The sequence below is a fragment of the Mycobacterium sp. P4_H6 genome, from assembly GCF_056400845.1.
The window spans coordinates 1-42525 of the sequence record NZ_JBFUKN010000052.1 but is presented as its reverse complement, the minus strand read 5'-3'; the positions used below and the strand labels follow the sequence as shown (position 1 = coordinate 42525).

Annotated in this window: 43 protein-coding genes; 29 read left to right on the top strand and 14 right to left on the bottom strand. The window is 66.9% G+C overall.

Going from position 1 to position 42525, the window contains the following annotated elements:
* Positions 1-121 precede the first annotated feature (121 nt).
* The 3 genes from AC1DTF_RS20620 (at position 122) to AC1DTF_RS20610 (ending at position 2605) form a co-directional block, all read left to right on the top strand.
* A complete protein-coding gene (locus AC1DTF_RS20620; protein ID WP_477475406.1) occupies positions 122-766 on the top strand; it encodes a sigma-70 family RNA polymerase sigma factor in 645 nt (214 codons plus the stop codon).
* Between the two features lie 108 nt (positions 767-874).
* The gene (locus tag AC1DTF_RS20615) at positions 875-1564 is read left to right on the top strand and encodes a cutinase family protein (protein WP_235571738.1); all 690 of its coding nucleotides are present in this window, start codon (positions 875-877) and stop codon (positions 1562-1564) included.
* Positions 1565-1636: 72 nt separating this feature from the next.
* Positions 1637-2605 (top strand): pirin family protein, encoded by a 969-nt coding sequence (locus AC1DTF_RS20610; RefSeq protein WP_057170908.1) that lies wholly within the window; start codon positions 1637-1639, stop codon positions 2603-2605.
* A gap of 91 nt (positions 2606-2696) precedes the next feature.
* Here AC1DTF_RS20610 and AC1DTF_RS20605 read toward each other — a convergent pair whose 3' ends face one another.
* Positions 2697-3329: an NADPH-dependent F420 reductase gene (locus tag AC1DTF_RS20605; protein WP_477475405.1), complete on the bottom strand. Its 633-nt coding sequence runs from the start codon at positions 3327-3329 to the stop codon at positions 2697-2699.
* Between the two features lie 212 nt (positions 3330-3541).
* On the opposite strand from AC1DTF_RS20605, the gene AC1DTF_RS20600 reads away from it, so the two are divergent.
* The 5 genes from AC1DTF_RS20600 (at position 3542) to AC1DTF_RS20580 (ending at position 7460) form a co-directional block, all read left to right on the top strand.
* Positions 3542-4774, top strand: coding sequence for a histidine phosphatase family protein (locus tag AC1DTF_RS20600; RefSeq protein ID WP_477475404.1), 1233 nt, complete (start codon positions 3542-3544; stop codon positions 4772-4774).
* A gap of 61 nt (positions 4775-4835) precedes the next feature.
* Positions 4836-6167 (top strand): EspA/EspE family type VII secretion system effector, encoded by a 1332-nt coding sequence (locus AC1DTF_RS20595; RefSeq protein WP_477475403.1) that lies wholly within the window; start codon positions 4836-4838, stop codon positions 6165-6167.
* Positions 6164-6682, top strand: a complete 519-nt coding sequence (locus AC1DTF_RS20590; RefSeq protein ID WP_477475402.1) for a hypothetical protein — start codon at positions 6164-6166, stop codon at positions 6680-6682. The genes AC1DTF_RS20595 and AC1DTF_RS20590 overlap by 4 nt, the downstream gene beginning before the upstream one ends.
* On the top strand, positions 6679-6975 hold the full coding sequence (locus AC1DTF_RS20585; RefSeq protein ID WP_477475401.1) for a hypothetical protein: 297 nt from the start codon (positions 6679-6681) through the stop codon (positions 6973-6975). Before AC1DTF_RS20590 ends, AC1DTF_RS20585 begins: the two co-directional genes overlap by 4 nt.
* Positions 6976-7016: 41 nt before the next feature.
* On the top strand, positions 7017-7460 hold the full coding sequence (locus AC1DTF_RS20580) for a nitroreductase family deazaflavin-dependent oxidoreductase (protein ID WP_057170904.1): 444 nt from the start codon (positions 7017-7019) through the stop codon (positions 7458-7460).
* On the opposite strand, the gene AC1DTF_RS20575 is transcribed toward AC1DTF_RS20580, so the two are convergent.
* Both AC1DTF_RS20575 and AC1DTF_RS20570 read right to left on the bottom strand, forming a co-directional pair.
* Positions 7457-8362, bottom strand: coding sequence for an SDR family oxidoreductase (locus AC1DTF_RS20575; RefSeq protein ID WP_057170903.1), 906 nt, complete (start codon positions 8360-8362; stop codon positions 7457-7459). The genes AC1DTF_RS20580 and AC1DTF_RS20575 overlap by 4 nt on opposite strands.
* A 33-nt stretch (positions 8363-8395) precedes the next feature.
* Entirely contained in the window at positions 8396-9169 is a 774-nt protein-coding gene (locus tag AC1DTF_RS20570) for an SDR family oxidoreductase (protein ID WP_057170902.1), read from the bottom strand.
* A 59-nt stretch (positions 9170-9228) separates the two neighbouring features.
* Between AC1DTF_RS20570 and echA20 the strand changes: the two genes are divergently transcribed.
* Genes echA20 through AC1DTF_RS20540 form a run of 6 tightly spaced genes read left to right on the top strand, consistent with a single transcriptional unit; the run spans position 9229 to position 15472 of the window.
* Positions 9229-9984 (top strand): (7aS)-7a-methyl-1,5-dioxo-2,3,5,6,7,7a-hexahydro-1H-indene-carboxyl-CoA hydrolase, encoded by a 756-nt coding sequence (echA20, locus tag AC1DTF_RS20565; RefSeq protein ID WP_477475400.1) that lies wholly within the window; start codon positions 9229-9231, stop codon positions 9982-9984.
* A gap of 40 nt (positions 9985-10024) precedes the next feature.
* A complete protein-coding gene (locus AC1DTF_RS20560; RefSeq protein WP_477475399.1) occupies positions 10025-10903 on the top strand; it encodes a CoA transferase subunit A in 879 nt (292 codons plus the stop codon).
* The gene (gene ipdB, locus AC1DTF_RS20555; RefSeq protein WP_162264297.1) at positions 10903-11649 is read left to right on the top strand and encodes a cholesterol ring-cleaving hydrolase subunit IpdB; all 747 of its coding nucleotides are present in this window, start codon (positions 10903-10905) and stop codon (positions 11647-11649) included. Before AC1DTF_RS20560 ends, ipdB begins: the two co-directional genes overlap by 1 nt.
* A gap of 2 nt (positions 11650-11651) precedes the next feature.
* A complete protein-coding gene (gene ipdC, locus AC1DTF_RS20550) occupies positions 11652-12725 on the top strand; it encodes a (3aS,4S,5R,7aS)-5-hydroxy-7a-methyl-1-oxo-octahydro-1H-indene-4-carboxyl-CoA dehydrogenase (RefSeq protein WP_057170898.1) in 1074 nt (357 codons plus the stop codon).
* A 39-nt stretch (positions 12726-12764) separates the two neighbouring features.
* A complete protein-coding gene (locus tag AC1DTF_RS20545; protein ID WP_477475398.1) occupies positions 12765-14309 on the top strand; it encodes a phospholipase D family protein in 1545 nt (514 codons plus the stop codon).
* Positions 14310-14359: 50 nt separating this feature from the next.
* Entirely contained in the window at positions 14360-15472 is a 1113-nt protein-coding gene (locus tag AC1DTF_RS20540) for an NDMA-dependent alcohol dehydrogenase (protein ID WP_477475397.1), read from the top strand.
* Between the two features lie 5 nt (positions 15473-15477).
* Here AC1DTF_RS20540 and AC1DTF_RS20535 read toward each other — a convergent pair whose 3' ends face one another.
* Positions 15478-15903, bottom strand: coding sequence for a cupin domain-containing protein (locus AC1DTF_RS20535; RefSeq protein WP_477475396.1), 426 nt, complete (start codon positions 15901-15903; stop codon positions 15478-15480).
* Between the two features lie 149 nt (positions 15904-16052).
* Between AC1DTF_RS20535 and AC1DTF_RS20530 the strand changes: the two genes are divergently transcribed.
* Genes AC1DTF_RS20530 through hpxO form a run of 4 tightly spaced genes read left to right on the top strand, consistent with a single transcriptional unit; the run spans position 16053 to position 19952 of the window.
* Positions 16053-17954 (top strand): solute carrier family 23 protein, encoded by a 1902-nt coding sequence (locus AC1DTF_RS20530; RefSeq protein ID WP_477475395.1) that lies wholly within the window; start codon positions 16053-16055, stop codon positions 17952-17954.
* Entirely contained in the window at positions 17951-18457 is a 507-nt protein-coding gene (gene uraD, locus AC1DTF_RS20525; RefSeq protein WP_477475394.1) for a 2-oxo-4-hydroxy-4-carboxy-5-ureidoimidazoline decarboxylase, read from the top strand. The genes AC1DTF_RS20530 and uraD overlap by 4 nt, the downstream gene beginning before the upstream one ends.
* A gap of 8 nt (positions 18458-18465) precedes the next feature.
* Positions 18466-18783, top strand: a complete 318-nt coding sequence (gene uraH / locus AC1DTF_RS20520; protein WP_477475393.1) for a hydroxyisourate hydrolase — start codon at positions 18466-18468, stop codon at positions 18781-18783.
* Between the two features lie 2 nt (positions 18784-18785).
* The gene (hpxO, locus tag AC1DTF_RS20515; protein ID WP_477475392.1) at positions 18786-19952 is read left to right on the top strand and encodes an FAD-dependent urate hydroxylase HpxO; all 1167 of its coding nucleotides are present in this window, start codon (positions 18786-18788) and stop codon (positions 19950-19952) included.
* Here the strand turns inward: hpxO and AC1DTF_RS20510 are convergent.
* The gene (locus AC1DTF_RS20510; protein ID WP_477475391.1) at positions 19936-21279 is read right to left on the bottom strand and encodes a guanine deaminase; all 1344 of its coding nucleotides are present in this window, start codon (positions 21277-21279) and stop codon (positions 19936-19938) included. The genes hpxO and AC1DTF_RS20510 overlap by 17 nt on opposite strands.
* Before the next feature lie 86 nt (positions 21280-21365).
* Here AC1DTF_RS20510 and AC1DTF_RS20505 point away from each other — a divergent pair, with 86 nt between their 5' ends.
* Complete coding sequence (locus tag AC1DTF_RS20505; protein WP_477475390.1) at positions 21366-22181, top strand: FAD binding domain-containing protein; 816 nt, start codon at positions 21366-21368, stop codon at positions 22179-22181.
* A complete protein-coding gene (locus tag AC1DTF_RS20500) occupies positions 22178-24877 on the top strand; it encodes a molybdopterin-dependent oxidoreductase (protein ID WP_477475389.1) in 2700 nt (899 codons plus the stop codon). The genes AC1DTF_RS20505 and AC1DTF_RS20500 overlap by 4 nt, the downstream gene beginning before the upstream one ends.
* Here AC1DTF_RS20500 and fadA6 read toward each other — a convergent pair.
* Positions 24861-26009 (bottom strand): steroid 3-ketoacyl-CoA thiolase FadA6, encoded by a 1149-nt coding sequence (fadA6, locus tag AC1DTF_RS20495; RefSeq protein ID WP_057170889.1) that lies wholly within the window; start codon positions 26007-26009, stop codon positions 24861-24863. The genes AC1DTF_RS20500 and fadA6 overlap by 17 nt on opposite strands.
* Entirely contained in the window at positions 26009-26611 is a 603-nt protein-coding gene (locus AC1DTF_RS20490; RefSeq protein ID WP_057170964.1) for a TetR/AcrR family transcriptional regulator, read from the bottom strand. Before AC1DTF_RS20490 ends, fadA6 begins: the two co-directional genes overlap by 1 nt.
* A gap of 202 nt (positions 26612-26813) precedes the next feature.
* Between AC1DTF_RS20490 and AC1DTF_RS20485 the strand changes: the two genes are divergently transcribed.
* The 4 genes from AC1DTF_RS20485 (at position 26814) to AC1DTF_RS20470 (ending at position 29779) form a co-directional block, all read left to right on the top strand.
* Positions 26814-27260, top strand: coding sequence for a hypothetical protein (locus tag AC1DTF_RS20485; protein WP_477475388.1), 447 nt, complete (start codon positions 26814-26816; stop codon positions 27258-27260).
* A gap of 72 nt (positions 27261-27332) precedes the next feature.
* A complete protein-coding gene (locus AC1DTF_RS20480; protein ID WP_477475387.1) occupies positions 27333-27644 on the top strand; it encodes a DUF2563 family protein in 312 nt (103 codons plus the stop codon).
* Between the two features lie 6 nt (positions 27645-27650).
* The gene (locus AC1DTF_RS20475) at positions 27651-29183 is read left to right on the top strand and encodes a putative alpha/beta hydrolase (protein ID WP_477475386.1); all 1533 of its coding nucleotides are present in this window, start codon (positions 27651-27653) and stop codon (positions 29181-29183) included.
* Positions 29184-29227: 44 nt separating this feature from the next.
* A complete protein-coding gene (locus AC1DTF_RS20470; protein WP_477475385.1) occupies positions 29228-29779 on the top strand; it encodes a hypothetical protein in 552 nt (183 codons plus the stop codon).
* 45 nt (positions 29780-29824) lie between these two features.
* Here AC1DTF_RS20470 and AC1DTF_RS20465 read toward each other — a convergent pair whose 3' ends face one another.
* From AC1DTF_RS20465 to ipdE1, 5 genes are all read right to left on the bottom strand, one after another.
* The gene (locus AC1DTF_RS20465) at positions 29825-31348 is read right to left on the bottom strand and encodes a DUF4153 domain-containing protein (RefSeq protein WP_477475384.1); all 1524 of its coding nucleotides are present in this window, start codon (positions 31346-31348) and stop codon (positions 29825-29827) included.
* Complete coding sequence (locus AC1DTF_RS20460; protein ID WP_477475383.1) at positions 31345-32337, bottom strand: HAMP domain-containing sensor histidine kinase; 993 nt, start codon at positions 32335-32337, stop codon at positions 31345-31347. The genes AC1DTF_RS20465 and AC1DTF_RS20460 overlap by 4 nt, the downstream gene beginning before the upstream one ends.
* On the bottom strand, positions 32334-32999 hold the full coding sequence (locus AC1DTF_RS20455; RefSeq protein ID WP_477475382.1) for a response regulator transcription factor: 666 nt from the start codon (positions 32997-32999) through the stop codon (positions 32334-32336). The genes AC1DTF_RS20460 and AC1DTF_RS20455 overlap by 4 nt, the downstream gene beginning before the upstream one ends.
* Before the next feature lie 65 nt (positions 33000-33064).
* A complete protein-coding gene (gene ipdF, locus AC1DTF_RS20450) occupies positions 33065-33856 on the bottom strand; it encodes a (5R,7aS)-5-hydroxy-7a-methyl-1-oxo-2,3,5,6,7,7a-hexahydro-1H-indene-carboxyl-CoA reductase (RefSeq protein WP_057170885.1) in 792 nt (263 codons plus the stop codon).
* Entirely contained in the window at positions 33853-35001 is a 1149-nt protein-coding gene (gene ipdE1, locus AC1DTF_RS20445) for an acyl-CoA dehydrogenase IpdE1 (protein ID WP_477475381.1), read from the bottom strand. Before ipdE1 ends, ipdF begins: the two co-directional genes overlap by 4 nt.
* A 47-nt stretch (positions 35002-35048) precedes the next feature.
* Between ipdE1 and fadD3 the strand changes: the two genes are divergently transcribed.
* Genes fadD3 through ipdE2 form a run of 4 tightly spaced genes read left to right on the top strand, consistent with a single transcriptional unit; the run spans position 35049 to position 39613 of the window.
* Positions 35049-36578, top strand: a complete 1530-nt coding sequence (fadD3, locus tag AC1DTF_RS20440; RefSeq protein ID WP_477475380.1) for a 3-((3aS,4S,7aS)-7a-methyl-1,5-dioxo-octahydro-1H-inden-4-yl)propanoate--CoA ligase FadD3 — start codon at positions 35049-35051, stop codon at positions 36576-36578.
* 1 nt (position 36579) lies between these two features.
* Complete coding sequence (locus AC1DTF_RS20435) at positions 36580-37725, top strand: acyl-CoA dehydrogenase family protein (protein WP_477475379.1); 1146 nt, start codon at positions 36580-36582, stop codon at positions 37723-37725.
* The gene (locus AC1DTF_RS20430; protein WP_477475378.1) at positions 37722-38675 is read left to right on the top strand and encodes an acyl-CoA dehydrogenase family protein; all 954 of its coding nucleotides are present in this window, start codon (positions 37722-37724) and stop codon (positions 38673-38675) included. The genes AC1DTF_RS20435 and AC1DTF_RS20430 overlap by 4 nt, the downstream gene beginning before the upstream one ends.
* Before the next feature lie 2 nt (positions 38676-38677).
* Positions 38678-39613 (top strand): acyl-CoA dehydrogenase IpdE2, encoded by a 936-nt coding sequence (gene ipdE2, locus AC1DTF_RS20425; RefSeq protein ID WP_057170880.1) that lies wholly within the window; start codon positions 38678-38680, stop codon positions 39611-39613.
* Here ipdE2 and AC1DTF_RS20420 read toward each other — a convergent pair.
* Positions 39610-40161, bottom strand: a complete 552-nt coding sequence (locus tag AC1DTF_RS20420) for an isochorismatase family protein (RefSeq protein WP_477475377.1) — start codon at positions 40159-40161, stop codon at positions 39610-39612. The two genes, ipdE2 and AC1DTF_RS20420, sit on opposite strands and share 4 nt — an antisense overlap.
* Before the next feature lie 26 nt (positions 40162-40187).
* Here AC1DTF_RS20420 and AC1DTF_RS20415 point away from each other — a divergent pair, with 26 nt between their 5' ends.
* A complete protein-coding gene (locus AC1DTF_RS20415) occupies positions 40188-41384 on the top strand; it encodes a pyridoxal phosphate-dependent aminotransferase (RefSeq protein ID WP_477475376.1) in 1197 nt (398 codons plus the stop codon).
* On the opposite strand, the gene AC1DTF_RS20410 is transcribed toward AC1DTF_RS20415, so the two are convergent.
* A complete protein-coding gene (locus AC1DTF_RS20410) occupies positions 41350-42177 on the bottom strand; it encodes an alpha/beta fold hydrolase (protein ID WP_477475375.1) in 828 nt (275 codons plus the stop codon). The genes AC1DTF_RS20415 and AC1DTF_RS20410 overlap by 35 nt on opposite strands.
* Positions 42178-42525: the final 348 nt, after the last annotated feature.

Genomic DNA, 42525 nt, shown 5'->3' with positions numbered 1-42525 from the left:
AGGTCGCCTCGCTGTCAATCCACCTGCGGCCGATGCGAGCCATCGTCGCACTTCACAATCGCCTCGCACCCGCTAGTGGAATGCCGGTGCTCACATTGACCGAGAGCACTATGAGGTTGTCATGACCAACCTGGAAAGCGCTGCACCGCTACAAGTCACGAGCTACCTTGCCCCGATTCCGGCCGAGAGCGACGTCGAACTGGCAGCGCGTTTCGAGCGTGACGTGATCCCGCTTTTGGACACGCTTTTCGGTGGAGCCATGCGGCTGACCCGGCAGCGCGCTGACGCCGAGGATCTGGTGCAGGAGACATTGGTGCGGGCGTACGCGGGTTTCAGGACTTTCCAGCAAGGAACGAATCTCAAGGGCTGGCTCTTTCGCATCCAAGCCAATGCCCACATCAATAATTACCGCAAGCGGATGCGCCGGCCCGCCGAGTTGTCGGTCGACACGACACTCGAGTGGCAGCTCGTTGCCGACGCCGGCCGTTCGCCGAGAGCACTCCGCTCTGCGGAGGTGGAGGTATTGGAGTTGTTACCCGACAACGACATCAGGAACGCACTGGATGCCTTGCCCGCCGATTTTCGGATGGCGGTGTACTACGCCGACGTCGAGGGCCTTGCCATCAAAGAGATCGGCGCGATCATGGGCACGCCACTGGGGACTGTCATGTCACGAATCCACCGCGGCCGCTCTCGCCTGCGCGTGCTGTTGGCCGGCATCGCCGCGGACCGTGGGTACAGGGGCGCTCACAATCACGCGGGGTAGTTCCAACATCGACGGGCAGGGGCCACCGCCACCGAACCAAAGGACACCATCGCCATGATACGGCATTCGCCTTCGAAATTAGTTATCCAACAGGGAGATACAAACGTTTTGCGCCTGCCGCTCTACGCGATGGCCGTCGGCGCGGCAATCGCCGCACTGTTCATCGGCGCCACCCCTGGACAGGCAAACGGGGAGCCCGCAGCGACCTCGATCGCCGACTGCGCCGATGTCGAGGTCGTCTTTGCTCGCGGTACCTTCGAGGACCCGGGCGTGGGCAAGGTCGGTGAGCCATTCATCCAAGCACTGCGCGAACGCCTACCCGACCGCGTCGTCGGCGTCCATGCCGTGAACTATCCGGCATCCTTGCAGTTCGACCGGGCCGTCGAAGGCATCCTGGACGCCGGCAACCGCCTGCTCGATCTCAGTGCCAACTGCCCCTCCACCGAGATCATCGTCGGCGGCTACTCTCAGGGCGCCGCCGTCAGCGGCTACGTCACCAGCGAGACCGTTCCTGCCGGGTACGCGCTGACCGCTCTACCTCCGGACGTCGTCGAGAACATCACCGCGGTCGTCCTGTTCGGTAAACCCTCACCGGAAATCCTGAGGCTGCTGCGGCATGACGCTCCTCCCATCGAGATCGGCCCGGCCTTCGACGACAGGACCATCGACCTCTGCGCCCCAAGGGATCCGGTCTGCGGATCGACCGGCCTCGATCGTGGCGCCCATAGCGCGTACGCCGTCAACGGCATGGCCGCCGAGGCAGCCGAATTCGTCGTCGACCGCCTGCGAAGCCACTGACAGAAAACAGCACGACCACCCCGCCGGGGTCCGGTATCCCAAACCTTTTGCCAACCGACAGGAGACCAAGCCATGCCAGCCATCACTGCGGATACGCTCACTTTGCCCCGGGTCGCCGTCCCCGATCCCGCCACCGGCATGCAACGGCCGGTGCGATCTATCACCACTGCACCGGTCGGGCTCGAGGGAGACGGATTCCCCGTGCGACGGGCATTCGCCGGGGTATCGCTCACCGACCTGGACCCATTCATCCACATGGACCAGATAGGCGAGATCGAATGGGCACCAGGCGAGCCCATGGGAACCCCCTGGCATCCGCACCGAGGCTTCGAGACTGTCACCTACATCATCGACGGCACGTTCGAGCACACCGACTCCCACGGCGGCGGCGGGACGATCACCGATGGTGACACGCAGTGGATGACCGCGGGCAGCGGAATCCTGCACATCGAGAAGCCCCCGGAGCATCTGGTCGTCTCAGGCGGAATGTTCCACGGTGTCCAGATGTGGGTGAACCTGCCGCGCGCCAGCAAGTTCGTCACACCGCGTTACCAGGATATCCGCGCCCGGCAAGCCCGGCTGCTGTCCTCGGCCGACGGTGGCGGACTGCTGCGGGTCATCGCCGGCGGTATCGCCGGTCATACCGGGCCGGGGACGACCCACACACCGATCACGGTCGTGCACGCGACCATAAGCCCGGGCGCGCGTTTGGAAATGCCATGGCGGGCCGACTTCAACGCGCTGGCCTACGTGCTCGCCGGCACCGGCACCGCAGGTACGGCAGCACAGCCGATCCACAAGGGCCAACTCAGCGTGTTCGGCGCCGGGAACGCGCTGACCCTGGCCGCACAGCAGAGCCAACCCGCCGCCGAGCCGAACTTGGAGGTCCTGCTACTCGGTGGCCGGCCGATCCGAGAACCAGTGGTTCAGTCCGGGCCCTTCGTGATGAACACCCGCGAGGAGATCCTTCGAGCCTACGAGGACTACCAGGCCGGCCGATTCGGCGTCATCCCCACCGAACACGTACCCCACACCGGATAATCGCCACGACTGTTCTCCGACATGGGGTTCGATTTATCTGGCGAGTGTTCATATGCATGCAACAAATCCTCCTGGTGCAGGGTGATTCGGATCAGCGCACGACGGTGATACCCAGAGCGAAGTCGATCTGCTCGAGCCCGTGCGTCTTCAGACTGATCTCCAGCAGGCCGGCGTACTCCAGCGCCCGCGCCATTGACAGCGGCCCGGCGTCCAACGGGCGCAGTCCCAGGCTCTCGGCGAACGCCGACACGTCGGCCTTCGCCTGGGCATCGTCGCCGGCGAGAAAGACGTTCAGCGGGCGGTCCTTGTCCGGACGGGTCGCGAGGACCTCGGCGAACAAGGTGTTGAACGCCTTGACGACGCGCGTGCCGGCGTGGGCGGCCTTGGCGATCTCCTGGGCACCGGAACTGCCGTCGGGGGTCACGAGGCCTGTGAGATCGGGAGCGAAGGGGTTCGTGATGTCGATGAGGACCTTGCCCTTCAGCGCATCTCCGAACTCTCCGACCGCCACCGCGGCGCCGGCGTACGGCACGGCGAGCACGACGATGTCTCCCGCCGGGGGCTCTCCGATCGCCCTGACAGTGGCTCCATCCAGCCTGCTCGCCAGTTCCTTCGCCTTGGCCGGGTTGCGGCCGATGAGCTCGACGGTGTTGCCGCCCGCCAGTGCCCGGTCTGCCAGGGCGCCGGCCATGTGGCCCAGACCGATGATGCTGATGTTGCTCATGGATATCTCCTACTGATTTCTCGCCGAAGGCACGTGTGCTGCGGATCGCGTCGGCAGAACCGGCCTTTCCGTGTCAACAGGTTCGCAGCGCGGACGCCACCTTCGCGTCGGTGAAAACTCCTTAAGTGGTGTGTCATCGACGCACCGTTCGTTTCGGCCGCATTTCCCGCCATTTCACGCGGCGATCCGGCCAGGCTCGCTACTGTGATCCGATGGTCCCGGGGTCCCGCAGTCGGTCACTGAAACTCCTGCTCGCGGCGCTGACCGCCGCCGTCCTGTTCGTCATGACGGCCCTGCCCGCGGCCGCCATGACGGTGACCTTCGTGCGGCACGGCGAGTCCGAAGCCAACGCGACGCACACGATCGACAACTCGATTCCCGGTGCCCCTCTGACGCCGCTGGGCCAGACCCAGGCGGCGGCGGTGGCGGCAGCGCTGGCCGCCGGCGGTGTGGACTATGACGCGATCTACACGTCGAACATGGTGCGCACCAACGAAACCGCCGCGCCGTTCGCGGCCGCAACCGGCCTCACCCCCACCGTGCTGCCCGGAATCCGGGAGATCAACGCCGGCTGGTTCGAAGGATCGTCGGATTCCGGGATCGGCGGAATCGGCTACGTGCTCGCCCCCGCCTTGTGGACGCTGGGTGCTCGCTCGGTGCCGGTCCCCGGCGGCGGAGACGGCAACGCCTTCGATGCCCGTATGGATGCCGCGCTTCAGGTCGTCGAGGACTCCGGCGCACAGAACCCCGTCGTGTTCTCCCATGCCGCCACGATCATGTTCTGGACGATGATGAACGTCGACAACCCGGACCTGGGGCTGATGCTGCGCCACCGGTTGGACAACACCGGGATTGTGGTGGTGGAGGGCAGCTCCGAGGAGGGCTGGACGCTGAAAACATGGGCGGGTCTGCCGGTCGGACCGGCCGGCCTAGGCACCAAACTGTTCGTCAACGCGCGCGATCTCGTGGTGGCACCGCAGACCGCGGCCTACAACGTGGTGCGGGCCTTCGGCACCGGCGACATCGGCCAGATCGCCACGGCAATCCGCAACGGTGTCGGCGCCGTCGTGCAGGCCCCCATCAAGTTCGCGGTCGCCGTGGTGCGCGATATCGCCGGTGAAGTCGCCAAGGTGCTCCGGCCGAGCGCGCCGAACACCACGACCACCGACACGCCGGCGGCGGCCGCAGAGAACCGCATCGCGGCGCCCGCCACAGCGCAGGCCGTGGGGCCGGAACCCGAGGTGGCCGCCCCCGTCAAGAAACTACGGACCGCCCGCACGGTGAAGAAGCCAGGCCGTCCCAGCGTTGTAGTGGCCGAAAAGAGCTCCGACACACCCGGTCTCAGCACGGAACGGAAGGTTTCTCCGATCGCCCCAAAGCAGGCCGCGCGCCCGGAGACCAAGACCGCCGACCGCGACTCCGGCACCGAGAAGGATGCCGCCTGACACCGTGTCGGCCTGAAATCGCTGCATCCGGTGGGCACGGCACCGTGAAAGACTGATGGTCATGGGTGTGCTCGACGCGTTCATGTCGACCTGGACGAATGCTCGCGCGACCTTCGGCGCCGGAACGCCCCAGGACGGCGCCGCGTTCGACGGCAGTTCCACCCTGCGCCGGCTCCAGGAACAGGTTGGTGCTGCCGCACCCGGCCGGCAGTGGACCGGGACCGCGGCCGATGCCTACGCCGCGGTCAACACCGAGCACGGCCGCGTGCTGGGTGCCCTTGCCGATCTCGATCGGCGACTGCGCGAGCAGGTCGACCAGTCGGCGCGCCTGGTCAGCACCGGCCGGGAGAGCCTGGACGCCACCCGGCGCTGGGTGACCGATGCGGCCGCGACGGTGCCGCCCACCGCCGCGGGCGAACGCATGCTCGTGCCGATCGTGCAGAAGGGTGTCGCCGAGGTGATCGACACGGTGACCCGGTCCAACAGCGACCTGAATGCGGTCGGCGCCCGCATCGCCGCGCTCGGTGAGGAGTACCGGGCCTTGGGCATCCAGAAATTCGGAGGCGGTGACGGGCCGGGCGACAAACCTGGTGATCAGCAGCCCGAACCGGAGAACAAATACGAGAAGGCACTACGCGAAGCGGGGCTCCTCGACGAGGAGCCCACGGGCTACTACAGGGAGTGGCTGGAAAACGCGGAGCGCCAGGGTGTTCCGCCCGACACGATCGTCGACATCGCGCGCCGTCACGACATCACGCCGGCCAGCTTCGAGGTACTGGGCGGCATGCAACGCGTGAAGGATCCCGACGGGAAATCGTTCTTCCAGCTTCCGAAGGGCACCTCGGCTGAGGATGCCCGCAAGGCTGTGCTGATGACCTATGTCCTCAACGCCGGCACCGATTACGGTGACAACCCGACGACCGACTTCACCCCGGAGCCCTACAACGCCGACGAGGTGCAACGGATCATCGACCGGCAGAACGCGAACTCGTGGACCTACGACGAGGATGTGCCGTTCATCCTCGGCGCCGACGGGGCTTTGATGACGACGCCCAACGGCATGCTGATGGGGATGGGCGGCAACTGGGTGCAGGACCAGTTCAGTTGGAAGGGTGGCACCGCCTGGGGCGACATCTTCATGGAGAACATCGATCACGGCAACAATCCGTCCCAGCAGTTGCGGCAGATCATCGAGTCCGGCACGTCCTGGAACGTGGGGGCCGACGGTGCTCCCCGTGCGGGTTCCCTGGACCTCGACCGGCTGCTGCACCACGAGGAGATGCATTCGCGGCAGTGGGCGGACAAGGGCTACTTCGGCATGTTGTGGGCCGCCGTCACCGATTCGGACGGCATCGAGAAGGAGGCCGGTTTGGGCGACGGGGGTTACACGTGATCAGACATCTGACGGCTGCGCTACTGGTTTTCAGCCTCTCGGGATGTTCACTCATCGGTGATGATCCCGAGGTCGCTTCGCTGCCACCGGTTTTCGGTGCCCGAGTCACCGATGGCCGGCTGGAACTCTCGACCGGCACACCGTGCGGCGAGGTGTCCCGGGTGGTCGTGTTGTTCACCCCGGATGCCGGCCGGCTGACCCTGGCGCCGGTCAGCGGAACCGCCGAGGTCGATCAGTTGACGGTGGGAGGCCCTTACGACGGGCTGCAGGTCACCGAGCCGTTGCCCGACGGATTCGATTGGCGCACAGCCGAAGAGGTGACCCTCATCGTGACCGCACCTGAGGGTTCAGGATCCACGCCGACGCAGATCAGCGAGGTCGTCGACGGGTCGTCCGAGCACCCCGCGGACACGTTCTACTTTCAGGGAATCGGCTGGCTCGATCCGCAGCAGGTTGCCGAGCAGAACCGCCGGTCATTACTGACCATCTGCACCACCGACCCGACCAAGCAGTGACCCCGGCGATCGTGCGGGCCGTCGCCGGGCTGCTCGGCTCGACCGCAGGGTTGCTGTGGCTGCTGTGCATGTATTCGGTCGCCCGATCCGGCTTCTCGGCGGACCCGGCGATCGATCCGCACGGGTACGCGCTGATGTTCGGCACCGTCGCGGGTCTGATCGCCGGACTGCTGTTCGCCGTTGTGCTGCCCGCGGCGTTCCCCGCCGAACGCCGACGGACCGCCCGCCGCGCGTGCACGGCGAGCTTCCTGGTGTCCACGACAATGCTCTACGCCATACTGAATCTGCGGTAGCCGGGCGTTTGCCCCAGCCCGGTTCGGGGCAAAGACGGGGCATGGTCGACGTTCGAAATTCGGGGCTACTCGCCTGGTCCATGAAGTACTTCGCCAAGGCTCACGTCTGGACCTACCAGCACACCGACGGCCGCATCGGCGCGCGCCTGCTGTGGTTGCCGGCGGCGCTGCTCACCACCACCGGTCGCCGCACCGGGCAGCCCCGGGTCACCGCGACGCTCTGCTTGCGCGACGGCGACCGGGTGGTACTGCCCGCCTCGTTCGGCGGCCGTGATCACGATCCGGCCTGGTATCTCAACATCGCATCGGATCCGCGTGTGCAGGTGCAGTACGGCCCGCACAAATGGGACATGACCGCCAGAGACGCCACGGCCGAGGAGCGAAACCGCTACTGGCCGCGTTTGACTCGGATGTACCCGCCCTACCGGGGATACCGGGAGGCCGCCGACCGTGTCATCCCGCTGGTGATCTGCGAACCGGTCTAGGCGCCGAAGACCGGCAGCGGTGTGCGGGACTTCGCCAACAGGTCGGTAACCACCGGGCCGAGCTCGGCCGGATCCCACTTGGCGCCCTTGTCGATTTCGCCGCCGCGTGCCCAGCCCTCGGCCACCCGGATGATGCCGCCCTCGATCTCGAAGATGCGGCCGGTGACGTCGCGGGACTCGACGCTGCCCAGCCAGACGACGAGCGGGGAAATGTTCTCCGGCGCCATCGCATCGAAGTCGGAGTCCTGCGTCGACATCATCTCGGCGAACACCGTCTCGGTCATCCGGGTGCGGGCCGACGGGGCGATGGCGTTCACGGTGACGCCGATGCGGCCCATCTCAGCGGCGGCCACCAGCGTCAGCGCGGCAATGCCGGCCTTGGAGGCGCTGTAGGTTGCCTGGCCGACGCTGCCCTGCAGTCCGGCGCCCGAGCTGGTGTTGATGATGCGGGCGTCGACAGTGTTGCCGGCCTTGGATTGTGCGCGCCAGTAGGCACCGGCGTGCTTCATGGTGGCGAAATGCCCCTTGAGATGCACGGCGGTGACGGCGTCGAATTCGTCTTCGGTGGCGTTGACGAACATCCGGTCCCGGACGATGCCCGCGTTGTTGACCAGAACGTCGAGGCCACCGAAGGAATCGATGGCGGTCTGGATGAGCCCCTCGGCCTGACTCCAGTCCGCGACGTTGGCACCGCTGGTGACGGCTTCCCCACCGGCAGCGACGATCTCGTCGACGACGGTCTGCGCGGCGCTGCCGCCGCCGGCCGGTGAACCGTCCAGTCCGACACCGATGTCGTTGACCACCACGCGTGCGCCCTCAGCGGCGAAGGCGAGCGCATGCTCACGCCCGATACCGCCACCGGCGCCGGTCACGATGACTACCCGGCCGTCGAGCAAACCCATTGCTGATCTCCCTCTAGTTACTGAACGTCGGTGTTATTTGATATCCGCAGTGGTGGTCGACAGATAGTGCGGCGGTTCTCCGCCGCCGTGCACCTGCAGCGACGCACCGCTGATATAGGAAGCCGCTTCGGATGCCAGAAATGCTGTGGCCCAGCCGATATCGGCGGGTTTGGCCAGCCGGCCCAGCGGCACGTTCCTGGAGATGGCCGCGATCGAGTCCGCATCGCCGTAGAACAGCTCGGCCTGTTCGGTCTCGACCATGCCGACGACCACCGAGTTGACCCGGACCTTGGGCGCCCATTCCACGGCCAGCGTCGAGGTGAGGTTGTCGATGCCGGCCTTGGCGGCGCCGTAGGCGGCGGTACCCGGTGTCGGCCGGTGCCCGCTCACGCTGGAGATGTTGACGATGGAGCCGCCGGAGTCCTGGTTCTGCATGACCGCATTGGCGTGCGTCGAGACCGACAGTGCACCGATCAAGTTGAGTTCGATGATCTTGGTGCTGAACTTGGCCGACGCATCCGCGGCCAGCACGTAGGGCGAGCCGCCGGCGTTGTTGACGACCACATCCAGGCGCCCGTGCTGCTCGACGATCGCGCCGATGAGGGCCTGCACCGACGCGTCGTCGCGGATGTCGCAGGAGTGGAATTCGTACGGCGAACCTTCTACCGGGCGGCGCGCACAGGTCACCACGGTGGCGCCCTGAGCAGCGAAGACAGCGCTGATACCGGCTCCGACGCCGCGCACTCCGCCGGTCACCAGGACCACCCGGCCATCCAGTTGCAGATTGATTCCAGCCGCATCGGTCACTGTGCTAGCGTACCAAGCAAGTGCTTGCTTAGGTAGCGACCCCCTCAAGGAAGTGATTCATGACGATCACCACCAGCACAGTCGAACCGGGCATCGTCTCGGTGACCGTGAACTACCCACCCGTGAATGCCATCCCGTCCCGCGGCTGGTTCGAACTCGGCGATGCCATCACCGCCGCGGGCCGCGACCGCAGCACCCACGTGGTGATCCTGCGTGCCGAGGGCCGCGGCTTCAACGCCGGCGTGGACATCAAGGAGATGCAGAACACCGAGGGCTTCACCGCGCTCATCGACGCCAACCGTGGCTGCTACCACGCGTTCAAAGCGGTGTACGAATGCGAGGTTCCCGTGGTCGCGGCCGTGAACGGCTTCTGCGTCGGCGGCGGTATCGGCCTGGTCGGCAACGCCGATGTCATCGTCGCCTCCGATGACGCCACGTTCGGCCTCCCGGAGGTCGAACGCGGCGCCCTGGGCGCGGCCACCCACCTGTCGCGGCTGGTGCCCCAGCATCTGATGCGCCGACTGTTCTTCACCGCCGCCACCGTGGACGCGAACACCCTGCAGCACTTCGGGTCCGTGCACGAGGTGGTGCCGCGCGCCGATCTCGACGAGTCCGCACTGCGGGTGGCCCGTGATATCGCCAGCAAGGACACCCGGGTGATCCGTGCGGCCAAGGAAGCGCTGAACTTCATCGACGTGCAGCCGGTCACCGCGAGATACCGGATGGAGCAAGGGTTTACGTTCGAGCTGAACCTGGCCGGGGTGTCCGACGAGCACCGCGACGCGTTCGCAGGAACCGACAAGGGAACAAAGTAACAATGATTCGGCGGGCACGAGCGAAGCGAGCAGGGAAATAATGCAAGACAAGAGAACAACTCTGGACGAGGCCGTCTCGTCCATCGAGAGCGGCATGACCATCGGCATCGGCGGCTGGGGCTCGCGGCGCAAGCCGATGGCCTTCATCCGCGCGCTGCTGCGCACCGACGTCAAGGACCTGACCGTGGTCACCTACGGCGGTCCCGATCTGGGCCTGCTGTGCTCGGCCGACAAGGTCAAGCGTGTCTATTACGGCTTCGTCTCCCTGGACTCGCCGCCGTTCTACGATCCGTGGTTCGCCAAGGCGCGCACCAGCGGCGCCATCGAGGCCCGCGAGATGGACGAAGGCATGCTGCGCTGCGGGCTGCAGGCCGCCGCGCAACGGCTGCCGTTCCTGCCGATCCGCGCCGGACTGGGCAGCGATGTGCGGACGTTCTGGGGCGATGAGCTCAAGACCGTGAAATCGCCCTATGGGGACGACGAATTGATCGCCATGCCTGCGCTGAACCTGGACGCCGCGTTCGTGCACCTGAACCTCGGCGATGCCCGCGGCAATGCGGCCTACACCGGGATCGACCCGTACTTCGACGACCTGTTCCTGATGTCGGCGCAGCAGCGCTTCCTTTCCGTGGAGAAGGTGGTGTCCACCGAGGAGTTGGTGAGTTCGGTGGTGCCGCAGCAGCTGCTGATCAACCGGATGATGGTCGACACCGTCGTGGAGGCGCCCAACGGTGCGCATTTCACCACCAACGAACCCGACTACAAGCGCGATGAGAAGTTCCAGCGGCACTACGCCGAGGCGGCGGGATCCGATGAGACCTGGGCCGAGTTCGTGAAGACGTATCTGTCCGGCAGCGAGGCCGACTACCAGGCCGCGGTGCGCAAGTTCGCCGAAGCGCAGAAGGAAGGAGCCAAGTGATGTCGGTGACCCGTGCCGAGGTGTGCGCCGTCGCGTGCGCCGAATTGTTCCGTGACGCAGGCGAAATCATGGTCTCCCCGATGACCACCATCGTCCAGATCGGGGCCCGTCTGGCTCGATTGACCTTCTCCCCCGACATCGTGCTGACCGACGGTGAGGCCCGCATCATCGCCGACACCCCGGCCATCGGGGCACCGGCGGCCATCGAGGGCTGGATGCCGTTCAACCGGGTTTTCGAGACCCTGTCCTGGGGAAAGCGTCATGTCGTGATGGGCGCCAACCAGATCGACCGCTTCGGCAACCAGAACCTCTCCGCGTTCGGGCCCATCCAGCACCCCACCCGGCAGATGTTCGGTGTGCGCGGGGCGCCCGGCAACAGCATCAACCACGCCACCAGCTACTTCGTGGGTAACCACTCCAAGCGGGTGTTCACCGACTCCGTCGACATCGTGTCCGGGATCGGCTGGGACAAGGTCGATCCGGACAATCCCGCGTTCCGCTTCGCCAACATCTTCCGAGTGGTGACCAACCTGGGCGTCTTCGATTTCAACGGCCCCGACCACCAGTTCCGCGCCGTCTCGCTGCACCCCGGTGTCGAGGCCGATCAGGTCGCCGAGAACACCTCCTTCGAGGTGCACGGCCTGTCCGAGGCCGCCACCACCCGGGTTCCCACCGGTGAGGAGCAGGAGCTGCTGCGCCAGGTCATCGACCCGAAGTCACTGCGCGACAAGGAAGTCAAGGTCTAACCATGACCACACTCAAGACCCCGCTGACCGAACTGGTCGGCATCGAGCACCCGGTCGTGCAGACCGGTATGGGCTGGGTGGCCGGCGCCCGACTGGTCGCGGCCACCTCCAACGCGGGCGGCCTGGGCATCCTGGCCTCGGCGACGATGACGCTGGAAGAACTCACCACCGCCGTCGCCAAGGTCAAGGCGGCCACCGACAAACCGTTCGGCATCAATATCCGTGCCGACGCCGGCGATGCGAACGACCGCGTCGACCTCCTGATCCGCGAAGGAGTCAAAGTTGCCTCCTTCGCTTTAGCACCCAAGCCCGACCTCATCGCCAGGCTCAAAGAGGCAGGCGTAGTGGTGATTCCGTCGGTCGGTCTGGCCAAGCACGCCAAGAAGGTCGCCGGCTGGGGCGCGGACGCGGTGATCGTGCAGGGCGGTGAGGGCGGCGGCCACACCGGCCCGATCGCCACCACGCTGCTGCTGCCGTCGGTGCTCGACGCTGTCGCCGACACCGGTATGCCGGTCATCGCCGCGGGTGGTTTCTTCGACGGCCGCGGCCTGGCCGCCGCGCTGTCCTACGGGGCGGCCGGGGTCGCGATGGGCACCCGGTTCCTGCTGACCTCGGACTCGACCGTCCCGGACGCCGTCAAGCGGCGCTATCTGGACGCGGCACTGGACGGCACCGTCGTCTCCACCCGCGTCGACGGCATGCCACACCGGGTGCTGCGCACCGGGCTGGTGGAGAAGCTGGAGAGCGGTTCACCGGTACGCGGTTTCGCGGCGGCGATCGGCAATGCCCAGAAGTTCAAGAAGCTGTCCGGGATGACCTGGAAGTCCATGGTCACCGACGGCCTGGCCATGCGGCACGGCAAGGACCTGACCTGGTCGCAGGTCGTGATGGCGGCCAACACCCCGATGCTGCTCAAGGCCGGCCTGGTCGAGGGCAACACCGACGCCGGCGTGCTGGCCTCCGGACAGGTCGCCGGCATCCTGGACGACCTGCCGTCCTGCGCGGAGTTGGTGCCACAGATCGTCGCCGAGGCGATCGAGCAGTTGACCAAGGCATCGGGCTTCATCACCGACTGACATTGTTCGGCAGGCCCGCTTATCGGGTACCCGCCGACAATGCCCGATCTTGCCCGATGGTTCCTCACGGAGCACGAACGCGGCAATCCGCATTCGCAGCTGCCCAACTGGTGCACGGACAACCTGGCCGAACCGCTGATCCACGGGTCCACCTATTTCGACCACCTGGTCAGGGAGGTCGAGGCGCTGCGCGCCGGTGACTACGTGTTCTTCACCGATTGGCGCGGTGACCCCGACCAGTTGCTGCGCGACGAGGGCCCGACGGTCGGCGAGCTGTTCTGCCGCGCCGCCGAGCGCGGCGTGGTGGTCAAGGGACTCATGTGGCGGTCGCACATGGACGCGCTGTCCTACAGCGAGGAAGAGAACCAGCACCTCGGCGACGCGGTCGAGAAGGCGGGCGGCGAGGTGCTGCTCGACCAACGCGTCCGCTTCGGCGGGTCCCATCATCAGAAGCTGGTGGTGATCCGGCACCCCGGCGCACCGGAACGCGATGTCGCGTTCGCCGGCGGTATCGACCTGTGCCATTCCCGCCGCGACGACGCCTCCCATCGTGGCGACCGCCAAGCCGTGCAGATGGCGGAGCACTACGGCGAACACCCACCCTGGCACGACGTGCAATTGCGGTTGCAGGGCCCTGTCGTCGGCGCGCTGGACACCTCGTTCCGGGAACGGTGGAACGATCCCGCGCAGCTGGACATGTTGTCGCCGATCGCCTACCTGCGCGACAAACTGCGCGGCGCCGACCTGGAAGCCGGCAAGCTGCCCGAGCAGCCGCCCGATCCGCCCCCGTGCGGACCGCACGCGGTGCAGGTGTTGCGCACCTATCCCGACGCGCATTTCGAGTACGACTTCGCGCCGCTGGGGGAACGCAGCATCGCCAGGGGTTACAGTAAGGCGCTGGGCCGGGCCCGCCAACTGATCTACCTGGAGGACCAGTACCTGTGGTCGAAGCGGGTGGCGAAGCTGCTGGCGCGCGCCCTGCAGGACAACCCGGAACTGCATCTGGTGGCGGTGGTGCCCCGATACCCCGATGTCGACGGACGGTTCGCGCTGCCGCCGAATCAGATCGGCCGCCATGAAGCCGTCCAGGCGTGCAGCCGGGTCAGCCCGGACCGGGTGCACGTGTTCGACCTCGAAAATCATGCCGGGACACCGGTGTACGTGCACGCAAAGGTCTGCACGGTGGACGACGTCTGGGCCAGCGTCGGCAGCGACAACTTCAACCGGCGGTCCTGGACCCACGACAGCGAGCTGTCCTGCGCGGTCCTGGACACACGCGGCGACTTCGCGCGCGACCTACGGCTACGCCTGCTGCGCGAACACCTCGATCGCGCCGAGGACGGCAGCGAGGACCGCGGACTCGCCGACCCGCGCACCGCGATCGCCGAAATCACCGCCGCCGCAGACGCGCTGGAGGCCTGGCACGCCTCCGGGCGCAGCGGCCCGCGCCCACCGGGCAGGCTGCGCCCCCATCAACCGGAGCGACCCAGCAGGTTCACCCGGCTCTGGGCGAGCCCCGCCTACCGGATGATCTACGACCCCGACGGGCGCAACCTTCGCGACCGCATCCGGGGCCGCTGGTGATCGTGGCGATTCGGCCACGGTAGACCTGTGCGGTTCCTACACTCGGCCGGATGAAGACCAACGCGGCGATTCTGTGGGAGTACGGCGGCGACTGGACCGTGGAGGAGATCGATCTCGATCCGCCCGGCGACGGCGAGGTGCTGGTGTCCTGGGAGGCCACCGGACTGTGCCACTCCGACGAACACATCCGCACCGGTGACCTGCCCGCCCCGCTGCCGCTGATCGGGGGCCACGAGGGTGCCGGGATCGTGCGCGAGGTCGGGGCCGGCGTCGTCGGGCTCGCACCCGGCGATCACGTCGTCGCCTCGTTCCTGCCGGCCTGCGGACGTTGCCGGTTCTGCTCGACGGGCCACCAGAACCTCTGCGACCTCGGTGCGATGATCATGGCGGGCACCCAGCTCGACGGCACCTACCGGCGCCGCGCACGGGACCAGAACATCGGCGTGATGGCCCTGGTCGGCACCTTCTCCCAATACGGCACCGTGCCCGAGGCGTCCATCGTCAAGATCGATGACGACATTCCGCTGTCACGGGCCTGCCTGCTGGGCTGCGGTGTCACCACCGGCTGGGGTTCGGCGGTCAACACCGCCGACGTCGCACCCGGAGACACCGTCGTCGTCATCGGGCTCGGCGGGATCGGCAGCGGCGCGGTACAGGGCGCCCGACTGGCCGGCGCCGAGAAGATCATCGTCATCGAGCCGGTGGAAGCCAAGCGGGACTTGGCTTTCCGATTCGGAGCCACCCACTTCGCCACCTCACTGCCCGAAGCAACCGCTCTGGTCGCCGAGCTGACCCGCGGGGTGATGGCGGATTCGGCCATCCTCACCGTCGGCCTGCTGGAGGGTGCGATGCTCGAGGACGCCGCCAACATCATCCGCAAGGGCGGTGCGGTCGTCATGACCGCCCTGTCCACGATGGCCGACAACTCCCCCACCCTCGGGCTGATGATGTTCACGCTGTTCCAGAAGCGGTTGCTGGGCAGCCTCTACGGCGAGGCCAACCCGCGCGCGGACATCCCCCGGCTGCTGTCGCTGTACCGGGAGGGCAAGCTGCTGCTCGACGAGACCGTCACCCACGAGTACAAGCTCGCCGAGGTCAACGAGGGGTACCAGGACATGCGCGACGGACGCAATATCCGCGGGGTGATCCTGCACGACCACTGACGGGCTCAGTGCATGTCGACCAACGGCTGACCGACCGGGATGACGTAGGTGGACAGCATCAGTGTGCGTACCTGCCCCACGTTGACCGCATCGTGGATCACGCCGGCCGGGATGAGGAACGGATCCCCGGTGTGCACGTACTGCGTGGGCCTGTCGTCGAACCGGAACTCGATGTCGCCGGCCACGATGTAGCCCACCTCCGGGCCCGGGTGCGAGTGCCGGCCGGACCGGGTACCCACCGGGATCTCGGTGCGGGTCTGCACGATCTCGAATGCCGGGTCCGGCGCGGGCAATCGCTGCAACTCGGTACGGGTGACTCCCGCCGTCGGTTCGTTGTCGGCCCGGGCGACGCCGACTTCCAGGGCGCAGGCCGTGCCGGTGACCACGGCGAGGGCGGCCACAGCGGCGAGACGCGTCAGTGATTTCTTCATGTGTCCATCACAACAGCGACCGTCGATCCCGTCCAACGATGACTTTTGATCACTCCCATCGATGGCATCGATGACTTGTGGCTCCAGCGGCAACATCCCCGAAACGTGCAGGACACCGGAAAACAGCGAAGCTGCCCGATCCTGTTCCCATGTCGGCACCCACCAAGAGCCAGCGCAAGCGCGTGCACCCCGTTGACGAGGTGCTTCCCCTTCCGAAGCTGGCCGCCTACGGCTTCCAGCACGTCGTCGCGTTCTACGCGGGTGCGGTGCTGGTGCCGATCCTGATCGCCAACGCTCTGGGGCTGTCCGGCGAAGAGCTCGTCATGCTCATCACCGCCGACCTGTTCACCTGCGGTGTCGCCTCGATCATCCAAGCGGTCGGGTTCAAGAACGTCGGGGTGCGGCTACCGCTGCTGCAGGGCGTGACGTTCGCGGGCGTCGCCCCCATCATCGCGATCGGGCTGGCGCACGGTGGCGGGACGGCGAGCCTGCTCTACGTGTACGGCGCGGTGATCGTCGCCGGTGTCTTCACCTTCCTGATCGCACCCGTCTTCGTCCGGCTGCTCAAATTCTTCCCGCCCGTGGTGACCGGCACGCTGATCACCATCATCGGCCTGTGTCTGGTGCCCATCGGCGCGCTGGACGCGGTCACCAACCCGGCCACCCACGAACCCGATCCCACCAACCTGCGCTGGGTGCTCTACGCGCTGGGCACCATCGCCGTGATCGTCGCAATCCAGCGGATCTTCCGCGGGTTCATGTCCACCATCGCCGTGTTGCTGGGTCTGATCGTGGGCTGCGCGGTGGCGTTCGCATTGGGCGACATGAACTTCGACCGGGTCGGCGCGGCCTCGCTGTTCGGCTTCACACCGCCGTTCGTGTTCGGCATGCCCAAGTTCGACGTCGTCGCGATCATCACGATGATCATCGTGATGATGATCATCGCGGTGGAGTCGACCGGCAGCACCCTGGCCACCGGCGAGATCGTCGGCAAGCGGGTCCGCCCCTCCGATATCGGCAACGTGCTGCGCGCCGACGGTGTCGCCACCACCATCGGCGGCATCTTCAACTCGTTCCCTTACACCGCGTTCTCCGAGAACGTCGGCCTGGTGCGGCTCACCGGGGTGAAGAGCCGCTGGGTGGTCGCCGCGGCCGGCGTCATCATGATCGTGCTGGGCTTCCTGCCCAAGGTGGCCGCCATCGTGGCGTCCATCCCTAACCCGGTGCTCGGCGGCGCGGCGCTGGTGCTGTTCGCCACCGTCGCCGTCGTCGGTATCCAGACGCTGGGCAAGGTCGACTTCACCGACCACCGCAACGTCATCATCGTGACCACCAGCCTGGCGCTGGCCCTGCTGGTGACGTCATACCCGGGCATCTCCTCGGCACTGCCCGCGGGACTGGACATCCTGTTCGGCAGCGGTATCAGCACCGGCGCCATCACCGCGATCGTGCTCAACATCGTCTTCTTCCACATCGGCAAGAAGGGGCCCCGGGTCGCCGGCGGCGGCTCGATCTCCCTCGACGAGGTCAACACGATGACGAAGGATCGTTTCGCCGAGGTCTTCGGGCACGTCGTGCAGGACGTCACGTGGGCCGCCGAACGCGCCTACGAGCAGCGGCCGTTCACCGACACCACCGCGCTGCGGGAGGCCTTCCAGGACGCAGTGCTGACCGGCACCACCGAGCAGCAGGAGGAACTGCTCAACGCCTTCCACGATCTGGGTGCCGAGGACGAGACCGGTCAGGTGCTGGCGGTCGACCATGTGGCGCTGAGCAATCTCGACGAGGACGACCACCAGGACGTGGTCGGACTGGCCGCCGCCTATCGCGAACACTTCGGTTTCCCGCTGATCATCTGCGCACGGGAGACCGAACGCTTCGATAGGGTGCTGCGCAACGGTTGGTCGCGGATCGACAACTCCGCGGCGACCGAGAAGGCCTACGCGCTGATCGAGGTGGCCAAGATCGCAAACTACCGCTTCACCGATCTGGTCGCCGACGCCAATCCCATTGCCGCGGCGCGGTTCGGCAGGCTCAACGAACTCTCGTGAAAGCGATCGGACTGGAGGATTTCAACGCGCTGTCCGACCGGCAACGAATGCACCTGCTGTTCGAGGTGTGCTCCTCGACGATCTGGGCGCGACGGGTGGTGGCGGGTTCACCGTTCCGGGACGCCGAGGCGCTCTACGACCGGGCCGACCGGGTGCTCGCCGAGCTACCCGATGCCGAGATCGACGCCGCCCTGGACGGCCACCCCCGTATCGGGGCTTCGGTCTCGGCGGCGCACAGTCCGTCGTCGGCTCGCGAGCAGGCCCGGGTCGCCGACGCCGGCGATGCGGTGAAAGCCGCACTGGCCGCGAAGAACCGGGAGTACGAGGACAGGTTCGGCTACGTCTACCTGGTGTGCGCCAGCGGACGTTCCGCCGACGAACTGCTGGCCATCCTGACCGACCGCCTCGACAACGACCCGGAGACCGAGCGCCGGGTGATGCGCAACGAACTGGCCAAGATCAACAGGCTGCGCCTGGAGCGCCTGCTGAGCGAACCGACATGATAGGCAGCATGACCCTTTCCACGCATGTCCTCGACGCCACCACCGGCAGGCCCGCCGTCGGTGTCGTGGTCACCCTCACCGCCGCGGGCACCGCGGTCGCCGACGGCCTCACCGATGCCGACGGCCGCATCGCCGGGCTCGGCGAGGATCTGGCCGCCGGCGTGTACCGGCTGCATTTCGACACCGGCGCCTACTTCGCCGCCGAGGGCATCAACGGTTTCTACCCGGAGGTCGTGATCGCCTTCGAGATCACCGATCTGACGGGTCACTACCACGTGCCACTGTTGCTGTCCCCGTACTCCTACTCCACCTACCGAGGGAGCTGAACGTGAAGGTCGTGATCATCGGGGCAGGCATGGGCGGGATGAGTGCCGCCATCGCCCTGCGCCAGATCGGCATCGAGACCGCGGTCTACGAGCGGGTCACCGAGAACAAGCCGGTCGGCGCCGCCATCTCGGTGTGGTCCAACGGCGTCAAATGCCTCAATTACCTTGGCCTGCAGGAGGAGACGGCGCAGCTGGGCGGCATCGTCGAGACCATGAGTTATGTCGACGCGCACACCGGCGAGACCATGTGCCGGTTCTCCATGCAGCCGCTGATCGACGAGGTGGGGCAGCGCCCGTACCCCATCGCGCGCGCCGAACTGCAGTCGATGCTGATGCAGGCCTACGGCATGGATGACATCAACTTCGGCATGAAGATGATCAGCGTCACCGACGGTCCCGAATCCGCGACGGCAACTTTCGCCGACGGCACCACCGTGACCGCCGACGTGATCATCGGCGCCGACGGCGCCAGTTCGATCACCCGCGAGTATGTGCTCGGCGGGCCGGTGACCCGCCGTTACGCGGGCTACGTCAACTACAACGGGCTGGTCGACACCGATGACAGGATCGGGCCTGCCACCGAATGGACGACGTATGTCGGTGAGGGCAAACGTGTCTCGGTGATGCCGGTCGCCGGCGGGCGCTTCTACTTCTTCTTCGACGTCGTCGAACCCGAGGGGACCCCCTACGAGAGAGGGACCGCCCGGGAGGTGTTGCGCGGTCACTTCGCGGACTGGGCTCCCGGGGTGCAGACCCTCATCGACAAGCTGGACCCGCAGACCACCAACCGGGTGGAGATCCTGGATCTGGATCCCTTCCACACCTGGGTCAAGGGCCGGGTCGCCGTGCTCGGCGACGCGGCGCACAACACCACACCCGATATCGGGCAGGGTGGCTGCTCGGCCATGGAGGACGCGATCGAACTGCAGTGGGCGTTCAAGGATCACGCGGGCGATGTGCACGCCGCGCTGGCCGCGTATCAGGCCGCCCGCACCGAACGGGCCGGCGAACTGGTGCTGCGGGCCCGCAAACGCTGTGACGTCACCCACGCCAAGGATCCGCAGGTCACCGCGCAGTGGTACGACGAGCTGCGAAAAGAGGACGGCACCAACGTCATCCGCGGGATCGTCGGCAACATTCTCGGCGGGCCGCTCACGCCGGCGCTGTGACCCGGCGGCCCCGTACGTAGACACCGTCGATGGCGTCCTCACGCATGCTCATCAGCAGGGTGAACAGCAGGCGGTCGGCGTCCTCGGGATCGATCCGCGCCAGCAGCTCGGGCAGCAGCGCCTGTCGTTGCGGATCGATCACCACGAAATCGGCTTCCTTACCGGCGTCCAGGTTGCCTACCCGATCCTCCAGATCCAGTGCCCGCGCCCCGGCCAGGGTCGCAGTGAACAGCAGGTCGGCGGGCGGGATCGAGAGCGCCTGTGCCCCAGGCTCGCTGATGTGCACCTTGAAGCAGTCGTTGAGCACCCGGGGGATCAGCCATTCGTCACCGGCGGACACATCGGTACCCAACGCCACCGTGACCCCACTGGCGGTGGTGCGCCGCCACGGCATGGTGCCCGATCCGAGGAACAGCTGTGAGGTCGGGCAGTGCGCGATCGAGCTGCCGGTCTCGGCCAATCGGCCCAGTTCATGGTCCGTGCAGTGCACCGCGTGCGCGAACACACTGCGCCGGCCCAGCAGCGATACCCCACCGCCCGCGCTGCGTCCGTCGTAGGTGTCCAGATAGTGCTGCACACCGTAACCGGCTCGCACCGCGTCGATCTCGCCGATGTTCTCCGACAGATGGGTGTGGAAGTAGACACCGTCGGTCCGGACATCTTCGTAGAGTTCGCCCAGCGCGTGCAGTGTCTGCTCGGTGACCGACAGCGCGAAGCGGGGCACCACCGCGACGTGGGTGAGCTCGTCGGCGCGGTGGTGCCACCGCTCGATCTCGTTGCGGGTGAGTTCGATTGCCTGATCGTCGCCGGTCAGCAGCGGTTCGGCGGCCTGCGGGCCCACCGTCTGGATCCCGCGCCCGGAGATCGTGCGCAGCCCCGCGGCGATCGATTCCTCGAACAAGGCGTCCTGGGCTTCCGGGAAGGCCGACCCGAACACCAGTGCCGTGGTGGTTCCGACGGCGACGCGCCGGCTGCAGAAGTCCCGGGCCACGCCGCGGGCGTACCCGGCGTCGGCCAGCATCGCTTCCGCCGGAAAAACGCAGCGCTGCAACCAGTCCAGCAATTGCCCGCCACCGTAGGAGTCCACACAGTGGGTCTGCGGGAAGTGGATGTGAGTGTCGATGAAACCGGGCAGCAGAAAGCCCGGGCGGCAGTCCACGACCTCAGCGGTCATCTCGGGCAGCCCCCGGAACGCACCGCTGTAGCCGATCGTCCCGGCGTCATCGACGGCCAGCGCACCGTCCGGGACGCTCACCAGATGATCGCGCGCACCATCGAGTCCGGGCGCACCGCCGATGTGGATCAGGTGACCGCGATACACACGCATACCCCCAATTGTCACAGCGTCTGCGCAGCCGTGCAGTTCGGCGGCTTCGGCCTGCACGCGCCCGGATCGGCGACTACGGTCGATAGATGGACCTCAACACCGTCGAGGCGGTGCACATCCCCACCCGCCGCGACGAGGTGTGGCCGCTCGGACCCGCAGACGCCGTGCTCGCCGGCGGCACCTGGCTGTTCTCCGAACCTCAGCCGACGGTGACCCGGCTCGTCGACATCACCGGGCTGGGTTGGCCGTCGGTCACCCTGACTCCGGCCGGGCTGGAACTCGCGGCGACCTGCACCCTCGACGAAGTCGCTTCGCTGTCAACGACGTTGCCCCCGGAATGGGCGGCCGCGCCGTTGTTCCGGCAGTGTTGCACCGCACTGCTCGCGTCGTTCAAGATCTGGCGCACCGCGACCGTCGGCGGCAACATCTGCCTATCGTTCCCGGCCGGTGCGATGATCTCGCTGTGTACGGCACTGGACGCCGAGGTGACCGTCTGGCGGGCCGACGGCACCGAGTACACACTGCCGGTCACCGAGTTCGTCACCGGCGAAGCCACCAATGTGCTGGAGACCGGTGACGTCCTTCGCGCCGTGCATATCCCGGTGGTCGCACTGCGGGCCCGGACCGCGTTCCGCAAGCTTGCCCCGTCCCCGCTCGGCCGGTCCGGTGTGGTGATCATCGGTCGCCGTGACGAGGACGGCCGGTTCGTGCTGTCGGTGACGGCGGCCACGGTGCGGCCCTACGTGTTCGGATTCCCGGCCGCGCCTTCGTCCGAGGATCTGCGGGCCGTGTTGGCCGGGATCCCCGATCAGGATCTGACCCGCGATGCGCACGGCGACCCGGACTGGCGCCGGGCGGTGACGCTGACACTCGCCGAGCAGATCCGGGCCGAGCTGGCATGAAGCTCTCGGTGAACGGCTCCGACTGTGACGCGGACCCGCGTCCCGGCCAGTGTCTGCGCACCTTCCTTCGCGAACACGGTCACTTCGAGGTCAAGAAGGGCTGCGACGCCGGCGACTGCGGGGCGTGCTCGGTACTCGTCGACGGCGCCGCGGTGCATTCCTGCGTGTTTCCGGCCTTCCGGGCCGGGGGACGGACGGTGACGACGGTGGCCGGCCTGGGCACTCCCGACGACCTGCACCCCGTGCAACGCCGCTTCGTGGAGGCCGCCGGATTCCAGTGCGGCTTCTGCACCGCCGGGATGGTCACCACCGCAACCACATTGACCCCGGAGCAGATGTCGGATCTGCCCGAACAGCTCAAGGGCAACCTGTGCCGATGTACCGGCTACCGGGCGATCACCGACGCGCTGTCCGGGGTGGTCAACATCGACAAGTCCGATGTCCACGATGCGGGCCGGTCCATCGGCGCCCCGGCGGGCGTGCGCGTGGTCACCGGCACCGAGGAATACACCATGGACGACGCGCCCGTGGGGCTGCTGCACCTGGCCGTGCTGGCGAGCCCGCTGGCCCACGCACGCATCCGGTCGATCGACACCTCGGCGGCCGAGGCCATGCCGGGGGTGCGGCTGGTCCTGACCCACCGGGACAGCCCGCCGGTGCTGTTCTCCACGGCCCGTCACGAGCTGCGCGACGACGACCCCGATGACACCGCCATCCTGGACGACACCGTGCGGTTCGTCGGCCAGCGCGTCGCGGCGGTGGTGGCCGAACGCTACGACATCGCCGAAAATGCCTGCCGGGCAATTCTTGTCGACTACGAGGAACTGCCCGCGGTGTTCGATCCCGACGCCGCGGGCCGCACGGGTGCGCCGCTGCTGCACGCCGACAAGCGGTCCGGCTCGCGCATCGCCGATCCGCACCGCAATCTGGTGGCCGAACTGCACGGCGAGGTGGGCGATGTCGCGGCCGGGATCGCTGCCGCCGAGGCCTCCGGCGGAGCCGTGGTGCGCGGACGCTGGCAGACCCAGCGGGTACAGCACGTCCACCTCGAGACGCACGGCTGCACCGGATGGCGCGACGACTCCGGCAAGCTGGTGATCCGCACCAGCACGCAGGTGCCCTTCCTGGTCCGAAACGAGTTGTGCCACATCTTCGGTCTCGATGCCGACGAGGTACAGGTGTTCACCAAACGGCTGGGCGGCGGGTTCGGCGGCAAGCAGGAAATGCTCACCGAGGACCTGGTCGCCCTGGCGGTGCTGCGCCTGGGAGCGCCGGTGCGCTACGAGTTCCACCGCAGCGACCAGTTCACCGTGGCGCCCTGCCGGCACCCGTTCCGCGTCGATGTCACCGTGGCCGCCGACGGCGGCGGGGCGCTCACCGCGCTGGCCATCGACGTCCTCGTCGACGCCGGGGCCTACGGCAACCACAGCCCGGGGGTCATGTTCCATGGCTGCGGTGAATCCGTTGCGGTGTACCGCAGCCCGAACAAGCGCGTCGACGCCCGGTCCGTCTACACCAACAACCTGCCCTCGGGCGCGTTCCGCGGGTATGGGCTCGGCCAGGTCATGTTCGCCATCGAGTCCGCCATGGACCAGCTCGCCGACCGGCTCGGCGTCGACCCCTTCGAGTTCCGGCGGCGAAATGTCATCGTGCCTGGCGACAGTTTCGTGGATTCCCATGTGCTCGACGACGATCTGACCTTCGGCAGCTACGGGCTCGACCAGTGCCTCGACCTGGCCGAGGGTGCCCTGCGCGCGGGCAACGGGGTCGCGGCGCCGGCGGGATGGCGGGTCGGCGAGGGAATGGCAGTGGCCATGATCGCCACGATTCCCCCGCGCGGGCATTTCGCCGAGGCGGCGGTATCGGTCGATGCCGAGGGCAGCTACCTGTTGGACGTGGGCACCACGGAGTTCGGCAACGGGACCACCACGGTGCACACCCAGCTGGCCGCCCATGAGCTCAACACCGTCGCCGAGCGGATCGCGATCCGCCAATCGGATACGGCTACAACCGGTTACGACACCGGCGCCTTCGGTTCGGCGGGCACGGTGGTCGCCGGTCGGGCGACTCAACTCGCCGCTCGCGAGCTGCGCCACGCACTGGAGGCCGCCGCCGCCGAGCTGACCGGGGTCTCCCCGGCACTGTGCCGACTGGACCGCAACGGGGTGCAGTGCGGCGAGCAGTTGGTGGACTTCGGGTCGCTGCCGGTGCCGATCACCGGCCGCGGAAAGCATGACGGCACACCGCGTTCGGTGGCCTTCAACGTGCACGCCTTCCGGGTCGCGGTGAACCCGGAGACCGGCGAGGTGTCGATCCTGCAGTCGGTTCAGGCCGCCGACGCCGGTGTGGTGATGAACCCGCAGCAGTGCCGCGGTCAGGTCGAGGGCGGTGTCGCGCAGGCGATCGGGTCGGCACTGTTCGAGGAGATGCAGATCGGCGCCGACGGGACGGTCACCACCCAGACGCTGCGCAACTACCACGTGCCGCAACTGGCGGATGTTCCGGTGACGGAGGTGTATTTCGCCGACACCTACGACGAGCTGGGCCCGCTGGGGGCCAAGTCGATGAGCGAATCACCGTACAACCCGGTCGCCCCCGCCTTGGCGAATGCCATCGCCCGGGCGTGCGGGGCGCGGGTATATCAGCTGCCGATGACGCCGGCCCGGGTGTGGCGTGCGATCAGAGCCGCTCGATGATGGTGACGTTGGCGGTTCCGCCACCCTCACACATGGTCTGCAGCCCGTAGCGACCGCCGGTGCGCTCCAACGTGTTCAGCATGGTGGCGAACAGCTTTGCACCGGTCGCGCCCAGCGGATGCCCCAGGGCGATGGCGCCGCCGCTGGGGTTGACCTTTGCCGGGTCGGCGCCGGTCTCCTTGAGCCAGGCCTGCACCACCGGGGCGAAAGCCTCGTTGATCTCGACGGTGTCGATATCGCTGATCGACAGGCCGGTCTTCTCCAGCGCGTAATGGGTGGCCGGAATGGGACCGGTCAGCATGTACACCGGGTCGGCGCCACGGGCGCTGATGTGGTGGATGCGGGCGCGCGGCGTGAGACCGTGGGTCTTGACGGCGCCCTCGGAGGCGAGCAGTACGGCACTGGCGCCGTCGGAGATCTGGCTGGCCATCGCGGCGGTCAGTCGTCCGCCCTCGACCAGGGTCTTGAGCCCGGCCATCTTCTCCAGCGTGGTCTCCCGCGGCCCCTCGTCGATGGTGAATCCGTCCACCGGGATGATCTCGTTCTCGAAGTAGCCGGCCCGGATCGCTTCCTGGGCGCGCTGGTGGCTGGTCAGCGCGAACTGCTCCATGTCCTCGCGGGACAGGTTCCACTTCTCGGCGATCATCTCCGACCCACGGAACTGGGAGATCTCCTGATCGCCGTAGCGGTGCAGCCAGCTCTTGGACTCATTGGTCGGCGAGGTGAAGCCGAACTGCTCGCCGACGATCATCGCCGAGCTGATCGGGATCTGGCTCATGTTCTGCATACCGCCGGCCACGATCACATCGGCCGTGCCGGACATGATCGCCTGCGCGCCGAAGGAGATGGCCTGCTGGCTGGAGCCGCACTGGCGGTCCACGGTGACACCGGGAACCTCTTCGGGGAAGCCGGCGGCCAGCCACGACAGCCGGGCGATGTTGCCTGCCTGCCCGCCGATGGCGTCCACGCAGCCGGCGATGACATCGTCGACCGCACCCGGGTCCAGATCGGTGCGCTCGAACAGTCCACGCCAGGCGGCGGCGCCGAGATCGACCGGATGCAGACCGCTCAGCGAGCCGTTGCGCTTGCCGACCGCGGTACGAACGGCATCAATGACGTACGCCTCAGCCATCAGGGTGTCTCCTTCTGATCGGTTTGGGTTATGCCACCGAGCACGATGGCCAGATATTGGCGGCCGACTTCCTCGGCCGTGAGGGGCCCGCCCGGCTGGTACCACCGGACCGACACCCAGGTGGTGTCACGGATGAAGCGATAGACCAGGTCGACATCGAGGTCGGGCCGGAACGAGCCGTCCGCGATGCCCTCGTGCAGCAGGTCCACCCACATCTTGCGCTGCTCGCGGTTGCGGTCGTCGACGAACGCGAACTGCGGAAGCGCGGAGAGCCGCTTGGCCTCGTCCTGGTAGATGACCACCTGTGCGTGACGGTGCTCGATCGCCTCGAAGGACGCCATGAACAGGCCCTTCACCCGGTCCAGCGGGGTGGACTCGCCGGCGACGATCTCCTGGTAGCGCTCGAACAGCCAGTCCAGGAAGTCCTTGAGGACCTCTTCGACCATCTGCTCTTTGGACTTGAAGTGGTGATAGAGGCTGCCCGACAGAATGCCCGCCGAGTCCGCGATATCGCGGACCGTGGTGGACTTGAGGCCACGCTCGGCGAACATCGTCGCGGCGAGCGTGAGGAGCTCGTCACGGCGGCTGGCCGGCTGTGTCATCTCCACAGCGTATCAACCAAGCGCTTGCTAGGTAAGCGGTGGCGGGGTGACGTCTGTCGCGATAGGCAACATTTTCTCTTTTTGAGTCCTCTTGGGGCCTGGCCAATTTGTCCTCCGGTAGACATGGCCTGTGAACGATGAGCGCAACGCATCGCCTGGACTCTGGGTTCGGCTATCGCGTCGAGCCAAGATCGTCGTCGTCGTGGACCTCCTCGTGCTGATCGTGATCATCGCCGTTGGATTCGTGCTTTTGATTCCTTCCCAGCCGAGCTCTCGCACCCAAAGCGAGGCGGTGCCGCCGACAACTACTTCGCCAAGATCGACAATCCCAGCGCTCGAGTCCTCTCAGGGATTGACATGGATTGTGGCGGCTTGTGGCGGCCCGGTTCTCATCAAAGACCTCCCAGAGGCGCCCCTGCCCAGGGCAAGCGAGTCCGGCATCTGCCTCGCACAACCGGCAGGCGTCCCGATAGCGATCGGCGTTTATGACGACGACACACTCCTGGAAACCGACATTGCTGACGAGAGAGGGAACACCGTTCACGCCACGAAGACCGACAACAACGATCACATCTGGTTGTTTCTCATCGAGGGCCATGACGCAGCGCCCCTTGAATCCCTTCAGAGGTACGGGTTCAGTCTGAAGTAAGCGAAAAACTGGCGTATTAACGCGCATTCACTGTCCGATAGAATTCTCGGCATCACCGCAGGGGAGGCAAAAATGATCGTGGATGCCGAGCTGCTACGAATGGGCGCAGCGTTTTCCGATAGCGCAGGAGCGATCGCGAAGCGTGGCGCGGATCAGCTCGCAGCGACGTCAATATCGGCGGGTGTGTTCGGGGACYTCGAAGCCGCAGACAATTTTCTTGGCGCATTACGGCAGACCCACGAAGCACGCCTCACCTCGATGCAAGCACACCATCGAGGACTGTGCGCTCTTGCAGAGAAAGCCAACCTTGGCGCCAAGAGCTTTTCGGATCAGGACGACGCCAGTGAGTCTGGCCTACATTCGGCTGGCCACGCCATCGGCTGACCTAGAATGACGGCCGAATTCCGACATCTTGATGCCGAAGAACTGACTGCGAACGCGGGTGGTGATCCCTGGCAACTCCACCGCACGGTGCAGAGTGGATCTCCGGGTGAAATCGACGAACTCGCGACCGCCTTCCGCGCGGCAGGTGTCTGTACAAGCGAGACAACCGAAGAATTCCTTGCTGCCAAGCAGCGATTCCAAGCCGCGTGGGACCGCCAGGACGGTGGCGACCACCCTATAAACGACTCCGCAGAGGTCCGGCGCGCCACCGAGTCACTCCATGTCAACCGTGAGCAACTCGATCGTATCGCCGTCGACTTACAGAACATCTCGGCCACGCTGGCCGAAGCGCAGCGAAGTGGAGCAATTTCGGTCTCCAACCTCGAGGCAGCCTTGAAAGCGATCGACAACCAGATCGACCGCGAGATCGCTGTCGCCGCCACTCACGGCCAGCAAGTAGACGTCTCCGAACTGAAGCAAGCGGCGGTTGACAGAACGCGTCGGGCACTCGAGGAGATGAATGCGATTCGCGATGCCTACGCCGGCCAGCTGGACAAGTCCCGCCTGGAGATGGCAGCCGACGGCTACACGCCTGACGCGGTCAATGACAATGTGGGCCAAAGCGAAGCGCGTTCGACCGAAGAAGCACACGCTGACGCTGAGCAATATGGCACCGGACAGAGGGCAGCCGACGAAGCTCTCGTCAACTCGACCGGACCATTGACGCCGGAGAAGAAGGCCGCCGCCGCGCGCCTGCGCGATTATGCAACGATCAACGACCCGACAGCCCAACTGGACCAGGTCCGCTATGCCGGTGATCGTCTCGACGACTACCACACAGCCAATGCTCCCGGCCCACTTCCGGTCGACCCTGTCCTGGGCGGAGACATTCGTAGCCAGGCCCGCACACGCCTGGAGCTCCAGCAGAAGCTCGAACAAGGCCTGCTCAACCAGCCCCCTATCCATCCAGACCAAGCCACGGCAATGATTCAACAGAGCGAAGCGGAGGCTCGGTCGCTGGTGATAACACGCGTGCAAGACCAGCTCGAACAAGCTGGAATGTCGCCCGAGGGGGCGACGAAAGCTGCGGAGGGCATGTCGCATGGCGTTATCCCGAAAGAACTCATCGACAGCGCGGCGGCCGCGGGAAAGCCTATGGCCGGAGCTAGCGAGGCATTCGGCCGCACTGCCGACTCGTTGCCGACTGGCAACCACTGGAACKAATCAGTTACGACATACTCTTGGAGCGATGTGGAGGCGCTCAAATCAATTGGCAGCAGGCTGGGCGTTGCCGGCAACCTTGTCGACTTTGGAGTCGGGTTGTACGAAATACAGAATGGCGCACCCGTCGGCCAAGTTCTCGCAAAGACGGGCGGCGGCATGGCAGGCGCATGGGCACTCGGAGCGGTGGGCGCAGAAATCGGTACGGTTGGCGGCCCGCCCGGAGTATTTATCGGAGCTGTAACGCTGGGCACGGTCGGCGCCATTTACGGCGAGGACGCTGGACAGTCCGTCTACAACTGGCTCGCCGGTAAATGATGGTGAATGTAGCTTTCATATCGGCAATAGCGGGACTAGCCGCCATGGGTCTGGCACCGCGCCGAAACATCAAGGCGGGACAATTCGTCTACTGGACGGGCGCATCGGTAACGGCGGTGTCGGCATACTTCGTCGCGCAGCCGCAGGGCTGGAAGTCAGCGTTAGGAGCTTCCGCATTCGCTTGCGCAGCAGCGGTTTTCATCGCCTATGCGTACACGCCATTCTTGAAGATTTCTTTCTACAGCAACACACCACAACCCTATGGCGCTGCGGTTACCGCCAAAAAGTCCTGGTGGCGAGTACTGATCGCGATGCTCATCCTGATGTTCGGAATCGCTTCATACGGTCTCGGTAAGGGCAGCCCGTGGCTGGCCGCTGCAGCCGCCGCAGCCGTCATCCTCGCCGGCGCAATATTTGGCTACCGTGACGCAATCCTCGGCGCAGGAATTGCTTCTGGGCAACGACTTCAGTTGACACTCACCTCGATAGTCACACTGGGCATCTTCGCAATCGCCTACGTCGGCGCATATTTCGTCAGCCGACGGTGGCTGTTGGACAGCGAACGGCACGGGCGCCATGCTGAACCAGGACGCTGAAAAAGAGGTATCCGAGGCACCGAGGAACTCGCCAAACCGACGCTGTCAGTAACCCGGCCAGTACGGCACGCAGATCTCCGGACGGGCCGAGGTGTAGATCCGGTCCGCGCGGGACCCGGACAGGTTGAACAGATACCAGGGTGTCCCGGCCGGCGACTCACCGGTGACGCACTGGCGCACCGACTCGGGCAGGCGGTGCAGGGCGGGATCGATATCGGAGGACAGCCCGGACAGATAGGTCGCATCGAGTTGGCCCGTGCGCTCGAACCGGTCGATGTTGCGGTCGGCGATGAGCCGTTCGGGATTCAGCGCGGCCAGTCCCAGCAGGGCCACCACCCCGGCCACCAGGACCGCCCGCGGCAACCAGGATGAGGACATCCGCGCGCCCGCCACGGCGATCAGCACGAACACCGTCCCCAGCCACAGCTCGATGGTGATGACCATCAGCCGCTCGGTGCTGAACCCGTACGCGTCCTGGTACACCCACATCCGGTGGATCGCCGAGACGACCACCACRATCGATGTGGCGCAAAGGGTTCCGACCAGGATGCGCAGCGTCCGGCGGTCCGTTCCAGTCGCTCGCGAGGCCACCCGGATCACCACACCGATCACCAGCACGGTCAGCGCCGACACCCACAGCAGCTGCCAGAAGCCCTGCCGCGCGTACTCCGCGTAGGTCAGCCCCTCGGTGGCCAGCACGTGGGCGCGCCCACCGAACAGGACCGTGGCCTGCACGGCGACGAAGGCCAGGAACAACCCGTCGAGCACGGCCAGCGGCACCGCCCATTCCCAGCGCGGCACCGGACTGCGCGGCCCGGGTGCCAGCGCGTCGAGCTTCGGCGGGAAGCGCACCAGATATCCACCGCCCGCTACGAACGCCAGCACCACGAAGAACACGACCGTGCGCGAGACGATGTCCTCGGTATCGAACGACGGGATCAGGTTCTGCACCAGCTTGTCGAACGCCGGGTCGGCTCCGGCGAACAACCCGCCGAACACCCACACCAGAGCGCAGGTGATCGCGGTGACCAGCGCGATGCGCCCGAGCTGGGGTACCTGAACCCGGCGTGGCGCCGCGCGCTGCACCCAGCCGATGGCACGGGCGGGCAGCGCCCACGCCACGAACGCTCCGGCGAGCACCGCGGTCCAGGTGCGCCCGCCTGCCAGCGTGTGCCAGCCGAGCAGCCAGGCAGCCGCGATGCACAACGCGTTCACCCACGGCGCGGCCAGCACTGCCGGGACCGCCAGCAGCGCCAGGGTCATGACGATGCCGAGCGCTTCGAACCTGCCCGGCCGCCGCCCAGCCGTCCCGTACACGGCGCCGAACACCAGCGCACCCACCACGACGTACCCGATGCTGTGTTCCATCGGCCGCCACAACGCGGTGCCCACGAGCCCGACGGCCAGTGCGATCAGGACGAAGGGCAGCGGCGCGGCCGCCAGCGGGTTCAGCGGCCAGACCCGGCGGGAGAAGACCGAGAATCCCGGCTCACCGTGGCGGGGCAGTGCCGGGCCGATCAACGGCGGTGGCGGCATCATCGGGTAGGCGCCCGGGGCCATCATCGTCATGAGAGTTCCTCCAGGTCCGGGATGGTCACCCGGATTCGGCAACCATCGGCTGCGTCCAGTACTTCGATTGTGCCGCCGTGTAATTCGACAGCCCAGCGGGCGATGGCAAGACCCAGGCCGGTGCCGCCATCGGAGGTGTCGCCGCGGGTGAACCGCTGGAACACCCGCTCCCGCTCCTCCGCCGGGATGCCCGGGCCCTCATCGCGAATTTCCAGTTGCAGCCCCGAAACGGCCCGGGCGTATACCGACACCCGCCCGCCGGGCGGACTGTGCCGGATGGCGTTGTCCACCAGGTTCACCACCACCTGGCGCAACCGCGCCGGGTCGGCCACCGCGGTCAGGCCTGGCGGGTCGACGATGACCTCGACCGCGGTGTGCGCGACGGCGTCGCGCAGGAATTCCTCGACGCCGAACCTGTTGAGCTGCAGGGAGATCGCGCCGCCCTCGACGCGAGACAGGTCGAGCAGGTCGGTCACCAGCTCCCCCAGCCGCTCGGTCTGCTTGAGCGCCGCGCGCAACGTGTCCGGGTCGGGCTCGGCGACACCGTCGACGATGTTCTCCAGGACCGCCTGCAGAGCGGTGATCGGGGTGCGCAGCTCATGGGAGACATTGCCGATCAGTCCGCGCCGATATTCGTCGGCGGCACCGAGATCCGCGGCCATCTGGTTGAACGCCGCCGCGAGCTGACCGACCTCGTCACGTGAGGTGGCGCGCACCCGGATGCTGTAGTCGCCGCGTGCCATCGCGCGCGCCGCGGCGGTCATCTGCCGCAGTGGAGAAGTCATCCCGTGTGCGAGGAACTGCACGAACAGCACCGAGGTCGTCAGGGCTGCCAGCAGTGCCCAGCGGAACTGCCAGCTGGCGCCGATCCAGAAGGTGAACGCCGCCAACGTGATCGCGCTACCGACCAGCAGGGTGGTCTTGACCTTGAAGGAGGCCAGCGGATCCAATGGGCGGGGCAGCTTGTCCCACCAGTCCCGAGCGGTCACCGAGGCATCTCCAGGGCGTAACCCACCCCGTGCACGGTGCGGATCAGATCCGGACCCAGCTTGCGCCGCAGCGCTTTCACGTGACTGTCGACCGTGCGGCTCTCCACCTCAGCCGCCCAGCCCCACACATGCTGGAGGAGCGTCTCGCGGTCGACCGCAGCGCGGGGACGCCCGGCCAGGAAGACCAGCAGATCGAATTCCGTTCGGGTCAGGTAGATCTCCTGATCTCCGTCATGAACCCGGCGCTCCTGCAGGTCGATCCGGTACGGACCGACCGCGATCGGCTGCTGCCCGGCGGCACGATCCACCCGGCGCAGCAGCACCTGCACCCGGGCCACCAACTCTCGCATGCTGAACGGTTTGGTCAGGTAGTCGTCGGCGCCGACACCCAGGCCGATGAGCATGTCGGTCTCATCGGTGCGGGCCGTCAACATCAGTACCGGGACGGCCCGTTCGGCCTGGATCCGGCGGCAGACCTCCAGGCCGTCGAACCCCGGCAGCATGACATCGAGGACCACCAGATCCGGAGTGGTGGCCGCCGCAGCGGCGACGGCGGATGGCCCGTCGACCGCGGTGTCCACCGTGAACGACTCGGCGCGCAGCCGGTCGGCCACCGCGGCCAGAATGGTCGGCTCGTCGTCGACCACCAGGATTCGCTTCACACCGTCGACTGTAGGGCCAGGCTGTGGTGCTTTCGGGCAGCGTTTGTGAAGGTTCTGTGGAGAAACTACGCTCGCTGGCTGGACACCGAGATCACTTCACCGGTGAGGTAGCTGGAGTAATCGCTGGCCAGGAAGGCAATGGTGGCTGCCACCTCCCACGGCTCGGCGGCCCGGCCGAAGGCCTCGTCACCGGCGAGCCGGTCCAGCAGTTCCGAGGACGAGGTCTTCTCCAGGAACTTGTGCCGGGCGATGCTCGGGGACACCGCATTGATGCGGACCCCGAACTCGACGGCTTCGATTGCACTGCAACGGGTCAGCGCCATCACGCCGGCCTTTGCGGCGGCGTAGTGCGACTGGGAGTGCTGCGCGCGCCAGCCCAGCACGCTGGCGTTGTTGACGATGACGCCGCCGTGGGGGGCGTCACGGAAGTAGCGCAGTGCGGCGCGGGTGGCGCGCATGACCGAGGTCAGCGTGACGTTCAGGACGCGGTCCCATTCGTCGTCGGTCATGTCGATCACCGGTGTCTGCCCGCCGAGGCCGGCATTGTTGACCAGTACATCCAAACGTCCCGCGACGGCCACCGTCTGGGAGATGAGATTGTCGACGGCCTCGGTGGAGGTGACATCGCAGACCACCGATTCGACGCGGCCCAGGCCAAGCGCGGCGAGTTCCTCGCGGGTCTCGTTCAGCCGGCGTTCGTGGAAGTCGGAGACCACCACATCGGCACCCTCGAGCAGGGCACGTCGTGCGGTGGTCGACCCGATGCCGGTGCCGGCAGCGGCGGTCACCAGGACCACCTTGTCCTTCAGAAGTCCGTGTCCGTCGATCTCGGTGGGGACTGCGGAGAGGTCTGTCATCCTTTGGCTTCCCTCGGTAGGCCGAGCACCCGCTCGGCGATGATGTTGCGCTKGATCTCGYTGGAGCCGCCGTAGATGGTGTCCGAGCGGGAGAACAAGAACAGTCGCTGCCACTCGTCGAACTCGTCGTTGTCCAGGGTCAGTCCGGCGGTGCCCTGCACGTCCATGGCGATCTCGCCGAGCTGGCGATGCCAGTTGGCCCACAACAGTTTCGAGACGTTGTCCTGGCCGGGTTGCTCCACATCCATGGTCGCCAGCGAATAGGACCGCATGGCCTTCAGACCCGTCCAGGACCGGGTGAGCCGCTCCCGGATCAGCGGATCGTCGGCCGCGCCGGTGCGCTTGGCCAGTTCCACCAGATTGGAATGCTCACGCGCGTACTGGATCTGCTGACCGAGCGTGGACACGCCGCGCTCAAAGGTCAGCGTGCCCATCGCCACCCGCCAGCCGTCGCCCGGTTCCCCGACCACCAGAGAAGCCTCGGTGCGGGCATCGTCGAAGAACACCTCGTTGAACTCGGAGTCACCGGTCAGCTGGATGATCGGACGGATCTGCACACCTGGCTGATCCAGCGGCACCAGCAGGTAGGACAGTCCGGCGTGCCGCTTGGAGCCCTTTTCGGTGCGGGCCACCACGAAGCACCACTGCGCCCAGTGCGCCAGCGAGGTCCACACCTTCTGGCCGTTGATCACCCACTCGTCGCCGACCAGTTCGGCCGAGGTGGAGACGTTGGCGAGGTCGCTGCCGGCGCCGGGTTCGGAGTAGCCCTGGCTCCAGAGTTCGGTGACGTCGAGAATCTTGGGCAGGAAGCGCTGCTGCTGTTCCGGGGTGCCGTACGCGATGAGCGTCGGACCGAGCAGTTCCTCACCGAAATGATTGACCTTGTCGGGGGCGTCGGCCTTGGCGTATTCCTCGTAGAACGCCACCCGGTGCGCGACCGTCAGACCGCGACCCCCGTGCTCCTCGGGCCAGCCCAGACAGGTCAGTCCGGCCGCCGCCAGATGCTGGTTCCACGCGCGCCGTTCTTCGAATGCCTCGTGCTCCCGCCCCGGGCCGCCGAGGCCCTTGAGCGCTGCATATTCGCCGACCAGATTATCGGCGAGCCATTGCCGGACCTCGGCCCGGAAGTCCTCGACCTCTATCACCCTTGTAGGCTAACCTACCAAGCACTTGCTTTGTTAGAGGAGCGTCAATGACGAGCGCAACGCGGACCGTTCCAGCGGTGCTGGACCGGATTGCCGTACAGCTGTCCGAGCATGATGCCCTGGTCACGGGGGATAAACGGCTCACCTACGGTCAGTTGCGCGACGAGGTGCGACGGGCCGCGGCGGCCATGATCGACCTGGGCGTCGCCGTCGGCGACCGGGTCGCGATCTGGTCCCCCAACACCTGGCACTGGGTGGTCGCCGCGTTGGCCACCCACTACGCCGGCGCCATCGTCGTCCCGCTGAACACGCGCTACACCGCCAGCGAGGCCACCGACATCCTGGCGCGCACCGAGGCGCCCCTGCTGATCGCGGCCGGCGAGTTCCTCGGGGCCGACCGCACCACCCAACTCGATCGCGCCGCCTTGCCGGCGCTGCGTGACATCGTGCGGGTGCCGATCGACGCGGACGACGGAACCTGGGACTCCTTCGTGGCCCGCGGCACCGACCTGACCGAGGTCGACGCGCGCTCCGCCGCGGTCTCCCCCGACGACGTGTCCGACATCCTGTTCACCTCCGGCACCACCGGGCGCAGCAAGGGCGTGCGCTGTGCGCACCGGCAGTCGCTGGACGCCTCGGCGGCCTGGGCGGCGTGCGGGCAGATCACCAGCGCCGACCGCTACCTGTGCATCAACCCGTTCTTCCACAATTTCGGGTACAAGGCCGGCATCCTGGCCTGCCTGCAGACCGGGGCCACGCTCTACCCGCTACTCACCTTCGATCCCGAGCAGGCAATGAAAGCCGTTGCCGAACACCAGATCACGGTGCTGCCCGGACCGCCCACCATCTACCAGACCCTGCTGGACCATCCGCGCCGCGGCGACCACGATCTGACCTCGCTGCGGTTCGCGGTCACGGGCGCCGCGGTGGTGCCGGTGGTGCTGATCGAGCGGATGCAGTCCGAACTGGACATCGACATCGTGCTGACCGCCTACGGCCTGACCGAGGCTGCCGGCTTCGGCACCATGTGCAGCGCCGACGACGACGCCACCACGGTGGCCACCACCTGCGGTCGTCCGATCGCCGATTTCGAACTGCGCCTGGACGACTCGGGTGAGGTGCTGTTACGCGGCCCCAACGTCATGCTCGGTTATCTCGACGACGCGGAGGCGACCGCCGCGGCCATCGACGCCGACGGCTGGCTGCACACCGGCRATATCGGCACCTTGGACGCGGCGGGCAATCTCACCATCACCGACCGGTTGAAGGACATGTACATCTGCGGCGGGTTCAACGTGTACCCGGCCGAAATCGAGCAGGTGCTGGCCCGCCTCGACGGGGTGGCCGAGGCGGCGGTGATCGGGGTTCCCGATCAGCGCCTCGGTGAGGTCGGCAAGGCCTTCGTCGTGGTCAAGGCCGGCGCACAACTCGACGAGGCGGCGGTGATCGCCTATACGCGTGAGCATCTGGCGAACTTCAAGGTGCCGCGTTCGGTGGCGTTCCTCGATGTTCTGCCGCGAAACCCAGGAGGCAAAGTGGTCAAACCAACGCTCCGTGAGATCGACGGAAAGGCCTGAGGTGGACCTGAATTTCGACGAGGGCACCGAGGAGTTCCGGGCCGAGGTCCGGGAGTTCCTGGCGGCCAACCGGGAGTCCTTCCCGACCGAGTCCTACGACACCCGTGAGGGCTTCGAGCAGCACCGCCGCTGGGACAAGGTGCTCTTCGACGCCGGCCTGTCGGTAATCGCATGGCCCAAGGAATACGGCGGCCGCGACGCCACCCTGCTGCAGTGGGTGGCCTTCGAGGAGGAATACTTCCGCGCCGGCGCGCCCGGACGGGCCAGCGCCAACGGCACCTCCATGCTGGCGCCGACGTTGTTCGCGCATGGCACCAAGGAACAGTTGGACCGGGTGTTGCCGAAGATGGCCAGTGGCGAGGAGATCTGGGCGCAGGCCTGGTCGGAACCGGAGTCCGGCAGTGACCTGGCCTCGCTGCGCTCCACAGCCACCAGGGTCGAGGGCGGCTGGAAGCTCAACGGGCAGAAGATCTGGAGCTCGCGGGCCCCGTTCGGGGAACGCGGTTTCGGGCTGTTCCGCTCCGACCCGCAGGCCCAGCGGCACAAGGGCCTCACCTATTTCATGTTCGACCTCAAGGCCGACGGCATCACCGTCCGCCCCATCGCCCAACTCGGTGGCGACACCGGTTTCGGTGAGGTGTTCCTCGATGACGTGTTCGTCCCGGACGAGGACGTCATCGGTGAGGTCAACGAAGGCTGGCGCGCGGCGATGAGCACGTCGAGCAATGAGCGCGGCATGTCGCTGCGCAGCCCGGCCCGTTTTCTGGCACCTGCCGAACGGCTTGTCGCACTGTGGAAATCCAACCCGGACCCGGTGTTCACCGACCGGGTGGCCGATGCCTGGATCAAGGCTCAGGCCTACCGGCTGCACACCTTCGGCACCGTCACCCGGCTCGCCGGTGGCGGTGAGCTCGGGGCGGAGTCCTCGGTGACCAAGGTGTTCTGGTCCGACCTGGACGTCGCGCTGCACCAGACCGCCCTGGACCTGCAGGGCGCCGATGGCGAGATCGTCGACGAGTGGACCGAGGGCCTGCTCTTCGCCCTGGGCGGCCCGATCTATGCCGGTACCAACGAGATCCAGCGCAATATCATCGCCGAGCGCCTACTCGGTCTGCCGCGGGAAATTTCTGGGGGGAAGCCCAAGTGAACTTCGAGATCGACGAACAGCAGCGCGATTTCGCGTCCAGCATCGACGCCGCCCTGGGAGCGGTGAACGTCCCCGCCGCGGTCCGCGCCTGGGCTGACGGTGACACCGCACCCGGCCGCAAGGTCTGGAACCAGCTGTCCGAACTCGGCGTCACCGCACTGTTGGTGGCCGAGAAGTTCGACGGTATCGATGCGCACCCGGTCGATGCCGTGGTCGCGCTGGAACGTCTCGGCTACTGGGCGGTGCCCGGGCCGGTCACCGAATCGATCGTCGTCGCACCGCTGCTGCTGAACGATGACGAGCGGACCGCTGCCCTGGCCGCGGGCGAGTCGATCGCGACCGTCGCACTGCCCCCGCAGGTGCCGTACGCCGTCAACGCCGATTTCGCCGATCTGGTGCTGCTCGCCGGGGACGGCCAGGTCAGCGACGCCACCGCCGGTGCGGCCCACGACTCAGTGGACCCGGCGCGAAAGCTGTTTGAGGTCAGCGCTTCCGGAGCCGCCCAGGCCGCCGACACCGCGCGCGCCTACGAGTTCGGCGTGCTGGCCACCGCGGCGCAGCTGATCGGCGCCGGGCAGGCCATGCTCGACCAGTCGGTGGCCTACGCCAAGCAGCGCACCCAGTTCGGCCGCGTCATCGGCTCCTACCAGTCGATCAAACACAAGCTGGCCGACGTGCACATCGCCCTCGAGCTGGCACGCCCGCTGGTGTACGGGGCGGCACTCTCGCTGGCCGACGGGTCCGCCGATACCGCCCGCGATGTCAGCGCGGCCAAGGTCGCCGCGGCCGACGCGGCCCTGCTGGCCGCCCGATCGTCCTTGCAGACCCACGGCGCGATCGGGTTCACCCAGGAGCACGACCTGTCCCTGCTGCTGCTGCGGGTACAGGCGCTGCGCTCGGCCTGGGGCGACCCCACCCTGCACCGCCGCCGATTGCTGGAGGCCCTCTGACCATGAGTGAAGAACGCGAACTGCTCCGCTCCACCGTCGCCGCTCTGGTCGACAAGCACGCCAACCCCGAGGCCGTGCGGCGCGCGATGGAATCCGAGCGCGGCTACGACGAGGCGCTGTGGAAGCTGCTGTGCGAACAGGTCGGCGCCGCAGCACTTGTGGTGCCCGAAGATCTCGGTGGCGCCGGCGGCGAACTCGCCGATGCCGCGGTGGTGCTGGAGGAACTCGGCAAGGCGCTGGTGCCCACGCCGCTGCTGGGCACCACGCTGGCCGAGCTGGCGCTGCTGAGCGCCGAGGACCACGAGCCGCTGGAGGGTCTGGCCGAGGGCGTCTCGATCGGGACGGTGGTCTTCGATCCCGAATACGTCATCAATGGTGATATCGCCGATGTGGTGATTGCCGCGGACGGTACGAATCTGACCCGCTGGAACACCTCCACCGCGCACGCCAAGTCCACGATGGACCTGACCCGGCGGCTGTCATCGGTGACCGCCGGTGAGACGACGCCGCTGGGCAGCGATCCCGGGCTGGCCGACACCGCCGCGCTGCTGCTGGCCGCCGAGCAGATCGGGGCGGCGGCGCGCGCCCTGGACCTCACCGTGGCCTACACCAAGGACCGGGTGCAGTTCGGCCGCCCGATCGGCAGTTTCCAGGCGCTCAAGCACCGGATGGCCGATCTGTACGTCGCCGTCCAGACCGCACGCGCCGTGGTCTATGACGCGATCGCCGAGCCCTCACCGGCATCGGCGTCGCTGGCGCGGGTCTTCGCCAGCGAGGCGCTGACCGCCGTCGTCGGTGAAGCCGTCCAGATGCACGGCGGGATCGCCATCACCTGGGAGCACGACATCCAGCTGTATTTCAAGCGCGCCCATGGCAGCGCGCAGTTGCTGGGGCCGCCGCGGGAGCACCTGCGGCGGCTCGAAGCCGAGGTCTTCTAAGCCAGCCGTACGGCGTCGGCGGCCTCGACGGCGGCGGTCTTGCCCGGCGCGGTCTGATACGACCAGTACAGGTTGGTGTGCGCGATCACCTGTTCGGGCGGTGGTGCGCCCCACTGGGTCAAGTCACTGGTGGTGTGCGCGTCGCCGACGAGCGTGACGTCGTACCCGCGGGCGAATGCACCGTGGATGGTGGAGCGGATGCACTGATCGCTGGAGGCACCCGTCACCAAGAGCCGGCCGACGCCCAGGCTGTCGAGCACACCCTCCAGCGTGGTGCCCTCGAACGCGTCACCGTGGTTCTTCTCGACCAGCGGTTCGGCATCGGCTCGCGTCAGCTCCTCGACGATGTGCCAGCCGTCGCTGCCCCGCTGGAGCTCGTCGTTGGAGTGCTGCACCCATATGACCGGGACATTCTCGGATCGGGCGCGTTCGACCAGTCGGCCGACGGCGGCGACCACCTCGTCGCGCCTGACCGCCTCGGCGACGACGTCGTTCTGCACATCGATGACGAGCAGGGCACCGTTCGGCCGGTTCTTGAGGGTGGTCATGATGCTCGCAGACTAGCCTGGAACCGATGACCGCAAACACCGGCCGCGTCGCGCTGCGCGCGGGAATTCCACCGTTCTATGTGATGGACGTTTGGCTGGCCGCCGCCGAACGCCAGCGCAGCCACGGTGATCTGGTGAATCTGTCCGCGGGCCAGCCCAGCGCGAAGGCACCGGCGCCGGTGCGGGCCGCCGCCGCCGATGCTCTGGAGCATCACAACCTCGGTTACACGGTGGCGCTGGGCATTCCGCAGCTGCGCGAGGCGATCGCGGTGTCCTACCTGGACCGGCACGGCATCGCGGTCGATCCCGACGCGGTGGTCATCACCACCGGGTCCACCGGCGGTTTCCTGCTGGCGTTCCTGTCCTGCTTCGACGTCGGCGACCGGGTCGCCGTGACGAGCCCCGGCTACCCCTGTTACCGCAACATCCTGTCCGCCCTCGGGTGCGAGCCGGTCGAGGTGCCGTGCGGGCCGGACACTCGCTTCCAGCCGACCGTGCAGATGCTCGAGGCGCTGGATCCACCGGTCAAGGGGCTGATCATCGCCAGCCCGGCGAACCCGACGGGCACCGTCATCCCACCCGCCGATCTGGCCGCCATCGTGAACTGGTGCGATGACCGCGACGTGCAATTGGTCAGCGACGAGCTCTACCACGGCCTGGTGTACCCGGGGGCACCGGCGACCAGCTGCGCATGGGAGACCTCCCGCAATCCCATTGTGGTGAACAGTTTCTCGAAGTACTTCGCCATGACGGGTTGGCGGTTGGGATGGCTGCTCGTGCCGGAGCCGCTGCGCCGCGCGGCCGACCGGCTGACCGGCAACTTCTCTATCTGCCCTCCGACACTTCCGCAGCTGGCGGCGGTGGCGGCGTTCGACCCGGCGTCGCTGGCCGAGGCCGACGCGCTGGTCGGCGAATACACCGTGAACCGGGAGCTGTTGCTCAACGGTCTGGCCGATATCGGGCTGGACCGCCTGGCCCCGGCCGACGGCGCGTTCTACGTCTACGCCGACATCTCCCGCTACTCCACCGACTCCCTGGACTTCTGCGCAAAGCTGTTGGCCGACACCGGTGTTGCCATCGCGCCGGGTATCGACTTCGACACCGTGAACGGGGGTTCGTTCGTCCGGTTGTCGTTCGCCGGCGCGCCCTCCGATATCACCACCGCTCTGGAGCGGATGGGTCCGTGGCTCAGGACTTCAGGAACGCCAGCAGATCGGCGTTGATGACATCGGCGTGCGTGGTCGGCATGCCGTGCGGGAAGTTGTCGCCGTAGGTCTTCAACGTCCCATTCTGCAGCAGCGCAGCAGATTTCGGGCCGGCCGCGACATAGGGCACGATCTGGTCGTCGGTGCTGTGCATCACCAGCGTCGGCACGGTGATCTTCTTCAGGTCCTCGGTGAAATCGGTCTGCGAGAACGCGACGATCCCATCGTAGTGGGACAACGCGTCGCCCATCATGCCCTGACGCCACCAGTTGGCGATGACAGCCTCCGACGACTCCACACCGGGCTTGTCGTAGTTGTAGAACGGGCCGGCGGGCAGCGCCCGGTAGAACGCCGAACGGTTGGCCGCCAGCTGCGCCTGCAGATCGTCGAACACGCTCTTGGGCAGGCCCTCCGGGTTCGCCTCCGTCTGCACCATCAGCGGGGGCACCGCACTGATGATGGCGGCCTTCGCGGCGCGGCTCTCGCCGTGGCGGGCCAGGAAGCGCACCACCTCTCCGCCGCCGGTGGAATGTCCGACGTGGATGGCCTCGTGCAGGTCGAGATGCTCGACCAGGGCCGCGAGATCGTCGGCGTAGTGGTCGAGGTCGTGCCCGCCCGGAGTCTGGGTGGAGCGGCCGTGCCCGCGGCGGTCGTGGGCGATCACCCGGTAGCCCTGGCTCAGGAAGAACAGCATCTGGTTGTCCCAGTCGTCCGAGGACAGCGGCCAGCCGTGGCTGAACACGATCGGCTGACCGGTGCCCCAGTCCTTGTAGAAGATGTCGGTGCCGTCGGCGGTGGTGAGGATGCTCATGGTGGTCACTCTGCCCCTCGAGACGGCCTGTTGTCTTTACCGCTAGCCGCAATCGCGTGTCGGTGGTGGCAGCTATGATCAATTACATGTTCGAAAGTATGTGGCGCTCCTAGTGTTCTAGTGGGCGCTTTCTTGCTGTTCAGGGTCGGTTAATACTGCAGCACAAGCGCTCTCGGCGTGTCCACGCAGAGATGAAGGACGCGCACGCGGTGTGCCTCTAGGTTTCGGGGTTACCACACCAACCTCAACCAGAGGATCCATCCGCGTGCGCGTCAGTACTGCATTTAACCGTCTTCTTCAGATTCCCGGTGCATCGGTCACCGACGTGTCGGTCGGTGACCTCGATGT

Bases quoted from the DNA above. Each gene is read 5' to 3' on its own strand.
- AC1DTF_RS20580 (WP_057170904.1), top strand. From the start codon at position 7,017: ATGGTCGACGTTCGAAATTCGGGGCTACTCGCCTGGTCCATGAAGTAC.
- ipdB (WP_162264297.1), top strand. From the start codon at position 10,903: ATGTCGGTGACCCGTGCCGAGGTGTGCGCCGTCGCGTGCGCCGAATTG.
- AC1DTF_RS20620 (WP_477475406.1), top strand. From the start codon at position 122: ATGACCAACCTGGAAAGCGCTGCACCGCTACAAGTCACGAGCTACCTT.
- uraH (WP_477475393.1), top strand. From the start codon at position 18,466: ATGACCCTTTCCACGCATGTCCTCGACGCCACCACCGGCAGGCCCGCC.
- ipdE2 (WP_057170880.1), top strand. From the start codon at position 38,678: ATGAGTGAAGAACGCGAACTGCTCCGCTCCACCGTCGCCGCTCTGGTC.
- AC1DTF_RS20595 (WP_477475403.1), top strand. From the start codon at position 4,836: ATGGGTGTGCTCGACGCGTTCATGTCGACCTGGACGAATGCTCGCGCG.
- AC1DTF_RS20610 (WP_057170908.1), top strand. From the start codon at position 1,637: ATGCCAGCCATCACTGCGGATACGCTCACTTTGCCCCGGGTCGCCGTC.
- AC1DTF_RS20410 (WP_477475375.1), bottom strand. From the start codon at position 42,177: ATGAGCATCCTCACCACCGCCGACGGCACCGACATCTTCTACAAGGAC.
- AC1DTF_RS20545 (WP_477475398.1), top strand. From the start codon at position 12,765: ATGCCCGATCTTGCCCGATGGTTCCTCACGGAGCACGAACGCGGCAAT.
- AC1DTF_RS20540 (WP_477475397.1), top strand. From the start codon at position 14,360: ATGAAGACCAACGCGGCGATTCTGTGGGAGTACGGCGGCGACTGGACC.
- AC1DTF_RS20605 (WP_477475405.1), bottom strand. From the start codon at position 3,329: ATGAGCAACATCAGCATCATCGGTCTGGGCCACATGGCCGGCGCCCTG.
- AC1DTF_RS20560 (WP_477475399.1), top strand. From the start codon at position 10,025: ATGCAAGACAAGAGAACAACTCTGGACGAGGCCGTCTCGTCCATCGAG.
- AC1DTF_RS20500 (WP_477475389.1), top strand. From the start codon at position 22,178: ATGAAGCTCTCGGTGAACGGCTCCGACTGTGACGCGGACCCGCGTCCC.
- AC1DTF_RS20490 (WP_057170964.1), bottom strand. From the start codon at position 26,611: ATGACACAGCCGGCCAGCCGCCGTGACGAGCTCCTCACGCTCGCCGCG.
- AC1DTF_RS20530 (WP_477475395.1), top strand. From the start codon at position 16,053: ATGTCGGCACCCACCAAGAGCCAGCGCAAGCGCGTGCACCCCGTTGAC.
- ipdC (WP_057170898.1), top strand. From the start codon at position 11,652: ATGACCACACTCAAGACCCCGCTGACCGAACTGGTCGGCATCGAGCAC.
- fadA6 (WP_057170889.1), bottom strand. From the start codon at position 26,009: ATGGCTGAGGCGTACGTCATTGATGCCGTTCGTACCGCGGTCGGCAAG.
- echA20 (WP_477475400.1), top strand. From the start codon at position 9,229: ATGACGATCACCACCAGCACAGTCGAACCGGGCATCGTCTCGGTGACC.
- AC1DTF_RS20600 (WP_477475404.1), top strand. From the start codon at position 3,542: ATGGTCCCGGGGTCCCGCAGTCGGTCACTGAAACTCCTGCTCGCGGCG.
- AC1DTF_RS20535 (WP_477475396.1), bottom strand. From the start codon at position 15,903: ATGAAGAAATCACTGACGCGTCTCGCCGCTGTGGCCGCCCTCGCCGTG.
- AC1DTF_RS20505 (WP_477475390.1), top strand. From the start codon at position 21,366: ATGGACCTCAACACCGTCGAGGCGGTGCACATCCCCACCCGCCGCGAC.
- AC1DTF_RS20415 (WP_477475376.1), top strand. From the start codon at position 40,188: ATGACCGCAAACACCGGCCGCGTCGCGCTGCGCGCGGGAATTCCACCG.
- AC1DTF_RS20575 (WP_057170903.1), bottom strand. From the start codon at position 8,362: ATGGGTTTGCTCGACGGCCGGGTAGTCATCGTGACCGGCGCCGGTGGC.
- AC1DTF_RS20470 (WP_477475385.1), top strand. From the start codon at position 29,228: ATGGGTCTGGCACCGCGCCGAAACATCAAGGCGGGACAATTCGTCTAC.
- ipdF (WP_057170885.1), bottom strand. From the start codon at position 33,856: ATGACAGACCTCTCCGCAGTCCCCACCGAGATCGACGGACACGGACTT.
- AC1DTF_RS20420 (WP_477475377.1), bottom strand. From the start codon at position 40,161: ATGACCACCCTCAAGAACCGGCCGAACGGTGCCCTGCTCGTCATCGAT.
- AC1DTF_RS20510 (WP_477475391.1), bottom strand. From the start codon at position 21,279: ATGCGTGTGTATCGCGGTCACCTGATCCACATCGGCGGTGCGCCCGGA.